This window comes from Vibrio sp. Y42_MX_L11, assembly GCF_024181785.1.
GTDB lineage: Bacteria > Pseudomonadota > Gammaproteobacteria > Enterobacterales > Vibrionaceae > Vibrio > Vibrio diabolicus.
In genome coordinates this window covers 1-57,671 of the sequence record NZ_JAMZAP010000019.1, presented here as the reverse complement: position 1 = coordinate 57,671, position 57,671 = coordinate 1, and the positions used below count along the sequence as shown (strand labels likewise).

The window sequence follows — 57,671 nt, the reverse complement described above, 5'->3', positions numbered from 1 at the left end:
GTGATGCGGCCGTGTTTGGTAGTTCGAACAGCTTCAGCTTACCGCTCTCATGCGTGGCAGGTACTGCCAGAGCGGCATCCATATCTTGTTGGTAAGCAGACTGCAGTTGGTAGTAAGGCGAAGTTTTATCTTCAATTACATCAAATGGCGACGTGTACTTCAGCAAGGCTTGGTATAAATCCGCTGGATGGAAATGTAAGTCATCCACTTTCGAACCGTAACCGTTGTAATTAATCAAAGTGCCAAGCTCTTTAAGCTGCGCTTTCTGATCGTGTGACAATCCGACCTTGTCAGCCAATTCATCTGCTTTCGCGATCATGTTATCGCCATAAGCCGCCGTAATCGCCCATGTGTGAAAACGTCCATTTAGCAATTGATCGACAATCAACGCCGTACACATGTTGGCATCGAGATCGATGTGCGCATCCAAGTTGCCATGCTGAGGAATATCACCCGCCTTATGGTGATCGGCGTAAAACACGTGCGCGCCTTGAGCCAATGCTTGCTCTAGGCCTACCATGTTCTTTTCCATCGAAATGTCTAACACCGTTAGCTCATCACCCGCTTGCACGTCTACTTTTTCCACCAGCTTGATGTCGCGCTTTACACCAGTAATTAACTGAGCCTCGATAGGATCAGCCAAGCGTAATTGTAGAAGCGCAATGATGCCATCAGCATCGCCATTAAAAATGTCGTAATTCATGGAGCGATAGTTCCTTTATCGAGAGTCATATCCCAGAGAGGGCTGAACGGTATGAGGACTATTGTGCGTGGCATATTTGACAAGTCAACTCGAGCCACGACTCGAAAATGAGAGTGACTCTAGAAATATTAAGCAGTTTGACGTTTAACTGTGTAGATTGCTGACTGCATCTTCCAGTAACAGTAGCTGCTCTAACCCCTGCTCAGTTGCTAATGGCTTAACGACATTAAGCATCTGCAACATCCCTTGCTTCACCATTTGCTCAGTGATGCTGGTTTTCGAAGCCATTGCAGATTGATATGCCAACCAGCTACACGCAATCAAATGCAACGTACACACCAGTGACTTCAACTGCTGTTGATCAACATTAAGCAGCTTTAGCGATACAAACTCCTGCATGATCGCAATGAGGTTCGCTTGCAGCTTTTCTTGCACATCGATGTACTGCTCATGTAACTGCTCATCTCGTGACAAGATTTCAGGTAGATTCGCGTAGAAAAAGCGGTATTTCCACATTAGCGTAAAGATGGAATCTAGGTAGCTCTTCAGCATAGTCAGGCTTTCTTGTGAGCCTTGAATAGGGGTAAATCTTTCTAAAAGTTCTGCTGAATAAAGCGCAAAGATCTCACGAACGATTTCTTGCTTATTGCGGAAGTGGTAATACAGATTACCAGGGCTAATTTCGATGTGATCGGCAATGTGATTGGTGGTGATGTTGCGCTCACCATGTTGGTTGAACAACTCCAGTGCCGCGTAGACTATTTTGTCGCGCGTTTTCATTGTTATCGTGTTCCCTCTTCATTAACGAATCGAGTATAGCGACTTCACCAACCTAGGTCGATAGAGGCTCCAAATACGGTAACATAACAGACCAGTTAGAATACCCGTTGAGTTGGCGACAAGGTCTAACCAAGAAGTTTGTCTTCCGACATACCCTTGTAGCCATTCGATGGCAGCACTAAATAATAAGATACCAATCGCCACCGCCCAACGTTGACGCCAACGCCACACGCAAAAGCAACCTAAAAACGCAAATCCGCTGTACGCCATGGCGTGCTGCATTTTATCAAGATACGCAATGTTGCCCCAATCTTGCAACTCTCCCGAGCTCAACGATAAGTAAGCGATCAGTATTGCGTAGCTGAGAATGACCAAACGTGCAGCAGCCAAGTTCATTGAATATCCTTATGCGATTGGGAATGGAAAAGCCGTCACTTGATCAATGTGGTCACAGCCGAGCGCTAGCATGATCAAACGATCGATGCCTAACGCAACACCCGCACAATCTGGCAACCCTGCCTCCAATGCGGAGATCAAATGATAGTCGATTGGCTGCGGTTTTAAACCCATGTCGAGACGCTTCGCGTTATCTTGCTCAAAACGCGCCAGTTGCTCTTTCGGGTTATCGAGTTCATGGAACCCATTTGCCAGCTCAATTCCCTTAAAATACACCTCAAAGCGATCCGCAACACGATGGTCTTGAGGATTGATTTTCGCAAGCGCCGCCTGTGATGCCGGGAAGTCGTACACAAAAGCAGGCACATCCTGACCAATTTTGTGTTCGACTCCCACGCTAAATAGCAATTGCAGTAACGTATCGCGATCTTCTTCAGGCTCTGCAATGTCACTCAAACCCAGCTTGCTTGCCGCCGCTTTCAGCTCCGTCATCGAGCCTTCTAGTGGGCACACACCCAACACATCAATGAAGGCTTGTTGATACGTCATGCGCTGCGCTGCACCACACTTCAATACCAGTTGCAACAGATCATCCATTTCATCCATCAATTTATGATGGTCAAAGCCAACGCGATACCACTCCAACATCGTGAATTCTGGATTGTGGTAACGACCATTTTCTTCGTTACGAAATGCTTTGTTGATTTGATAAATACAACCGCTGCCAGCCGCCAGCAGGCGCTTCATGTGGAATTCAGGGCTGGTCATAAAGAACAGCTTGCTACCATCGGCGTAACCCGGGCCAACAAACTCGGTTTGGAAAGTATGCAAATGAATGTCGGTCACGGTTGCGTGACTCATGGCTGGCGTGTCGACTTCCATCACCTGTCGATCAGCGAAGAATTGGCGAATCGACGCGATTAACGTCGCACGTTGACGAAGTTGGTCAATGGAAGCAGTAGGTTGCCAGTTGGTTTGCATAACAAGTCTCTCAAACTTTAATTCAGCGAGGAAAGTCTCATTCTACATGCTTTTTACTCTTCAAGAAGAGAGGAATATCCCTTCTTCTTTTTACTAACGTGCTCGCCTATTTGAGGCAAGTATTACTCGTGCCGCAGCACAAAAAACACTCAGTTAAAATCCTATTATCCATGCGGTTAATGTCACGCAACACAGGTTTAACATCCCTAATGTTAATGCTTGAGGGCCAAAACCTCGATGCCGTGATAGCAGTCACATAACCTATAAATTCTATGCCCTTAAGTGCATTACCGAAGCAAAAACCCAATTACATCAATTTTTCTGCCATGTGGCTCATCTACACTAACCCTACTACTTTTGGGGAGTTCTTTTTAAAGAGTGCCTCGTAATGACAATAACAAGCGGATTTCCGCAATCACACACTGGAGGATAACTGTGCAAATTATCACCACAGATATCGCAGTCATCGGCGCAGGCGGCGCTGGTCTTCGTACTGCTATTGCAGCGGCTGAAGCAAACCCAGACTTAGAAGTCGCTCTGATTTCTAAAGTTTATCCAATGCGCTCCCACACGGTCGCTGCAGAGGGTGGCTCAGCAGCAGTTATCAAGGATGAAGATAGCTTAGACAACCACTTCAACGACACTGTTGGCGGTGGTGACTGGCTATGTGAACAGGACGTTGTTGAATACTTTGTAGAGAACGCGACTCGCGAAATGATCCAAATGGAGCAATGGGGTTGCCCATGGAGTCGCAAAGAGAACGGTGAAGTCAACGTACGCCGCTTTGGTGGTATGAAGGTTGAACGTACTTGGTTCGCTGCAGATAAAACTGGCTTCCACATGCTTCATACGCTATTCCAGACATCCATGAAGTACAGCAACATCAAACGCTTTGATGAATACTTTGTGGTGGATCTGCTTGTTGATGAAGGCGAAGTTCAAGGTCTGATTGCTATTCACATGTCTGAAGGCGAGCTTGTTACTATCAAAGCAAAATCTGTTGTTCTAGCAACAGGTGGCGCGGGTCGTGTTTACCACTGTAACACCAATGGCGGTATCGTAACGGGCGATGGTATGGCAATGGCTTACCGTCACGGCGTTCCTCTACGTGATATGGAATTCGTTCAATACCACCCAACAGGTCTTCCTGGTACAGGTATCCTGATGACGGAAGGTTGTCGTGGTGAAGGCGGTATCATCGTTAACAAGAACGGCTACCGTTACCTACAAGATTACGGCATGGGCCCTGAGACTCCAGTTGGCCAACCAAAGAACAAATACATGGAACTGGGTCCTCGTGACAAAGTTTCTCAAGCTTTCTGGCACGAACAACAGAAAGGCAACACCATCAAACACCCACTGGGTGACGTGGTGCACCTAGACCTTCGCCACCTAGGTGAAGAGTACCTACAAGAGCGTCTACCATTCATCTGTGAGCTAGCAAAAGCTTACGTGAACGTAGACCCTGCAAAAGAGCCAATTCCAATTCGTCCAACGGTTCACTACACCATGGGTGGTATCGAGACAAACGGCGGCTGTGAAACTCGCATTAAAGGTCTATTCGCAGTTGGTGAATGTGCGTCTGTTGGTCTTCACGGTGCAAACCGTCTAGGTTCTAACTCACTGGCTGAGTTTGTGGTATTTGGTCGCGTAGCGGGTGAAAACGCAGTGAAACGCGCTGAAGAATTCAAAGGTTGGAACGAGTCTGCAATCGATGCTCAAGTGAAAGCAGTTGAAGAGCGCATCGCCAAACTGATGAACCAAGAAGGTGATGAGAACTGGGCAAACATCCGTACTGAAATGGGTCATACCATGGAAGCGGGTTGTGGTATCTACCGTCAAGAAGATTTGATGCAAGAAACCATTAACAAGATCACCGAACTAAAAGAACGCTACAAACGCATCAGCATTAAAGACAAAGGCAAAGTGTTTAACACTGATCTTCTGTACGCAATTGAAGTGGGTTACGGCCTAGAAGTCGCAGAAGCGATGGTTCACTCTGCGATTCTACGTAAAGAGTCTCGCGGCGCGCACCAACGTCTGGACGACGGTTGTACAGAACGTGATGACGTGAACTTCCTAAAACACTCACTTGCTTTCTACAAACCAGATTCAGCGCCAAGTATCGATTACAGCAATGTGACTATCACTAAGTCACAACCAAAAGCTCGTCTATACGGTGAAGCAGCAGAAAAAGCCGCAGCTGAAGAGAAGAACGCAGAGGAGCAAGCATAATGTCAGCAAATCGCATTCAAAAAGTAGACATTCTGCGTTATGACCCAGAAAAAGATGCAGAACCATACAAGCAAACATTCGAAGTGCCATTCGATGAAACCATGTCTGTGCTTGACGCACTGGGCTACATTAAAGATCACCTAGACAAAGATCTATCTTACCGTTGGTCTTGCCGTATGGCGATCTGTGGTTCTTGCGGCATCATGGTGAACAACGTACCGAAGCTTGCTTGTAAGAGCTTCCTACGTGATTACCCAGACGGTGTGACTATCGAGCCTCTAGCAAACTTCCCAATCGAGAAAGACTTGATTGTTGATATGACACCGTTCATCGAACGTCTTGAAGCAATCAAACCGTACATCATTGGTAACGACCGTAAACCAGAAGACGGTACGAACTTGCAAACGCCAGAGCAAATGGCGAAATACAAGCAGTTCGCTGGTTGTATCAACTGCGGTCTATGCTACGCGGCGTGTCCTCAGTTTGGTCTAAACCCTGAGTTCATCGGTCCTGCGGCACTAACGCTAGCACACCGCTACAACCTAGACAGCCGTGACAACGGTAAAGATGAGCGCATGAAGCTTATCAACGGTGAAAACGGTGCTTGGGGTTGTACGTTTGTTGGTTACTGTTCTGAAGTTTGTCCGAAGAACGTTGACCCAGCAGCGGCAGTAAACCAAGGCAAAGTGGAGTCTTCTATGGACTTCGTGATTGCTATGTTGAAACCTGATGGTTCACCAAAGAAAGTGGAGGCATAAGGATGAGCAATCGTAAACCTTACGTTCGTGAAGTAAAACGCACTTGGTGGAAGAACCATCCTTTCTACCGCTTCTACATGCTACGTGAAGCGACTGTGCTGCCTTTGATCCTATTCACTCTGTTCCTAACTTTCGGTTTAGGTTGCTTGGTGAAAGGCTCTGAAGCATGGCAAGGTTGGTTGGATTTTATGGCAAACCCAATCGTAGTCGCGATCAACATCGTTGCACTACTAGGTAGCCTATTCCACGCTCAAACTTTCTTCAGCATGATGCCGCAAGTAATGCCAATTCGTTTGAAAGGCAAACTGGTGGACAAGAAAATCATCGTATTGACTCAGTGGGCCGCGGTTGCGTTCATCTCACTGATCGTTCTCATCGTGGTGTAAGGAGCTGAGCATGAAACCGAATTATAGTGTAAACACATCACCAAAACGTTCTGATGAGCCAATCTGGTGGGGTCTATTTGGTGCTGGCGGTACTTGGTTCGCGATGATCACGCCAATCACGGTATTGGTGCTAGGTATCTTGGTCCCACTAGGCGTGATTGATGCAGAAGCGATGAGCTACGAGCGTGTCTCCGAATTCGCAACCAGTATCATCGGTGCGCTATTCATCATTGGCACCCTAGCTCTACCAATGTGGCATGCGATGCACCGTGTACACCACGGCATGCACGACCTTAAATTCCACACTGGTGTGATAGGTAAAATTGCATGCTATGCATTTGCAGGCCTCATTACTGCACTAGCCGTTATCTTTATCTTCATGATTTAAGATACTGACTAAAAAAGAAAAAGCTGGCTCTATGCCAGCTTTTTTTATTGCTTTGGGTTACCCATGATCTTTTTGCTTTTTAAGCTTTTGACCACCCATGATCTTATTGCTGTATGACCTTCTTCGTTTGGTCCATAAGACCCAGGGCACCAAAGCCAGTAATCACATCTAGGTTTGTTTTCAAGCCCGTTTCTTCGCTACCACCAATGTAGTTTTGTGGCATCTGAACTTGGAAGTTTTGCAAGTTGTTGTACAACGAGTTCGCTACGTCTCGATTCAACTCTGCCAAATAAACTTCACGGTTTGCCCCTAACGCCGAGTACTTCGCTTTTAGGACTTCAGATTCTGCACGACCTTTCGCTAATATCGCTTTCGCTTCAAACTCAGCAGAAAGTGCGTTCGCCTTTTGAATCGCTAAGTTAGCCTCTGCGATAGCTAGCTCTTTCTCCTTCTCGACTTCAGCAAGTCGTTTGGTTTTTTCCACTTCAACGATTTCACGCTCTGCAATCTGACGTGCAACTTCCACTTCTTTTTGCTGAGCAATAATAGCGAGTTCTTTACCACGCTGAGCGTCTTGCACTTCACGTGTTCGTTGAATCTCTTTGCGTAACTGCTCGGTCTCCGCCTGTGCTTTCGACGTTTCTTGTTCCTGAATCGCGCGAATACGATCCGCCACTAAACGCTTTTTATCCGCCAATAGCTGATCTAACTGCTTTTCTGGCTGTGGATCACCAATGGTCACCTGCGTCACTTGAATGCCGTATTGTTGTAACGGGTTGTCTTGACGAATTGGTTGCCCGGTTTTATCTACAACTGGCACCGTTTTCCAAACCAGTTGATTGGTACGCTGTAGTTGGTTCGCATTGGCCTGATTCGCCCCAACAGGCGCAAGATCCAACTCTTCCACTTCAACCTGACGTCGCTCTGTTAGATAAATCCCCTCTCGCAACTGATCGCCAAGTTTCGATTTGAACTGGTTCAAACCACCTTGGAAAAACTCTTCACCCGTGTATTGGGTAGCGGTAATCACCGTCACGTTACGTGCGTTCTTTACAAGCAGCGCATCAATCAAGTTACTGTTGTTACGGAACTCTTTGTGCATTTTCTTCACCGCTTCAGGGTCATTACTGAGCTTAAAGCGGAATGTTACGGGAATCTGACCAATGTAGGTGTCGGCAAACCGAACCTGAATCGCATCAAGACGTTGATAAAAATCTTCGCCCTTGCTATTACCGAATGACACGGTGATCACTTGATCATATTTGGTGATTTTGGAAAGAAATGGCATACGAAAATGAATGCCAGGTTCAGTAAACACATCCAACTCACCAGTGATATTGTTCTGATGCACGTAGCTGTAACCTGCATCGGTCATCAGCACAGAGCTATTAATCGTTAAGCCGATTGCCAACAGCGGTACGCCAAATACCGCAGCTTTCAATCCTTTGTGTAGTAACTGACGTCTTTCTTCCACCTTTAAACCCCTTCCTAAACCCCTGCTTTCCATTTTGTTCTCCTTTTTGGATTGTTACTGAGTTAAATCGATAAAAATCAGATTGCTATGCAACTCAACAACAAGAACCAATGTATCAAAATGTTACATTAAGGAATAATCGACAGATTCATGAAATAAATAAGATTTTTACGAATAATACAAAATCATCGAAAATTTGCGGAGGATATCGATTTTCTATGCAGGAACATTCAAGAGAGAATTACAGGCAATAAAAAAGGCCGCCGAAGCGACCTTTCTAACAATCAATCTAAAGTGCTTACTTCACACGGCCTACGTATTCAGCCGTACGAGTATCTACGCGAATCACTTCACCAATTGAGATGAACAGAGGAACACGAACAACAGCGCCAGTTGATAGCGTAGCTGGTTTACCACCAGTACCTTGAGTATCACCTTTCAGGCCTGGGTCTGTGTCTACCACTTCTAGCTCAACGAAGTTTGGTGGAGTAACAGTAATTGGGTTACCGTTCCAAAGTGTGATCATACAAGTGTTGTTTTCTACCAACCACTTAGCGTTGTCACCTACCGCTTTTGCGTCTGCTGCGATCTGTTCAAACGTTTCACTGTTCATAAAGTGGTAGAATTCGCCGTCTGAATATAGATAATCTAGGTCGATATCCATTACGTCTGCCACTTCACAAGTGTCACCAGACTTGAATGTTTTCTCTAGCACTTTACCAGAAAGAAGTTTACGAATTTTAACGCGGTTGAACGCTTGGCCTTTACCTGGTTTAACGTATTCGTTTTCCAGAATTACACAAGGCTCGTTATCAAGCATTAACTTAAGACCGCCTTTAAATTCATTGGTGCTAACTGTAGCCATTTTTTCCTCTTACATTCTTAGAGCTAAATTCAATGCCGCACATAATAACCCGAAAAGTCGAATCTGTTGAGCAAAACTGGCTCAAACAGTTGGCGAATGGGATCTCTGATCCTGCAAAATTGCTCGAAATACTGGAAATTGATCCTTCACCGTGGCAAGACGGGTTTGCCGCGCGCAAGCTGTTTGCACAGCGTGTACCGCAAAGTTTTGTCGATAGGATGGAGAAAGGCAACCCTAAAGACCCTCTTTTACGTCAGGTTTTACCATTAAGTGACGAATTTGAAGTACATCCGGGCTATTCCAACGATCCGTTAGAAGAGCAGGATAATGAAGTCCCTGGTCTGCTACACAAGTATCGCAACCGCGCCTTAATGATTGTCAAAGGTGGCTGCGCGGTAAATTGCCGTTACTGTTTTCGTCGTCACTTCCCTTATCAAGAAAATAAAAGCGGCAAGCAAGCATGGACAAAGTGCTTAGAGTACATGGCGCAGCAACCAGAGTTGAACGAAGTCATCTTCTCAGGTGGTGATCCATTAATGGCAAAAGACGATGAAATTCATTGGCTTTTAGAGCATATTGCTCACATACCTCACATCAAACGTCTGCGTATTCATAGCCGTTTACCTGTGGTGATTCCCGCTCGCGTCACTGATGAACTATGCCAACTGCTGCAAGCATCAAGGTTACAAATCATCCTCGTGACTCACATCAACCATGCCAACGAAATCAATGACGAATTTGCTGAACAGATGTTCAAGCTCAAAAGAGCAGGCGTTACGCTTCTAAACCAAGGCGTTCTGCTGAAAGGCGTGAATGATTCGGTAGAAGCTCAAGTGGCGTTAAGTGAAGCCTTATTTGACGCGGGTATCTTGCCTTATTACCTCCACGTTCTTGATAAGGTGCAAGGCGCGGCGCACTACTTTATTTCGGACGAAGAAGCAAAAGCCATTATGCGCGGACTCATCACGCGTGTATCGGGTTACCTGGTACCAAAACTGACACGAGAAATTGGTGGCAGGCCAAGTAAAACGCCATTGGATTTGCATTTAGAATAGGTCCTGACGCTCAATTAAATTTGTCGTCACGACCGTTCCTTTTTGTTCGCTTTGCACGGTAAGTCTATGCATACTCCGCTCTTTTGGAGGTCAAGATGCATACAGCACTCGAACAAATTTTCGATCTTGGCCCATTCAGCTGGCCTGCCCTACTATGCTGTGCCATTAATGGGCTAATGATCGGTATCGAACGCCAAACTCGTGGTAAACCTGTTGGCATTCGCACGGCAATTCTTATTATTTCAGGCACTTACCTGTTTATGTCGATGGCAGTATCGTTATCGCCAAATACACTCGATCAAGCACGCGTGCTTGGTCAGATTATTACTGGCGTCGGCTTCTTAGGCGCAGGCGTGATGATGACACTCGATGGAAAAATCCACGGCGTAACATCCGCAGCGGTTATTTGGGTACTGGCAGGATTAGGGTTGATGATCGGTTTGGGTTATTTAACGCAGTCGGTGGTCATTACCCTACTGGCTTTAACGGTGTTACTGGGCGTGGATAAAGCAGAAAACCACATCAAAGCATTGCGCCGAGGGGTTCACCAAAGAATTCAACAACGCAAAACCTCATCCCGCTTAATTAAATAGTTAACGCGCCGATAAACTCGCTTCACCCCATCAGTAATTAAAAAGCCCTCGACGAATATCGAGGGCTTTCGGTATCTAAAGATTCTGACTTGCTCAGGGATTATTTAGCGAAGTTGATGAGTGGGAAACACTTGAAGAAACCGTTATCCGCACAGTTCAAAAGACCAATTTGTACGCCATCAATTTGATCGGTCATGTTGAAGAAACCAAACTGGAAATTAGACTTTTTAGAGATACTCGCTAAGCCCACATCCGCCATGGTGTAGCCTTCAGAATAGTTCACCGCGCTCCAGTTCAAGCCTTTTACATTGTTCGTAATGTTGACAGCACCCAAGTTAACACCCGTCGTCTGACCTTGGTTCCAGTTAACTAAGCCTAAAGACGCACCTTTCATTTCTTGGTTTACCTTTGCTGCACCAAAAAACAGACCGAAGTTCACACCTGTCGTACGATCCGTTTCTGACATACCAAGCAGTGAAAAGTCGACACCTTTAACCTCATTCACCTGTCCATGCAACACGGCTAAACGAACACCACCAACTGACGAGTTAGAAGGTGCGTTTGTGTTGTCGATAGTAGAGAACATCACAGGTGTACTGTCAGCAAGAGCAACTGGTGATGCGATAGCGGCTGCAACCGCCAATGACGTCATAAGCTTTTTCATTTTCATCTCCATGATGGGAAGCAACAATTTACAACATAGTGTAATGTTCAGATTTTGCGCTATCCACGTTCAAAAAGTGTTAGCGGTAGGTCAGATTTAACCATCTGACTCAAAAGAAAAAATTTTATCGCTTCTATTTTCATGTTTTTCCACTGACATTTCTTGAACTCGCCTCTCACAATCGAAGCCACATCAGAATGCTATATTTCTCGGATAACGCACATAAAAAAGTCGAGGCAAATGCCTCGACTTTTAAAGGTTTGGTCGGTTATCTTTCCGCTATAAGGATTCCCTTAGAGCAAAGAGATAAGCTGGCTGTCGGGTAGCAGCGACGCATTACTGCGCCACCGCCCCCTAAGAACCGTACGTGCGAGTTTCCCCGCATACGGCTCAAGCCTTTATAAACCCACACTTGCGTGTGGGCCGACAACACTACCCCTTAGGCGGGAATGGGTCGTTACCATAAGAGTCTTTATCTCTTATTTGACCATTAGGTCTGTGAATTACAACTTCACTTTGCTGATTCTTCGCTATCTCGCGAGCGGCCTGTCTAGCTTCCTCTTGAGTGCGATGGTGTGAAGTGTCGCGTGAGTTATTCTCTCCGCGCACAGCCCACCCGTCGGGGCGCTTTACAACGTGTTGGTTCTTACCCATTGATCACCTCCTTAGTATAGGATTTGGACAAATACTATATAAGGGCAAAAACGATAATTTTCAACCCAACATGTTGTATTATTTCTAGTTAAAGACATTACTTAAAACGACCTGATAACCAGAAGACCACTCCAACACAGGCTATGGTTGTTATTAAACCTAATAGCCATACCCATAGATAAAGCTCATTGTTCATAACGACTAACTCCTTTGTTGTTGTGGATCTGCCGATGACAGTTAATATGCAACATCATCAAATTCGAGCTAATGTCTGTGCCTCCATCCACTCTTCTGACGATATGGTGAATATCCCATTCATCCTCTGAGCCGAACTGCTGGTGGCAAACTGCACATTTGTAGTCTTGTCTCTCGACAATTTTCCATAGCTTCCAGTTACCCGACAAAGATTTCTTCAATCTTTGCATCTTCAGACGCTCAAAGTATTGTTCGTCCTCCGGTAGGTAACAGTTCGCTGTTGCCCGAATTTTCACATGTTTATCGACTTTCACTTTCGCTGCACTCAACAAGCGATAGTGACCATCTTCCCCTTTCGGTTTCGGTGCACTGAATACCCAGTTTCTATCACCCACTGTTTTAAAGTATTTTTCTTTAATCCAGCGTTTACGGCGATTCAAATGGATTCGGCGACACCACTGCCATAACATTTTCCAGATACGATAATCGATATACTTGAATGTCTCACTCGCACATACCCAGCGGTGGTAGTTGCACCATCCTCTGAGCATCGGGTTCAACTTCGCTATCACCGCTGAAGCTGGCACCGTTTTATGGCTGTTGAGATAATCTCGTATACCGCGCAGAAAATTCTTCACGTTTTTCTTTGACGGCTTAATCAACATCTTGCCGTCGTATTTACGCAAATTTTGCCCGAGAAAATCGAACCCGTCGTCTATATGCGTGATCAGCGTTTTTTCTGCTGACAATTGCAACCCACGTTCTGCCATAAAAGCTTCAACTATTGGTAAGACCTTATCTTCTAGTAGCTCTTTCGAGATCCCAGTGACGATGAAGTCATCTGCATAACGCACATAGTTGACCTTAGTTTTGTAACTGGCTTTTGTGTTCTTCTTCCCGAAGTGGGATTCGAGCACCGTTTCCAGTCCGTCTAAGGCCATATTGGCGAGTACAGGTGAGATAATCCCACCTTGCGGTGTACCCGCCTCCGTCGAGTTAAACTTCCCAGATTCCATGAATCCGGCTTTCAGCCATTTCTTAAGTATCGCCTTATCCATAGGAATATTGGCGATAAGCCAGTCATGGCTGATAAAGTCAAAACACCCTTTGATATCACCCTCCAGTACCCAACGGGCACTGGCCTTGCGACTGAGGTTCACGAAACATTGTTCGATAGCATCAGCACAACAGCGATTCGGGCGAAAGCCATAGCTGTTTCGATCCGCCGTGGTTTCCGATATGGGTTCAAGAGCTAACAGGTATAGTGCCTGCATTGCTCTATCACGCATGGTTGGTATTCCCAGCGGCCTACGCTTGCCATTAGCTTTAGGAATATAGACTCGCCTCAGCGGACTTGGCTTATAGCCTTTACGCATCAGTTGGTCTATAGCTCCCCATTTCAAGGCAGGAGTGTTCCAGATTTCTCCATCAACACCCGGTGTGTTTTTCCCTCTGTTTTCAGTGACCCGCCGAATGGCTATCACCTTGGCAGCAAACGAACGAGTTAACATGCGTTGCAGTCTTTTGACCTGTCGCCAGTCAGACTTTTTCGTTGCCTTTGCGATCCGTACCTGTAGCCCTCTCACCGTACGATACATTAGTGACCAGTCGATGCTGTGCCACTGCTGTGTCTGGTGGGAGGATGCAGATACGTCAATTTGCATTGAAGTATGCACCTTGCTTTCCTCCATTAACGATAAGTTAAACAAGCAACACAAGGCGCATCTGTGCCCCATAGGGCAGAGATTTACCCTATGAGGCTTGAACTTGTTGCTGACAGTACCCTAGATCCTCAAATAGGAAAGGTAACGCCCACAATTGGACTCTGACAGTTTCAACTACCGTAAACTTGACGGCTTTACTGATTTTCACGCAATTAAAGACCAAGCAGACGTGGGCCCCGTTTCCGGTGAAAGCACGTTGGCTTTCTATCCAGCTCATTACAAGCTGGCTTTCGCTTTTTCTGCTCTCCTGTGCCCGCATCCTCAACAGCGCCTCTTACGAGTTGCCTGCCCTATTGGGGCAAAGATACGGGGTTTCCGAGTTCCGTTTTCATTACACGAGTTACTTAGGTTCTACCTATCCACCGATGGCGCATGAGTCAGCGTATCCCCAGATGTAAAAGAGATAACCGGCCATATACCTTTTGGTCAGAGCGTTAGTGACGACTAATCCTCCCAAAGGGATAATTAATCGACACGACAATAGCGTTACGCTCGTCGCGGCTGACGGTGTTTATCAGTAGTTCACTTACGTTAACCATATAACCCAGCCTAGCCCCTAAACCGCCTGCTATTGGCGATTGTCTTAACCTTCACTTCGCAGCAAGGATTAACCACTTGCGTGGGGGTACATTATCAGGAAGCTCCGCACACCGCGTTACCGCAGATGCACTATCCCTAGGCTACTATTGGCTGAACAACAGGTCTTACTATCCAATAACCTACCCGTCCGAGTAAGAGATTGACTAAGACAATAATGAAAACAGCTTCGCACCGTGCAGGTGGCTCAAGCTTAAATAAGACACGAATATTCCCGTTACTTCACAGACACTGATAGCGCTGCTTCAACGTATATCATTCGCCTAAAGCGAGGGACATAGACTTTCGCCCATGCCTAAAATCGGACCTCTTACGAGGACCGATATTCGGGCTTGGGTTAAGCCCGAATATCGGGTTTTATTTGTTTGCTATTTCGGCGGGTGGGATAGTAACCACAACATGAAGTTAGTGATTACTATGGACGTAGCCCGCTCGGCTAGCTACCTACGCGACTCTCGTCGCACTACATCATGCCACCCATACCGCCCATGCCACCCATGCCGCCCATGTCAGGCATCGCTGGTGCGTCTTTTTGCGGTAGGTCAGTAACCATTGCTTCAGTCGTGATCATCAGACCCGCAACCGATGCTGCGAATTGTAGCGCAGAACGAGTTACTTTCGTTGGGTCTAGAATACCCATCTCTAGCATGTCGCCGTATTCGCCTGTTGCCGCGTTGTAACCGTAAGAGCCTTCACCCGCTTTCACGTTGTTCGCAACCACTGAGTCTTCCTCACCTGCGTTCTTCGTGATTTGACGGATTGGCGCTTCCATTGCACGTAGTGCAACGCGGATACCAACGTTTTGCTCTTCGTTGTCACCCGTTAGGTGAGCAATCTTAGATGCCGCGCGGATAAGTGCAACACCACCACCAGCAACAACACCTTCTTCAACCGCTGCACGAGTTGCGGCTAGCGCATCTTCTACACGGTCTTTCTTCTCTTTCATTTCAACTTCAGTCGCTGCACCAACTTTGATTACTGCAACACCGCCAGCCAGTTTCGCTACGCGCTCTTGTAGTTTCTCTTTGTCGTAGTCTGAAGTTGCGTCTTCGATTTGTTGACGAATTTGAGCTACGCGACCAGAGATCATCTCTTCTTCACCGATACCATCGATGATAGTCGTGTTTTCTTTCGTGATAGAAACACGCTTCGCTTGACCTAGATCTTCTAGTGCTACTTTTTCAAGCTCTAGACCGATTTCTTCAGAAATCACAGTACCGCCTGTTAGGATAGCGATGTCTTGTAGCATTGCTTTACGACGGTCACCGAAGCCAGGTGCTTTCACTGCAGCAACTTTCACGATGCCACGCATGTTGTTGACAACCAATGTTGCTAGCGCTTCGCCTTCTACATCTTCTGCGATGATAAGCAGTGGACGAGACGCTTTCGCTACAGCTTCTAGCGTTGGAAGAAGTTCACGAATGTTTGAGATCTTCTTATCAACTAGCAAGATGAATGGGTTTTCTAGATCAACACTGCCTGACTCTTGGTTGTTGATGAAGTAAGGAGATAGGTAACCGCGGTCGAACTGCATACCTTCAACTACGTCTAGCTCGTCTTGTAGCGCCTGACCTTCTTCAACAGTGATAACGCCATCACGGCCCACACGTTCCATTGCTTCAGCAATGATGTTACCTACGCTTGCGTCAGAGTTCGCAGAGATAGTACCAACCTGTGCGATTGCTTTCGTGTCGTTACATTCAACAGAAAGCTCTTTTAGTTGCTCTACTGCTGCTGCTACTGCTTTGTCGATACCACGCTTAAGGTCCATTGGGTTCATACCCGCGGCGACTGCTTTTAGACCTTCGTTTACGATAGATTGTGCTAGTACTGTTGCTGTTGTTGTACCGTCACCTGCCGCGTCGTTTGCTTTAGACGCAACTTCTTTAACCATTTGTGCGCCCATGTTCTGGAATTTATCTTCCAGTTCAATTTCACGCGCTACTGATACACCATCTTTCGTGATAGTCGGTGCACCAAAAGATTTGTCTAGAACGACATTACGTCCTTTTGGACCCAGTGTTACTTTTACTGCGTCAGCCAGAACGTTTACACCCTCTAGCATTTTAACTCGTGCGTCATTACCAAATTTAACGTCTTTAGCAGCCATCTTTGATTTCCTTTCTAAAATTCTTTGTGTGTAATTTCGTAATTGAATCTGAGCAAAAAATTACTCAATGATTGCTATTATTCAACGATCGCCATGATGTCGTTTTCAGACATGACAAGCACTTCTTTACCGTCGATTTTTTCAGTTTTTGTACCGTAACCTTCAGCGAAGATAACAGTATCACCAACTTTAACGTCCAGCGGCAGTACTGTGCCGTTTTCTAGGATGCGGCCTTTACCCACAGCTAGAACAACACCGCGAGTTGATTTTTCTGCAGCAGAACCAGTCAGAACGATGCCACCAGCAGACTTAGATTCAACTTCTTTACGTTCAACGATAACTCGGTCATGTAATGGACGAATGTTCATCGGTCGTCTCTCCTGAAAATTTCCATGTTTATTTGATAATTGTCCTTAGGGACTTTAGCCCCAGACACGTGATCCCTATATAAGGGGTCGAAGCAGCGATCCCAAGGGGGTGGCACAAAAATTTTGTGACTTAGTTAAAATAACGAACAACTAAGCAACGGTTTGCGTTCGAAATGCTCACTCGCCCAGCATCTCGCTTTCTTGTATCCTTGCAGTTTGCTCACCACATAGTTGTCATACATGCAGGAAAATAACAAGCTGGAACCCCAAGCGACCGATAAGCATGGTTTGTTGACCGCACCTATTCCTGAAACGCTGCGGAAAATGACCGTCCCCATGACCATGGGCATGATCGCGATTTTGATGTTTAACTTGGTGGACACGTTTTTTATCTCGTTGCTTGGTACTCAAGCGCTAGCGGCGATCAGCTATACCTTCCCTGTAACCTTTGCGGTTAACTGCATCACGATGGGAATAGGGATGGGTCTATCGACCAATATTGGTCGCTTACTTGGACAAGGTCACGCCCCACAAGCCGCTCGGTTTACCACTCACGGTTTGTTATTAGCGGTGTTACTCGTGGCTATCGCCTCTTCGATTGGCTTTGCCACCATTGCACCACTGTTCCGCTTTCTTGGCGCAGCCGACGACCTAATTCCACTCATCGAAGAGTACATGCAGGTGTGGTATCTCACCATTCCATTGTTGGTGATCCCAATGGCGGGCAATAGCGCGATACGAGCATCTGGGGATACAAAAACACCCGCCAAAGTCATGATGTTGGCGGGCTTGATTAACGGCATGCTCGATCCACTACTGATCTTCGGACTTGGCCCATTCCCCGAGCTTGGCATCCAAGGTGCGGCAATAGCCAGTGCTTTTAGCTGGTTAGGTGCACTATGTGGCTCATTCTATGTGCTAGTTAAACGCGAAAAGTTGCTCGCTCAACCCCAATGGTCCTTGCTGAAACAAGATTGGCAGCAAACGTTAAAAATCGGCACTCCTGCCGCACTGTCGAACGCGATGAATCCATTGTCGGGCGCAATTTTGATGATGCTGTTATCCAGCCACGGTACGGCAGCAGTTGCGGCTTACGGTGCGGCGCAGCGTATTGAGTCTATTTTGATCCTAGTCTTGATGTCTCTGACCTCAGCACTCACGCCATTCATGGCACAAAACTTAGGGGCGAAAAACCCTCAACGCGCCTTTTCCGGCTTATTTATCAGCATGCGTTTTGCGGTGGTGTTCCAAGGGTTTATCTTCTTGATGATGGTGCCATTGAGTATTCCTCTAGCGGCATTGTTCTCGCAGGAAGAAGCGGTAAAAAATCTGCTGTGGCATTACCTGCTTGTGGTGCCGTTCAGTTATGGTTTTCAAGGCATTGTGATGATGTTAATCAGTGGGTTGAATGCGATGCACAAACCATTACGAGCATTCCAATGGAGCTTTATGCGTTTGTTTGTGTTTACCCTGCCATCGGCATGGATCGGAAGCCAAATTTACAGTATTGAAGGCTTGTTTATAGGTATCGCAGTGGGGAATACGTTAGGTGGCCTACTTGGCTATATGTTTGCACTGCGCGAACGTAAATTGACGCTCATTGAACAGAGCAGCGCTTCGTAAGATTTTGTCCGATGCGTCAGCTTCCTTTTGCTGATACTCAAATACAAAAAAACCGCGGAAAGCCGCGGTTTTTCTTTATCTATTTCAAACTTGCTTAGAACAGTTCTTCAGCAACTTTGTATAGATCGTTGCGTACTGGACGCTTCATGTTTTCGATCGCGTCGATGATGTCGTGGTGAACAAGTTGCTCTTTCACGATACCTACACAGCGACCGCCATGACCTTCAAGCAGTAGGTGAACAGCGTAGTTACCCATGCGAGATGCTAGAACGCGGTCAAATGCCGTTGGACGACCACCACGTTGGATGTGACCAAGTACTGTTGCACGAGTTTCACGACCTGTCGCCGCTTCGATGTCACGAGCCAGTTCATTGGCATCCATCATTAGCTCAGTCAACGCGATGATTGCGTGTTTCTTACCTTTTGCGATGCCGTCTTGGATGTTGCTGATCAGCTTGTCTTTGTCTAGGCCAGTTTCTGGAGTGATGATGTACTCACAACCACCCGCGATTGCAGACATCAGAGTTAGGTCACCACAGTGACGACCCATGATTTCTACAATTGAAATACGTTGGTGAGATGAAGAAGTATCACGTAGACGGTCGATCGCATCGATAACTGTGTTTAGTGCACTTAGGTAGCCCACTGTGTAGTCAGTACCAGCGATATCGTTGTCGATTGTGCCTGGTAGACCGATACATGGGTAACCCATTTCAGTCAGTTTCTTCGCACCCATGTACGAACCGTCACCACCGATCACGACTAGCGCATCGATACCATGTTTTTTCAGGTTCTCAATCGCTTTTTCACGCACTTCCACTTCTTTAAATTCAGGGAAACGTGCAGAACCTAGGAACGTACCACCTTTGTTGATCACATCTGAAACGCTAGAACGATCTAGCTTCTCGATGCGGCCTTCGTATAGGCCTAGGTAGCCGTCGTACACACCGAATACTTCCAATCCCTCGGATAGTGCTGTACGTACTACGCCGCGTATCGCCGCGTTCATACCAGGTGCGTCACCGCCACTTGTTAAAACACCGATCTTCTTAATCATGCTCACCCTCGATCTTTGGCAATCAATTATTTAATTTTCTTTTAGGCCCCTTGTTACCAAGCAACCTGCATAATCCAGAACTGTGCGTTATGTTACATTTCCTCTACAGGATTACCAATGAAAACGCACTTTTTTATGTAACTTTTCTACTTATGTAAGAGTATTACAGTTTCTCTATGAAACTTTGTTGATTCACATCAGGATCACGAATCTTAATAAGTATTGATGGAAAGATAGTCAATAAGTGCCTGTTTGTCGTCAGGCACTTATTGATTTTTCGAGCCCTACCAATCTTGCGCTTTTTGCTCTTTCTCTGGCCCAAAAACGACAGACAATGGATCTTGATGGATCAAAACATCCGCATCAGGAAACAAAGCTAAAAGGTTTTCCTCAACTTTATCGGCAATATAGTGCGCTTCGATTAAACGTAAGTTATCGTCTAGCTCCAAGTGCAACTGAATAAAGCGTGTCGGCCCTGACATACGGGTACGCAGTTGATGAACCCCAAGAACCCCTTTCACATTCAAACATTCATTGCGGATTTGCTCCAATTCGGAATCCGGCAGCTTTCGGTCTAATAACGTCTGAATCGCTTCGCTGACCATTTTGAAGGCGCTGTAAAGAATGAAGACACCAATGCCAATCGCAAACACCGCATCCGCTTGCGTCACGCCAAAGTAGCTGAGTCCCAGAGCCACCATGATCGCAGCGTTCATATACAAATCAGTCTGATAATGCAGAGAATCCGCCGCGATTGCTTGGCTCCCTGTCACGCGTACCACATGTTTTTGGAACATCACCAAGCCAAGTGTGACCACAATCGCAAACAGCGATACATAAACACCGAGCTCCGGCGCATGCAGTGCGTGTGGACGGAAAAATCGGTCAATCCCGTTCAGGATCAAAAATACCGCCGACCCCGAAATAAACATAGCCTGAGCTAAGGCCGCTAAAGACTCAGCTTTACCATGCCCAAACGTATGTTCACGGTCTGCTGGTTGTAAGGCATAACGGACAACAACGAGATTTACCACCGACGCGGCGATATCCAACATTGAGTCGATAAGTGATGCCAATAGGCTAACTGAGCCGGTTACCCACCACGTGATGACTTTTACAATCAAGAGAAGAGTCGCCACAATAGTTGCAGTCCAAGCTGCGGTCGTCACTAAACGTGCATATTGCTGTTTCATAATCAAAGAGTTAACTCAAACCATACGTTGAGTATATTGAATGCCCATGAAATAACCAGATCAAAAAAGAGGCAACCAATGGCTGCCTCTTTATATAACATCAATTCATGACTTAATTATTGCGGTATTTTTCCATGCGCTTATGCATTCTGTCGCCACACTCTTGCATGCGTTCATTTTGCAACTTCACAAACTCTGCTTTTTGTTCTGGCGTTAATACGCTCAGCATTTGGTGCTTTCTTTCTAGCATTTGCACACGGTGCTCAGTTTGGCGCTCAACCATTTCTTTTGCTAATGCGGTCGCTTGCGCTTCATCAAAACTATCCGCTAGTAAGAGTGACTGCATTTTTGCGTGGTGTGCTTGTCGCTCAGCCATACGGGCTTCGCGATTTTCAGAATATTTGCCTTTCATCTGTGCGCGGTTTGCTTCACGGAAAGACTTAAGCTGATCTTTTTGAGCATCCGTCAAATTCAAATCACGCATAATGCCACGGTCCATTCCCATGCCACATTCATCACGCGGGCCTTGATGATGGTTTTTACCACCGTAAGCGAATGCGCTTGCTGCGCCGAGAGTAAGAGGTAGAACAACAGCAGCTAACACAAGTTTTTTTGCAGATTTCATAATTTGATTCCTTACACAGGTGAGTGATTCTTCTGAGCTGTTCTCACAGCGCTTGAGTATAGAATACGACCCACTAGGTAAAGCGACGTATAGGGAGCGTAAAGAATCGTAAAGAGTGATTTTTACCCTCTTCGCAGCACATCATTCCAATGTAATATTAAGCTATCGGTAACTTACTATAGGTGCCCCCATGGCAAACATTCTTTTAATTGATGACGATATCGAGCTAACCAGCTTATTAAAAGAAGTACTCAGTTTCGAAGGATTTGACGTCAGCGAAGCAAATGATGGCGAAGCAGGCTTAGCTGCGGTCAATGATAAGATTGATTTGATTTTGTTGGATGTCATGATGCCGAAGCTAAATGGCATGGAAACCCTTAAACGCTTGCGTGAAAACTGGGAAACTCCTGTCTTGATGCTGACCGCTAAAGGGGAAGAAATTGACCGCGTGATCGGTTTAGAGCTAGGCGCGGATGATTATTTACCGAAACCTTTTAGCGACCGTGAACTGTTAGCACGTATCCGTGCGATCTTACGCCGTACCAGCAGCACACAGAAAAACACCAAAAACAGCGATTGCATTGAGTATCAAGAGCTCCGTCTTTACCCAGGTAAACAAGAAGCATACTGCGATCAACAGTTGCTCGATCTCACAGCAACCGAGTTTGCTCTGTTGACCCACTTTGTGCAAAACCCAGGACAAGTGCTAACTAAAGAGACATTGAGCTTAGATGTGCTTGGTAAACGACTCGCCGCTTTTGATCGCGCGATCGATATGCATGTTTCGAACTTACGTAAAAAATTACCAGATCAGAGCAATGGCAAGCCGCGAATCAAAACCCTGCGTGGTCGTGGCTATATGCTGCTTGAGGAGGATTAATGCGCCTATCACGCATCAAACTGCCAAACATCAATAGCTTGTATGGGCGCATCTTTGCCATTTTTTGGTTCACTATGTTATTGGTGTTGATAGCTGTGCTATCACTGCCACATTTGGACCCTCGCAAAGCTCGCGACATTCCAGAAGAGCACTATAAACGTATGGTAGAAACGCGTGACGCAATCCAACAAAAATACAGTCAGCAAACTGATTTAGGTCGAATACTATTTCGTATCGAGGGTAACCGTCACGGTAAGCATGACCCTCGTCCGCGCGTATTTTTTTCTGACTACAGCGGTAATGTTCTTACGACAGAAAAACGCAGTAACTTCCAATTGCGTGCCATGCAAAACTTTGTCACCAGTATCGAAGATTACAACCAGCCAAAGCAGAAACTGTATGGTCGATACATGATTGCAGGTCCAATCCCAATTACTTTGGCTGGCTCCGATATCTTGATGTATGTGGGCTTCAAGTGGAATGAGCCACCACCACTACTCTTGCGTCTGTTTGATCACCCATTCCAGCTATTGCTCGCGGTCATGCTGGTTAGTACACCACTGCTGTTATGGCTTGCTTGGGCATTGAGTCAGCCAGCGCGTCGTCTTGAAGCCGCCGCTCAACGTGTCGCGAAAGGCGAATTTGTCACAGACCCAAATTTAGAAAAAGGCACAGCAGAGTTTCGTCAGGCTGGCAGCAGCTTCAACCAGATGGTCGAGGCGGTCAATCAGATGATTTCAGGACAGCAACGCCTGCTATCCGACATCTCTCACGAGTTACGCTCACCTTTAACTCGCCTACGTATGGCGAGCGCATTAGCGACGCGTAAGCAGGGTGAAAGCCCAGAACTGACTCGTATCGATACCGAAGCGCAGCGCCTGGAACAGATGATCAGCGAATTGCTTGAACTGTCTCGCATGCAGGCGAACAGCCATATGACTCGCGAAACGCAGCCACTGGAAAGTTTGTGGGAAGAGATCATTAAAGATGCGCAGTTTGAAGCTGAGCAAATGGGTAAGCACCTACACTATTCTGAACTGCCAAAACGAAGTATCTCCGGCAATCCTAAACTGCTGATGAGTGCGGTGGAAAACATCGTTCGTAACGCCATTTATTACGGGAAAGATGAGGTGCAAATCGACATCAAGGCCGATGATGATACTCTGCATATCACGGTTGATGACAATGGCGATGGCGTTCCAGAAGAAGAATTATCCGCGATTTTTCGCCCGTTTTATCGCGTTTCAACGGCCCGCGATCGCCACTCCGGCGGCACGGGTCTCGGCCTAACCATTACCGAAAGTGCCATCCGCCAGCACAGTGGAACGATCGTCGCCAGTCGAAGTCCGTTAGGCGGATTGCGCATGAGTATCACCTTACCTATCAATCGTTAACTTCAAGCCGATGAGCTAACAGTAAGCCACACCCTATTTCTAGAGTGAGAGATTCACTTTAGAAATTGGGTGGGAACGCCTTCGAATACCCTTACAAAGATCAAAGTTGATAATAATTATCGTTAGCATTAAAGTAAATTTTCCAATTAAGGAGGATTTACTATGTCACATACATTTCCCGCTCTGCCTTACCCGTACGATTCACTAGAGCCGTACATCGACGCGAAAACCATGGAAGTGCACTACAGCAAACATCACAAGACTTATTTCGATAAGTTCGTAAGTGCCGTTGAAGGGAGCGAGCTCGAAACTCAGTCGCTAGACGAGATCTTTGACAATATCTCTAAGCTCAGCCCTGCAGTGCGTAATAATGGCGGCGGCTACTACAACCACATCATTTATTGGAATTGCATGTCTCCAAACGGTGGCGGTGAGCCTCAAGGCGCACTTGCTCAGGCAATTAACGATAAATTTGGTAGCTTTGCGCAATTTAAAGAAGCGTTTGCCCAAGCCGCGATTAATACCTTTGGTTCTGGCTTTGCATGGCTGATCGTAAAAGATGGAGAGATTCACATTACGTCCACCAGCAATCAAGATAACCCTCTGATGGACGTAGTGGATGTACGCGGCGAGCCAATTCTCGCTCTTGACGTGTGGGAGCACGCGTATTACATCAGCTACCAAAACCGTCGCCCAGAATACATTGATGCATGGTGGAACGTCGTTAATTGGCGAGCGGTTGAAGAAAATTACGCTCACGCTCTATTATAAAGAGCATCGATACTTACGGTATTAGCGTCCGTGCTAATGACTGCTTTCATACCCAGGTCAATCTTGCTGAATCTCGCATATCTTGCTGACTTGGGTATATACTGCCCCTCTATTTGACCAACTCTATTTCAATACCATGTTTGATATCGCTTTATACGAACCAGAAATCGCGCCGAACACCGGCAACATCATTCGACTTTGTGCCAACTGCGGTGCAAACCTTCACTTAATTGAACCTCTGGGTTTCGATCTTGAAGAGAAGAAAGTCCGCCGCGCTGGTTTGGATTACCATGATTTAGCTCGCGTAACGCGTCATAAGAACTATCAAGCATTCTTAGAATATTTAGAGAAAGAGAAGCAAGGCAATTACCGATTGTTTGCCTGCACCACCAAAACCACAGGTCACCACGTTGATGCGCAATACCAAGCAGGCGACGTATTGATGTTTGGTCCAGAAACTCGTGGCTTGCCTGCTGAAATCATCGATAGCTTGCCAATGGAGCAGCGTATCCGCATTCCAATGATGCCAGATGCGCGTAGCCTAAACCTTTCGAACGCCGTTGCGATCATTGCTTTTGAAGCATGGCGTCAAATGGGGTTTGAAGGCGCGTTGTAAGCCCCACGAATTCCAAACACAAAAAAGGGCGCTCGTGCGCCCTTTTGTTTTCTTTACTCTCAGACTCAATCAGTTGAGCTTGTTGCGATCATCATCGTCTTTACGCTCGTATTCCCCTTCAAAGGTATTGCCATCGTCTGACTGGGAATTAAATGGGTCACGGCGGAACGGGTCTTGCTCAAATGGCCCTTGGTTAGAGAAACCACCTTGGAAGCCACCACCATGCATGGTTTTCACCACCATTTTACTCATCAAGTATTTGGCAATCGCGGCGCGTGGCGCAGGAAGCAACACCAGCATACCAAGAGCATCGGTCATAAAGCCCGGTGTTAACAGCAGCACGCCAGCCACCGCTAGCATTACGCCTTCAAAAATTTGCTGGGCTGGAATTTCACCTTGTTCCAGACGCCCCTGCACCGACATCAAAGTTTGGATGCCTTGGCTGCGCACCAACGATGCACCGACAAATGCCGTGATTAATACTAATGCGATAGTCGGCCACAAACCTAAAAAGCCGCCCACCTGAATAAATAAGCCGATTTCAATGATCGGGACAAAAATAAACGCCAATAATAAGATAGGAAACACACGCCCTCCTTTGTTTAATTCAGTGTAATGGTAAAAGCGGACTAAGCTCAAACGAATCGTTGTAAAAAAGCGTGTTCATACTGGTCTCTTCCTACGCAGAAAAAGTGGTAGTGGAGTGTTTCATTCAATTGCATACCGATTTTTTCGTGCTTTTAAAGTGCTAATTTCGAACTCTAAAAACCCATGTTTGTCGAGGAAAATCGAGTACCCATAAAGGGTTATTAATAACCCGTTCATACTTTGCAAATTATTGACTCATGAAAAACGAAAAAGGTGATCTAGTTACTATTTTTATGCGCTAGGTGCAGTATCATGTGCCACATAAGTCAGGACGGATTTTCCAGCCAAAAATTCTGATGAATGGATTCTAGATTGCAGAAATGGCTAATAAATAACTTTATTATCAGAATTATCATCTAAGGATCCTGCTATGGCTACCCTATCTGATGCTCCAAAAACAGCAAACCCAGCCACTCGTATTGAAGAAGATCTATTAGGTCAACGTCATGTCCCTGCAGATGCGTACTACGGTATTCATACGCTACGTGCGATCGAGAACTTCAACATCTCTAATATGACCATCTCTGACGTACCAGAATTTGTACGCGGTATGGTAATGACCAAAAAAGCAGCGGCGTTGGCAAACAAAGAACTTGGTGCGATTCCAAAAGACGTTGCAAACTACATCATCGAAGCGTGTGATTTGATCCTAGAAACTGGCAAGTGCATGGATCAGTTCCCATCAGACGTATTCCAAGGTGGTGCGGGCACTTCAGTGAACATGAACACGAACGAAGTGATCGCAAACGTTGCGCTTGAGCTAATGGGTAAAGAGAAAGGTCAATACGAATTTGTTAACCCAAATGACCACGTAAACAAGAGCCAATCAACCAACTGTGCGTACCCAACGGGTTTCCGTATCGCGGTTTACAACAGCGTACACAAACTAATGGAAGCAATTGAGTACCTAAAAGGCGCATTCGAACTTAAAGCAATTGAGTTTAAAGATGTACTGAAAATGGGTCGTACTCAGCTACAAGACGCGGTACCAATGACTGTAGGTCAAGAGTTCCACGCTTGGGCAGTAACACTAAACGAAGAGATTCGTGCTCTAGATTACACCTCTAAACTACTCCTAGAAATCAACCTAGGCGCAACCGCAATCGGTACAGGTCTAAATACACCGACTGGCTACCAAGCTCTTGCAGTAAAACACCTAGCGGAAGTAACAGGTCTTGACGTTGTTGCGGCAGAAGACCTTATCGAAGCGACTTCTGACTGTGGCGCATACGTAATGACGCACAGTGCACTAAAACGTCTAGCGGTGAAACTATCGAAGATCTGTAACGACCTTCGTCTACTTTCTTCTGGCCCTCGCGCAGGTCTAAATGAGTTGAACCTACCTGAAATGCAAGCAGGTTCTTCAATCATGCCAGCAAAAGTAAACCCAGTTATCCCAGAAGTAGTAAACCAAGTTTGCTTTAAAGTTCTAGGTAACGACAACACGGTTTCTTTCGCAGCAGAAGGCGGTCAGCTACAGCTAAACGTAATGGAACCAGTTATCGCACAAAGCATGTTTGAGTCTATCTCTCTACTACACAATGCGTGTGTGAACCTACGTGATAAATGTATCGACGGCATCACAGTCAATAAAGAGACTTGTGAAAACTACGTTTACAACTCAATCGGTATCGTCACTTACCTAAACCCATACATCGGCCACCACGAAGGTGACATCGTAGGTAAGATTTGTGCGGAAACCGGTAAGAGTGTTCGCGAAGTTGTGCTAGAGCGCGGTCTGCTAACCGCAGAAGAGCTTGATGAAATCTTGTCAGTAGAAAACTTCATGCATCCAACTTACAAAGCGAAACGCTACGAGTAATAACTAATTAGAAGGGGGCCACTCAGGCCCCTTTTTTAGGCTCTCATACGGTTAACCACATTTTTTATATGCTTTTATTGCCATTAGGCCACTGGGTTCTAATTCTCTGAGCATTTACTCCTGTTCCTGAGTGTTCAAAAAATCAGAATCAATAAAAAACTAAAGAGGTATCAATATGGTCATGGTCGAACTCTTCGTGGTTCTGCTCTTCATCTATTTGGGGGCTAGAATCGGCGGTATCGGCATTGGTTTTGCTGGTGGTGCTGGGGTCATTGCGTTGTCTTTGATCTTAGGTGTGCCAACAAGCCAAGCTTACATCCCAGTTGACGTAATTTTGATCATCATGTCTGTCATCACGGCTATCGCAGCAATGCAAGTGGCAGGTGGTTTAGACTGGATGGTGCAAGTTGCTGAAAACTTTTTGCGCAAGCACCCTGAGCGCATCACCTTTTATGCGCCTATCGTAACTTACCTAATGACGCTGATGGCGGGTACTGGCCACACGGCATTCTCTACTTTGCCAGTAATTGCAGAAGTCGCGAAAGGTCAAGGTGTGCGCCCTTCTCGTCCTCTGTCTATTGCGGTTGTCGCATCGCAAATCGCGATCACTGCCTCGCCAATCTCAGCGGCTGTTGTAGCGTTTGCGGCAATGCTGCACCCATTTGGCGTTGACTACCTAACACTACTAGCAATCTGTATCCCAACGACGTTCATCGCGTGCATGATCGGTGCGTTCGTGGCGAACTTCATGGGCTGTGAGCTAAAAGACGATGCTGAATACCAAGAGCGTCTAGAAAAAGGCTTAATCAAGCTAAATACAGAAGCAAAACGCGAAATCCTACCAACAGCGAAAAAAGCAACCTTCATCTTCCTAGGCGCAATCGCATTCGTAGTGTGTTATGCAGCAGCAATTTCTGGCTCTGTTGGCCTTATCGAGAACCCTGCTCTAGGTCGTAACGAAGCTATCATGACGGTAATGCTAGCAGCCGCGGCAGCTATCGTAATGAGCTGTAAAATCGACGCTGGCAAAATTCCAGCCGCAGCAACATTCCGCTCTGGTATGACAGCGTGTGTGTGTGTTCTTGGTGTGGCATGGTTAGGTTCTACGTTCGTTAACGCGCACGTTGACGGCATCAAAGAAGTCGCTGGAGCACTACTAGCAGACTACCCATGGATGCTAGCGCTTGTTCTATTCTTCGCGTCTATGCTGCTTTACTCGCAAGGTGCAACCACGGTTGCGCTGATGCCAGCAGCACTTGCTATCGGTGTGGCACCACTAACCGCCGTTGCATCTTTCGCAGCAGTAAGTGCGCTATTCGTACTGCCAACTTACCCAACGCTTCTAGCAGCGGTTGAGATGGACGACACGGGTTCAACGCGTATCGGTAAGTACGTATTCAACCACCCATTCTTTGTACCTGGTGTGGTAACCATTGCTTCTGCGGTAGCACTTGGCTTCGCATTCGGTGGTCTACTGATCTAGTAGAAACAGAGTCTTACTCGGGGAGCTTCGGCTCCCTTTTTTATTGCCTGTTGTCTTGATTTATGCTCAATAAATCTTCATTTTCATGAAACTTATTGACTCGCCTCCGGGTCTGATTGAGTTACACTAACGGCAATTATCTAAGATGAATTGACTCTTTTATGCGCGCATTACTTTCCGTTTTACTCTTAGGGCTCATTACCTTTTCCACTCCGTCTTTAGCTTTATTTGGCAAAGACCAGTTTACCAATAGCCAGAACAACAGTTTTGGTAGCAGCAGCGACAGCTTTGTTCCGGTCGATCAGGCATTTCCGTTTAATTTCTACCAGCAAGACGACAAATTGATGCTCGATTGGCAGGTACGCGATGGTTATTACCTGTATCAAGAGCGTTTATCTGTGTCTGGTGAGAACATCTCACTGGGCGAACTGCAAATGGAAAACGGCACGCCACATAAAGATGAATTCTTTGGTGATGTGCATATCTATACCACACCACTATTTGTCAATATCCCAATGAGTAATTGGCAAGAGGGCGCACGTGTCATTGTGCAATATCAAGGCTGTGCGAAAGCGGGCTTCTGCTACCCACCAGAAACGCGTGAGATTCCAATCAGCGCGTTTTCTTCATCCAATTCCGACACCGTAGCACCGACGACAGAAAAAGCACAGCCAGCAACAAAACCAACCACCACTTCAGTACCAGTCAGTGAGCAAGATAGCTTAGCCGCGAATCTAGCCGACAAGTGGTGGACGCCGTTGTTGTTTTTGGCACTTGGTGTGGGTCTAGCATTTACCCCTTGTGTGCTGCCGATGTACCCAATTTTGACCAGCATCGTGCTTGGCAGTGGCAAGCTGAGCCAACGTCGTGCGCTTGGTTTGTCATTTGTTTACGTACAAGGCATGGCGCTGACTTACACGCTGCTCGGCCTTGTAGTGGCGTCTGCGGGCATGCAGTTCCAAGCGGCGATGCAACACCCTTATGTGCTGATTGGTTTGAGTGTACTGTTCATCGCATTAGCTATGTCGATGTTTGGTCTGTACTCATTGCAGTTACCAAGCAGCGTGCAAACGTGGCTGAATAACTTAAGTAACAAGCAGCAAGGTGGTAGCAGTGCTGGCGTGTTTGCAATGGGGGCAATATCTGGCTTGGTTTGTTCTCCGTGTACTACCGCCCCACTCTCTGGTGCGCTGCTTTACGTCGCACAAAGTGGCGACTTACTCACTGGTGGGGTCGCCCTTTACGCGCTGGCGATGGGCATGGGGATTCCGTTGATCCTTGTGGCGGTATTTGGCAACAAGTTGCTACCAAAAGCTGGCGGTTGGATGGACCGCGTGAAAACGCTGTTCGGCTTTATTCTGCTTGCTGCGCCTATCTTCTTATTGGAACGCATCATGCCAGAAATGTGGTCAACAATTCTGTGGTCAACACTGGGCATCGCTGCCTTTGGTTGGCTGTATCATGTGAAAAACAGCTTGGAGTTTGGTGGCTGGAAACAAAGCGCCGTTGGCATCATCGCCGTATTGGGTTTGCTCGCGTCAGCACAGCCAGTATTAAATTACTGGTTTGGTAATAACGCAACGCAAGCTCAACAAACTTCCGTAAGCTTTACACGCATTGCCAATGTTGCAGAGTTGGAAGAACAACTAGCGCTAGCCAAAGCAGCTGGCAAACCTGTGATGCTCGACTTCTACGCCGATTGGTGTGTGGCGTGTAAAGAGTTTGAGAAGTACACCTTCCATGATCCAAGCGTCGAAGCCAAGCTAAAAGACTTTGTTCTTCTGCAAGCTGATGTAACCAAGAACCAAGTGCAAGATATTGAGTTACTCAAACACATGAACGTACTTGGCTTGCCAACCATCGAGTTCTGGGATGCGAATGGCGAACACGTTTCAAACGCGCGTTTAACCGGTTTTATGCAAGCCGAGCCTTTCTTAGAGCACATCCAACAATTCTGATCATCAGATATTCAAACGCCAGTGATGACCACTGGCGTTTTTTATTACCCAGATTTGAATGAGAAAATTGCGCTTATATGCAATTTTCCTAATAAAAGTCGATTTGGTTCAGACTTTTAGCGAATAAATATTGTCCACTCTCTCAAAGCTGGACAATAATAAATTTAACGAAATAGTCAAAAGTGTTTAACGTCATGGATTCGACCTACACCATCATCATTGCAGATGATCACCCACTCTTCCGTAATGCCTTGTTTCAATCTATCCACATGGCAATCAGTGGGGCAAATTTGCTGGAAGCGGACTCACTCGACGCACTGCTGGCTTTGTTAGAGCGAGAAGAAGAGCCAGATTTGGTGCTATTGGATCTCAAAATGCCAGGAGCAAATGGTATGTCTGGCTTGATTCACTTGCGAGCAGAACACCCAGACTTACCAATCGTCGTCGTCTCGGCTAGTGAAGAGCCAGCGATCGTGACACAAGTGAAAAGCCATGGTGCGTTTGGTTTTATTCCTAAATCGAGCGACATGCGCGAATTGGTGAATGCGCTCAATCAAGTGCTCAATGGCGACCCGTATTTTCCTGAAGGGCTGATCACCAATAACGCGGCATGTAATGACTTAGCGGAGAAGATTGCCGCGCTAACGCCACAGCAATATAAGGTGTTGGGGATGTTGTCAGATGGCTTACTGAACAAACAAATCGCCTACGAATTGAATGTTTCAGAAGCCACCATCAAAGCGCACATGACGGCGATTTTCCGCAAGCTCGGCGTAAAAAACCGCACACAAGCCGTCATCATGCTAACGGAGATGAACGACTAGACTCACTCCTCGTCAGCGAGCAGGCTTTGCTCGCTTGGCAAACGGATACCTACTTTGGTGACTTGTTGGTCAACGACATCGGCAATGATCCATTGCAAGCCTTGCCACTCGAATTGGTCCCCTAACACTGGTGTACTCCCCAATTGTTCTTCTACAAGGTTTCTTAAGCTTTTATCGAGTGATTCATCGCCCAAGTTCAGGCCATACATCATCGCAATATCGGCAAGGTTCACTTCAATATCTAGGAAGAAATCACCAAAGAATCGTGCCAATGACGCTTTCTCAGGCGCTTCACTGAATAGCAAGCTCAGAGCATCCAAATCCTTTTCTTGCGCCAACACACACAAGGTATCGTCTTCTTCGAGGCGCGTGCTGCCTGACGGATGCAATAACGCCTTATTGCGAAATACTGCGGCGATGCGCGTTCCATCCGGCATCGAAAGACTACGCAATGGTTCACCAATACACCATTTATCCGCTTTAAGTTTATAGATAAACAGCTCCCACTCACTGGTCGGGTAAATCTCCACACCAGTGCGTGAAATTGGCTCAGGTTTAGAAGGCAGCTCTACCTTCGCCAGAGACATCGCTTTAGTCAATGTGCCACCTTGCACAATCAAAGAGACCATTACCACGAAAAACGCCAAATTGAAGTACAACTGCGCATCTGGCAATCCTGCCATCATTGGAAATACCGCCAGAATGATTGGGACAGCACCGCGCAAGCCCACCCAAGAAACAAACCACTTTTCACGTGGTGTGAAACTCTTGAATGGCAGTAAACCGATCCAAACCGAGATTGGACGGGCAAATAAAATCATCCCAAAGGCCAACGCCAAACCAGGCAACGCAATAGAAAGCAAGTTGGAAGGCGTAACCAATAAACCAAGCACGAGGAACATACCGATTTGAGCTAGCCACGTCATGCCATCTAGAACATGAAGAATGGAATGGCGGCTACGTGTTGGACGATTACCTAACAGTAAACCAACCAGATAAATTGACAGAATACCGCTGCCACCTAATGCATTAGATAAAGCGAAAATCAGCAAGCCACCACTGACGGTTAAAATCGAATATAAGCCATCCGGCAGTTGATTACGATTGATGACCTTCCACAAAATCCAGCCACCAGCAAAACCGAGTAAAGCACCAATACCAAACTGCTTAAGAAAACTGAGCGCCAAAAAGCCCACACTCAAATCTGCATCTGGGTTCGCTAAAATAGCAATCAGAGTAACAGTCAGAAACACCGCCATAGGGTCATTGGTGCCGGATTCAATTTCCAGCGTTGAGCCAACACGTTCGTTAAGACTACGACCTTTGAGTAGAGAAAAAACCGCGGCAGCATCTGTGGAGCCGACAATCGCACCAACTAATATACCTTGCAGCAAGTCTAAGTCGAATAACCACGTTGCCATCAGCCCGGTCAAAATAGTGGTGATCGCAACCCCAAACGTTGCCAAGGACACTGAAGGCCATAACGCCACCCTAAAGCTGGCAACCCGTGTTCTCATACCACCATCGAGCAAAATGATGGCTAATGCGAGGTTACTGACCAAGTAAGCGATCGAAAAATTATCAAATAAAATACCGCCTAAACCGTCTTCCCCCGCCAGCATTCCAACGGCTAAAAATACCAAAAGAATTGGGATTCCCAACTTAGAGGAAACTGGGCTTAAAAGAACGCTAAGTGCGATTAACAACGCACCTATAAGAAAAAAACTATTAATGGTGTCTGCGTCCATTCTCACCCTCCCTTAATGAAAAACGATATGCTTGTGATGAGCTAAGGCGACTTCGTTAATAAGTTAATGCCTTAATCTGCCTCCTCCTTAAACCGTCCCAAAGCGCGAGGTTGTACGAGAATGACTCAGTTATATTACTTTATTGTGCGCTAAAACGGTGATTTGGTACGAAAACTTTATGTAAATAAATTACTTGTGAATTTTTCACGCCAATTTTTTCGCTGATTGATAAAAAGAAGAACGCAGAATGTTTCTGTTAAGGATCGCTAAAATCAATGAAGAAAAAATTAATCACGTCTCTTATTCGTGCTTTTTATCATTTTTCTCCTTAGACCTTTGGCTAATTTAACAGCTTTTTAACATTAACAAATAACCCTAACTCTTCTCTAAGCGCCCATATCACGGGAGTTTTTTATTTTTTATACCCCGACTAAAGTTGAAAAGAGTTCTTGCCAACACCTTGCTAATGTACATGTTGAAACATTTTTTTAACAACAATACCAATCGTAAGGAGACGGCAATGGCATTTGAAAGCGAAGAAAGAGCCAAAGCCTATTGGGACAAAAACGTGAAGCTCATGATTGGCCTTATGGTCATCTGGTTCGTAGTGTCTTTCGGCTGCGGCATTTTATTTGTCGACGTACTTAATCAATTTCAATTAGGTGGATACAAACTTGGTTTCTGGTTTGCTCAGCAAGGCTCCATCTACACCTTCCTAGGTATTATTTTCTATTACGCATGGAAGATGCGCCAAATCGACCGTGAATTCGGCGTAGATGAGTAAGGAGTAACTCAGATGGATTTGAAAACTATTACCTACCTGGTTGTTGGTGCAACCTTCGTCCTCTACATCGGTATTGCGATCTGGGCGCGTGCGGGGTCAACCAAAGAGTTCTATGTCGCAGGTGGCGGGGTCAACCCAATCGCTAACGGTATGGCAACCGCTGCTGACTGGATGTCGGCGGCATCGTTCATCTCAATGGCGGGTCTGATTGCCTTTATGGGTTACGGCGGCTCCGTATTCCTAATGGGTTGGACTGGCGGTTACGTACTGCTTGCGCTACTACTCGCTCCTTATCTACGTAAGTTTGGTAAGTTTACGGTGCCAGAGTTTGTTGGTGAACGCTTCTACTCGAACACAGCACGTATCGTGGCGGTTATCTGTCTAATCATCGCATCGGTCACTTATGTTATCGGCCAGATGAAAGGCGTTGGCGTTGCCTTCGGTCGCTTCCTAGAAGTTGATTACTCAACAGGCCTACTGATTGGTATGTGTATCGTATTCATGTACGCCGTACTTGGCGGTATGAAAGGCATCACTTACACGCAGATTGCTCAATATTGCGTACTCATTCTTGCTTACACTATCCCTGCAATCTTTATCTCTCTGCAACTTACAGGTAACCCGCTACCTCAGATTGGCCTCGGGAGTACCATTCAAGGCACCGATGTTTATCTTCTCGATAGGCTCGACCAAGTGGTGACCGAACTCGGCTTTAGTGAATACACTACGCAGGTTCGCGGTAGCACACTAAACATGTTCGTTTACACCATGTCATTGATGATCGGTACTGCGGGTCTACCACACGTTATCATCCGTTTCTTTACGGTACCTAAGGTACGTGATGCGCGTACTTCTGCAGGCTGGGCACTTGTGTTCATCGCTATTCTATACACAACAGCGCCAGCAGTTTCAGCAATGGCTCGTCTAAACCTAATGGATACCGTTAACCCAGCTCCGGGCCAACACCTTGCGTATGATGAGCGCCCTGATTGGTTCAAAAACTGGGAAACAACAGGTCTATTAGGCTTTGATGATAAGAATGGCGATGGCCTGATCGAGTACACCTCAAACCCTGACACCAATGAGTTGCGAGTTGACCGTGACATCATGGTACTAGCAAACCCAGAAATCGCTAAGCTACCAAACTGGGTCATTGCACTCGTAGCCGCTGGTGGCCTCGCTGCAGCGCTATCCACAGCAGCGGGTCTGTTGCTTGCTATTTCGTCGGCGATTTCCCATGACTTAATTAAAGGGGTTATAAATCCGAACATATCCGAGAAGAAGGAGCTGCTTGCCAGCCGAATCTCGATGGCGGTGGCAATCGCAGCCGCAGGCTATCTCGGATTGAATCCTCCAGGCTTTGCAGCTGGTACGGTGGCGCTCGCCTTTGGTCTTGCTGCGTCATCCATCTTCCCTGCGTTGATGATGGGTATCTTCAGCAAAGGCATCAATAAAGAAGGCGCAATCGCCGGTATGATTGCCGGTATCAGTATCACGCTGTTCTACGTATTCCAGCACAAAGGCATCCTATTCGTTGCTGACTGGAAATATCTAGAAAGCTGGGGAACCAACTGGTTCCTAGGTATTGAGCCAAACGCGTTTGGTGCTATCGGCGCACTATTTAACTTCATCGTGGCATTCGCGGTATCGAAAGTTACGGCGGAAACACCTCAAGAAGTTAAAGATCTTGTTGAACACGTTCGTGTCCCTGTTGGTGCAGGCGATGCCGTGGACCACTAAAATATAACGCAAGCCACAAAAGCCCCACTTGGGGCTTTTTTATTCACCTAACTTATTCTAATAATTAGATTCCCTGAGCCGTAGCAAGGAAGCACACGAATGGCATTGGTTATATGTTCGGGGAACGCAGAAACCATTGTTTAGAACAAGGCAAAGATTGCAGCAAGCTAGTTGCTCTACCTTCAAAATCATTAACAAAGTTATTAGTGATTTTAGCCAGTTAAAATGAACAGATAATTGATGGAATTAGTATTTTATGTTCAAAAACAAGCACTTTATTCTCGCTCTGCTGATTGCGCCGATTCTTTCTTTGATCGCCTACTTCGGCACCGATATGGCACTCAGCGAGAAACCCCACGCGGCACAAGAAGGGGAAACTTACAAACTCGCGAGTAAGTCTAACTGTCGTTACACCAGTGGACTGTGTGACATGGAAAATGGCGACTTTAAAGTGAAGTTTCGCTCAGAACAGCTCACGAAAAATGGCTTAGAATTGTCACTCAATGCCGCTTATCCACTCGAAGGGGTCAAAGTTTCGATCGTTAATGACGAAGATAAAAATGCTCAGCCGGTTGATATGAAGCCCGCCGATCAGGCTGGAAAAAGTTGGTACATTACCTTACCAAGACCAGCATCCGCAGAAAGTTGGTTAAGAGTCGTCATTCAATCTGGAGGCACACTTTATTACGGCGAAACACAAACCGCGTTTGTGAAGTACGAAACCTTATTTACAGAGTAATGGCCACAGATAAAGACACCGATATCCAAAACGTCGATACCTCATTGTCACCTCAGGACTAAATAATTCCCTCTCTGCCGACGCTTTTACGTCGGCTTTTGTTTCCGTAAGTCTTTCTTCAACAACCTCTTACTCTAAAAAGAGTTGCCAACCCACCACTTAATTGATAATAATTATCATTACATTGAACGAGAGGTGGTTATGGACAACAAACGGGACATCTTCAACGCATTTTTTAAAGCACAAGATAGATTCCTTCTCGCCGCACCACACGGCTTTGAGCCAGACGTAATTCATGACTATATTCATTGGGGAATGGTGTTGTCTTCCTGCTATGAACACGGTGCCGATGAAGAAAATCTATTGTTGTGTGAGCTGTTTTTGCGTCAGGTTTATTTCCATCTACTAGACGCAATTCAAGACTCCACTCGCAGTCGCATCTTCCGTCGTGTCTGTCTCGATTCTATCCATACGCCATTATTCTGTCTCAAACGCTATTACTATCAGTTTGAACAAGGCGACGTGAAATTTCTCGCATTACAACAACAATTACGCCTGATTCAAATCTCACTCGATTAACCAAAAGGATCCCTACCATGAGCACCGAATTCCGCATAGAAACTGACAGTATGGGCGAAGTGAAAGTCCCAGCAGATGCACTCTACCAAGCCCAAACTCAGCGCGCCGTCGATAACTTCTCATTCAGTCAACATAAGATGCCATCTGGCTTCATCCAAGCGTTGGCACACATCAAGCAGACTGCGGCACTCACCAACGCACAATTGGGGCTGCTTGAAGGTGATATCGCTAATGCGATTGCTGACGCAGCTCAGGCGATTATCGAGGGCAATCATATTGAGCAGTTCCCAATTGACGTATTTCAAACCGGATCAGGCACCAGCTCAAATATGAATGCGAATGAAGTGATTGCAACACTGGCCTCCCAGCATCTAGGCGGTACCGTCAGTCCTAATGATCACGTCAACATGGGACAAAGCAGTAACGATGTGGTGCCAACCGCAATTCAAGTTAGCGCAGCATTAGCCATTGAAAAACAGCTCTTTCCGGCCTTGTCACACCTCAGCCAAGCACTAGAGTCTAAGCAGCAAGCACTGAAAGATGTTGTAAAAACCGGGCGCACTCACTTAATGGACGCGATGCCTATTACCTTTGCTCAAGAGCTTGGCGGTTGGCAGTTCCAAATCGAGCACGCAAAACAAGCGATTGAGCAAGCACTGCCAGCGGTAAAAGCCTTAGCCCAAGGTGGTACGGCGGTTGGCACAGGGATCAATGCCGATCCACGCTTTGCGGACTTATTCGCCAGCAACCTGACACAATCGACTCGTATTCAGTTCACAGCCAGTGATAATTTCTTTTTCAATTTAAGCAGCCAAGATGCGATCGTCGCTCTATCGGGACAGCTCAAAACAGCAGCAGTTGCGATCATGAAGATCGCAAACGATCTTCGCTGGATGAATTCAGGCCCATTGGCTGGCTTAGGTGAGATTGAATTACAAGGCTTGCAACCGGGCTCTTCCATCATGCCTGGCAAAGTAAACCCTGTGATCCCAGAAGCCGCAGCTATGGCCTCAGCGCAAGTCATTGGTAATGACACCACGATTACCGTCGCGGGCCAAGCAGGCAACTTCCAACTAAACGTCATGCTACCTGTCATTGCTCATAACGTATTGGAGAGCATCGATTTACTCGCTAACAGCGCAACGGCTTTAGCTGATAAAGCCATTGCAACATTCGAAGTTCGTCAAGACAACTTGGATGTAGCGCTCGCCAAAAACCCAATTTTGGTCACGGCCCTCAACCCGGTCATTGGCTACCTAAAAGCGGCAGAAGTCGCGAAGAAAGCCTATAAGCAGGGGCGTGCGATTATTGATGTCGCAGAAGAAGAAACCGATTTAGATAGAGCCACGCTAGAACGATTGCTTAATCCCGCAAAACTCACCCAAGGTGGCGTCGCGGAATAAGCGGCAAACTCAGCCTACAAACCAAAATAAGATTACAAACACAGAGACCTCCATTCGGAGGTCTCTTTTATAGCAACGCTAAAACACTCTAAATCTATGCGACGCGGTTGAGCACCGAACGCAATTTAAGCGGCTTAACTGGCTTCGCAATAAAGCTGAACCCATTTGCCTTGATGCCATCAAGCATATCATCGGTACGATCCGCGCTGATGATGACACCTTCAAAGCAGTTACCTAGTCTCAAGCGACATTGCTGTAGCACTTCCAAGCCAGTACGACCATCATCAAGTCGGTAATCGGAAAAAATCACGTCCGGAATCCAACCATCCTCGAGAGCTTGTAGACTTTCGACCAAATCGGTCGCCACTCGCGTATCGCAGCCCCATCGAGACAGTAAGTTTTCCATACCGACTAAAATATCGGGCTCATTATCCACACATAGAATTCTTAGATGACCAAGTTCAGACTGGTTACTTGTCGTGACTTGAACTGGGTGCGGCTGCACATGATCGGCTTTATCAAGCGTGATAGAAAAGACACTGCCTTTCCCAACCCAAGAACGCATCGAAATTTCATGCCCGAGCACTTGAGCAATTCCCTTGGAAATCGCCAAACCAAGCCCGAGACCTTGGTCGGAACGAACTTGAGTTCCGCGATTAAACTCTTCAAAGATCTCTTGCTGCTTCTCTTCTTCAATACCTACACCGTTGTCCCACACATCAATACGCACTCGCCCTTTTACCCGGCGAACACCGAGCGCCACTTTGCCATTCGGGTTATAACGAAACGCATTAGTCAGGAAGTTTTGCACCACGCGGCGCAGCAGCTTGGGATCCGATTTCACCATGAGTGAGGATGGAATCATGGTGAATGCTATGCCTTGTTGCTTGGCTAATGCGCTGAACTCCGCATTCAAATTCGACAACACATCGTTTAACGCAAAACCGTGCACATTGACTTCCAGCTTGCCCGACTCCAAGCGCGAAATATCCAGCAAATCTCCTATCAGGTCTTCGGCCGCCTCTAAAGCACTCTCAATGTGTGCCGACAGCTTTTTAGCTTCGCTGTCTTTGGCTACTTCCGACAATGAAGAAGCGAACAGGCGCGCAGCGTTGAGTGGCTGCATCAAGTCATGGCTTACTGCCGCCAAGAACCGTGATTTGGACTTCGATTCCAAATCGGAGCGTTGCGTCGCTGCCACCAGCTGCTTGTTAAGTTGTTCTAATTCCCGAGTCCGCAGACGCACCCTTTCTTCCAATGTCTCGTTGGCGTCTTTCAGCGCTTGCTCTGCATCACGGAATACGGTGATGTCGGTAAAGCTCATCACAAAGCCACCACCTGGCATTGGGTTACCTTGTACCTCAATCACGCGACCATCAGGACGAACCCGAGAAGAGGTGTGCCGAGTCCCTTGCTCAAGGTGATAAACGCGACGACGGACGTGGTCATCAGGATCGCCTGGTCCACATAAACCTTGCTCTGCATTGTGCCGAATCACATCCGCAATCGGTCGCCCAACTTGGATCAAGCCTGGCGGAAATTCAAAGAGTTCTAAGTAGCGTTGGTTCCAAGCCACCAAGCGTAATTGCTTATCGACCACCGCAATACCTTGGCCGATATGTTCAATCGCCCCCTGAAGTAGGCCTCGGCTAAAATCGTACAGTTCAGAGGCTTCATCGACGATAGTCGCCACCTCTTCAAGCTGCATGTTTCTTCCTTGCAGGGCAGAAGTAAGTACTAACTTAGCAGAAGAAGCACCGAATACCCCGGCTAATACACGTTCGGTATGTCGAATCAGAGAAGATGGCGCTTGCTGATTCGGCATTAGCTCTTCTCGTTGCTGGCTCCAATACGCTTGAAAAGCCGCTTTTACTCGCGTTCGCCCAACAAACCTAGACGCTAGCATTTCTAGTTCAGCAACCGTAACACGACTCTGGTATAGGCTCATGTTTTCGCTTTCAGGCAGTGGCGTACCAACGAATGACGCCGATTGTAAGCGCTCACTTAGGCTTGGTCGTGTAGTCATAGAAACCACGACAAAACACACTGCATTGGCGACCACGCTGAGGATCATCCCCCAATCTGAAATCGCAATGTCAAAGCCAGCCAATACCTCTGGTGGGGTGATCAACCAAATCAAAAAGTTGTTACTGGCATTCCCGGCAAGCATGTCCGTTTGGCTCATTAACGTAATCAGCCAAATGGTAAAGCCTACCGCCAAGCCAACATACACACCTTTCTTATTCCCTTGACGCCAGTACATACCGCCCACCAGCGCGGGCGCGAATTGCGTGATCGCCGCAAATGAGAGAAAGCCGATTGCTGAAAGTGAGTGAATGGTATCTAACGCTTGATAAAAACCCCAAGCGCCAATTAGTAGGACTAAAATCAGACCACGGCGGATCCGCAGTAATAATTCAGAGAAGTGATGATGGTTACGCTGCGTCAATCGCATGCGACGCAACAGTAGTGGCATAACCAAGTCGTTCGATACCATGATCGCTAAGGCAATCGTCGACACGATAACCATGCCACTGGCCGCCGAAGTGCCACCTAAAAATGCAAGCAAAGCGATTTCACTCGCCCCTACCGACATCGGCACACTGATCACATAAGTATCAGGCGAAGCACCACTCAACAACCCTTGCCCTACCCACGCAATAGGTAAAACAAAAATCCCCATCAAGATCAGATAAATGGGAAACAACCAACGAGCAACATGCAAATCTTGCGCGCGTTCATTTTCCACTACCATCGTATGGAATTGTCGTGGAAGACAAACAATCGCCAGCATCGTGAGTACGGTATGAATCAATATCGTCGGGATATTCGGTGACTGATACGTCTGTGTGGCAACATCAACTAAGCTCAAATTCTCGGTGTTTATCGCCAACCAAACAATGAAGACACCGACTACTAAAAACGCCAACAGTTTGATAATCGATTCGAAGGCAATCGCCATCATCATCCCACGATGGTGTTCCGTGTTATCAATGTGCCGGGTGCCAAATAGCATGGTAAAAATTGCCAGTGCGACCACGACAAACCACGATACGCTATCGTTTTGATAACCAAAATCGGTAGCCAGTTCTGGGGCAATGATTTCTAGCCCCATGGTGATACCACGCAACTGCAAAGCGATGTACGGCAAAATTCCCGCAACCGCAATGAGTGTAACGACTACGGCCAAACCTTGAGATTTGCCGTAACGAGCCCCGATAAAATCAGCAATCGACGTGATGTGTTCCCGTTTAGCAATCAAAATAAGCCGAGCTAAAACGCGCCATCCGATGGTAAACACTAAAATGGGGGCAATATAGATGGGCAAGAAAGACCAAGGGTTACTGCTGGCCTGCCCGACCGTGCCGTAGAAGGTCCACGATGTACAGTACACCGCAATGGAAAGGCTATAAATCCACGGCCGCCAGCGTGCTAACCACCTTTTCTGAATGTCGCCGTACCACGCGATGATAAATAAGGCTCCCAAATACGCCAAAGAAACGGGAACCACCAGCCATCCTTGCATCCGATATCCTTTCTTGCCTTTCTTGCCGTTTTAAAGCAAGAGAATAAAAAAACCTCTCCATTAGGGAGAGGTTTCATTTAACACTGCTTTCACAACGGAGACAAAGCTTAGTTTTTAACCTTTGTCACAGAAGTCTAATTCTGTGTTTCCAGTGACTTGTCTGATACATCGACCACATGATGTGGCTCTTGTGGTTCGAGCTTGATGAACAATGCCAATAAACCCATCGCGGCCATGCCCCAGAACACAAGTGGTCCCCAGTGCTCATAACCCCAACCGCTCAACACGGTCATCAGTGCGATGAATGCGCCTAGCGGAATCGCGTTATACAATGCTTGCAGCGCCACTATCTTATTCTCTTCCGAGTTTTGGATATATTGAATCGCAGCAATGTGTGCCGTTGCGAATGTCACGCCATGCAATAATTGAACAATCACCAAAGCAACAATCGACGTTGTCGATGCCGTAATGCCCCAACGCATCATCACACCAACGGCAGCAACAACAAATAACGCACGCATTGACCAACCGACAAATAAACGCTTGCTCAGCGCAAACACTGCCACTTCGGCTGCAACACCCAAGCTCCACAGATAGCCAATCACATCTTCCGAATGACCTGCGGCTTTCCAGTGAATAGCGCTAAAACCGTAGTAAGCCGCATGACTGCCCTGAATTAATGACACCAACACTAAGAATTTAAGTATCGGCTTGTCTGTCAAAAGAGCACTCAGTTTTGGACGCTCCGCGCTTTGCCCATCAAGCGTAACGGGCATCGGGTTAGTCATACGCATTGAAAATAGCAACGAAACTAATACCCCGGCCATCGCCGTGTACAAGATCATATCAGAGCCAAATTCAGCCACCAGATAACCCACGGCCGTCGAACCCGCGATAAAGGCGATCGAGCCCCATAAGCGCGTACGGCCGTAGTCGAGCATTTTCAGACGAGCGTAGTAGTTTGCCATCGCATCCGATAATGGAACAATCGGTCCACAACAGAGGTTAAATAGCACCGTCGCTAACGCCATTAACCAAAAACTGCCACCTGTAAAAAAGTGAAATCCAACAAAAAGGAGGGCAGCGAAACTCAACCAACGTAAAGCAGGCATAAGGTGTTCAACTTTGTGCACTCGTGGGGTGATCACGATATTGGCGACACAACGTGTCGCAAGACCTAACCCAACTAGCAAACCGATGTCGGTCGAAGAGACACCTTGCTCCTTAAACCAAAGTGACCAAAATGGCAGATATACGCCATACGCAAAGAAGAATCCGAGAAAGTACTGGGAAATCCAGCCATACGGAGAAGGTTTCAACATTACTAATATCCTAAAACGGGAACATCAACGTTCGAACCGGGAATTATGGATCGCTATGCGTATTATAAAAAGGGAAGAATAGGCAACTTATCGTTTCCTCGATGGAATACTAACTTTGCGACATTGGCCATCTTAAAGCGAAATCATCGTGATTTAGACCAAAGTCGTCTGGCTTCCGGTAGGAAATTTGTCAGACTTAGAGAGTGTTCCTTCCATCATTGGGTGTTCTCATGCCTGACAAATTTAACATGCAATCTCCACCGTTCGACCGCTTAACCGAAGCACAACAGACACGACTGCGCTCGTCTCTGGACGTTGCCTACTATCGAGCTCGAGATGTAATTTTATCTTGCGGACAGAAAAACCCTCACTTGCATATTCTGATCAAAGGCGCGGTAGAAGAGCGCTCCCAAGATCAGCAGGAAGTGTTCGCGCATTATGCCAACGACGATATGTTTGATGTGCGCTCATTACTTGAAGACAACGTACGTCATCAATACATCGCACTTGAAGACACGCTCTCCTATCTGCTACCGAAAGACGTCTTTCTGGCGCTTTACAACGAGAATGGTCAGTTTGCGGCCTATTTCGATAACAATTTATCAAAGCGACAAGAACTCATCGAAGCCGCTCACCAACAACAAAACTTGGCAGAGTTTATCCTCACCAAAGTTGACCGCAGCATTTATCACCCACCGATGATCCTTGAGCCAAATACGCCGATTAACGAGGTGACGCACACCCTAAAAGCAAATGGGATCGATGCAGCACTTGTCAAACTCAATGATGACGATCCGCGATTAGAAAAATGGCCTTCGGCTCATCCATACGCCATCGTGACGCGCACCAACATGCTGCACTCCGTGATGTTAGATGGCTGCGCACTCAATACCCCTGTTGGTGATATCGCCACCTTTCCTGTCTATCACGTTGATGATGGTGATTTTTTATTCAATGCCATGATCACCATGACCCGAAATCGAATGAAACGTCTCATGGTATGTGATGGCAACCAAGCCGTCGGCATGCTGGATATGACCCAAATTCTCAGCGCGTTCTCCACCCACTCTCACGTGTTAACGCTCAGTATTGCCAGAGCAAGCAGTGTGGAAGAGCTCGCATTGGCCTCAAACCGCCAGCGTCAATTGGTCGAGAGTTTATTGAGAAACGGCATCCGCACTCGCTTTATCATGGAGCTGATTTCCGCCGTGAACGAGCAAATTATCGAAAAAGCGTTCGAGTTAGTGGTTCCACCAGCCTTGCACGATCATTGCTGCTTAATCGTACTCGGCTCAGAAGGTCGAGGAGAACAAATTCTCAAAACAGACCAAGACAATGCTCTAATTATTCAAGATGGTTTGGAATGGCCTCATTGCGAACAAGTGATGCAATCCTTCACGCACACTCTACAACAGCTCGGCTACCCACTCTGCCCGGGTAAAGTCATGGTCAACAACCCGAAATGGGTCAAAACGCAGCAAGAGTGGATAAACACCTTAGACCGCTGGATAGCCAAAGCCGAACCACAACAAATCATGGACTTAGCCATTTTCAGTGACGCCCATGCTGTTGCGGGGAATCGCGAGCTGCTGGCTCCAATCGCGGCCCACCTTCGCGACACAATGAAAGATCGCATGTTGATACTGTCTGATTTTACTCGCCCTGCCTTGCAGTTTTCTGTGCCCCTAACTCTGTTTGGCAACGTAAAAAGTGCTAAGGATGGATTAGATATTAAACGCGGCGGCATTTTCCCAATTGTGCACGGCATTCGCACCTTGTCTTTGGAATATGCCATTGAGGAGAAGAACACGTTTGAGCGCATTGAAGCACTTCGAAAAAAACGCATCTTAGAGCCTGAAACGGCAGATAACCTCAACGAAGCACTGAAATTGTTCTTTAAGGTTCGCCTTAATCAACAACTCAAAAAGCAAGAAGCATTGAATAACATTGATATTAAACAACTGGATAGAACCGAGCGTGACTTACTTCGCCACAGCTTACATGTAGTGAAAAAATTTAAGCAATTTTTAGGCTTCCACTATCAAATTCGTGATTAACCATGATTTTCATAAATCATACAGAGGCGTAGGCAATGAACTGGTTACAACGCAAATACTGGCACTACAAACTGAAAGGCTCTCCTTATCAGTCGCTTTTTTGCACGCCCGATAAAACGGAATACGTCTCTCTCGACTGCGAAACCACCAGCCTTGATCCAAATCGTGCCGAGTTGGTGACCATTGCGGCCACGAAGATCATCGACAACCGCATCATCACTAGTCAGCCATTTGAAGTCCGCTTACGCGCGCCGCAATCGCTCGATTCTGGCTCAGTCAAAATTCATCGAATTCGCCACCAAGACTTAGTCGACGGGATTAGCGAAAAAGAGGCGCTGCTCGAGCTGCTCGACTTCATCGGCAACCGACCACTTGTCGGTTATCACATTCGTTACGATAAAAAGATTTTAGACCTTGCTTGTCTGAGGCAACTTGGCTTCCCACTTCCTAACCCGCTCATCGAGGTCAGTCAGATTTATCACGACAAGCTGGAAAGACATTTGCCGAATGCCTATTTCGACTTAAGTCTGGATGCCATTTGTAAACACCTCGAACTTCCTATCCAAGATAAACACGACGCTTTACAAGATGCGATTTCTGCCGCTTTGGTCTTTGTTCGCTTAACGAAAGGCGATTTGCCCAACCTAACCGCGCCGTATACATAAAAATCAGTTGACCTAGCTCCCAGAAATACTTTTGTTTCAGCGATTTCACGGCGCTTCCCTCACTCTCATCCTAAAGTCTAATTGTGGAAATACGCGCAGTGACTGACAGTTATAAGCACAACGTCGTCATTACCACGACCAAGTTATTTAGAACCAAAAAACAGCCCTACAAAAACATATTCAAAATCTTATCTAGATTGGTGTAAGGCCGAGAAATAAGGCACAAGGAGAGAAGCCATGAGCGAAGCCCACGTTTATCCGGTAAAAGAAAATATTAAAACACATACACACGCGGATAATGATACTTACTTAGCCATGTATCAGCAGTCGGTAACCGATCCAGAGGGCTTCTGGAACGAACACGGCAAAATCGTTGATTGGATCAAACCTTTCACCAAAGTAAAAAGCACCTCTTTCGATACTGGTCATGTCGACATTCGTTGGTTTGAAGACGGCACACTGAACGTCTCGGCTAACTGTATTGACCGTCATCTCGCAGAACACGGGGATGACGTCGCAATCATCTGGGAAGGCGATGATCCAGCCGACGACAAAACACTCACTTTCAACGAACTGCACAAAGAAGTATGTAAGTTCTCCAACGCATTGAAAGAGCAAGGCGTACGTAAAGGCGACGTGGTGTGTTTATACATGCCAATGGTGCCAGAAGCCGCAGTGGCTATGCTCGCTTGTACCCGCATCGGTGCGGTTCATACCGTTGTATTTGGCGGTTTCTCACCAGAAGCTCTCTCTGGCCGTATCATCGACTCTGACGCTAAAGTCGTGATCACCGCTGATGAAGGCGTGCGCGGCGGGCGTGCCGTTCCACTGAAAAAGAACGTGGACGAAGCACTAACTAACCCAGACGTAAAAACCATCAATAAAGTGTTGGTGCTTAAACGTACAGGTGGTGATGTCGAATGGCATGAACACCGTGATGTTTGGTGGCACGAAGCAACAGCTAACGTTTCTGACGTTTGCCCACCAGAAGAAATGAAAGCCGAAGATCCGCTCTTCATCCTTTACACTTCAGGTTCAACAGGCAAACCTAAAGGTGTACTACACACGACTGGTGGTTACCTCGTCTACGCGGCGATGACCTTTAAATATGTGTTCGATTACCAACCAGGTGAAACCTTCTGGTGTACCGCGGATGTGGGTTGGATTACCGGTCACACTTACCTAATCTACGGTCCACTTGCAAATGGGGCGAAGACCATCTTATTCGAAGGTGTACCAAACTACCCAAGCACAAGCCGAATGAGTGAAGTGGTTGATAAACACCAAGTCAACATTCTATACACCGCCCCAACCGCGATTCGTGCGCTAATGGCAAAAGGTGATGAAGCGGTTGCAGGCACATCTCGTTCAAGCCTGCGCATCATGGGCTCAGTAGGCGAACCAATCAACCCAGAAGCGTGGGAGTGGTACTACAAAACGATTGGTAACGAGAACTCACCTATCGTCGATACTTGGTGGCAAACGGAAACTGGCGGCATCTTGATTGCGCCACTACCGGGGGCAACCGATCTAAAACCAGGCTCTGCGACTCGCCCATTCTTCGGCGTCCAGCCTGCTCTTGTCGATAATATGGGCAACATTCTTGAAGATACCGTTGCTGAAGGTAACTTGGTTATCCTTGATTCTTGGCCAGGCCAGATGCGCACGGTTTACGGCGACCATGAGCGCTTTGAACAGACCTACTTCTCAACCTTTAAGGGGATGTACTTCACCAGTGATGGTGCGCGTCGTGACGAAGACGGCTACTACTGGATCACTGGCCGTGTTGATGACGTACTAAACGTGTCGGGTCACCGTATGGGTACCGCTGAAATTGAATCAGCGCTAGTGGCGCACCACAAGATTGCAGAAGCAGCGATTGTTGGTATTCCACATGACATCAAAGGCCAAGCTATCTACGCTTACATTACATTGAACGATGGTGAATTCCCGTCAGCTGAGCTGCACAAAGAAGTTAAAGATTGGGTGCGTAAAGAGATTGGTCCAATCGCGACACCAGATGTACTGCACTGGACGGATTCCTTACCGAAGACTCGCTCTGGTAAGATAATGCGTCGAATCCTGCGTAAGATTGCAACGGGCGATACAAGCAACCTCGGAGACACGTCAACGCTTGCCGATCCAAGCGTGGTAGACAAACTTATCGCAGAGAAAGCAGAATTGGCATAAATTCAACCAACTGTTTTAAAAGCACTTTAAAAACCGCCATCACTCATGGCGGTTTTTTGCTTTTGCGCACAAATTAGCCACATAAAGAACATGGCAATTATGTTGTTTTTGTTAACTTGGTTACAGAAACGAAGGTGGCTATTAGGAGATTAGACCAGTAAATTGCTGCTAATTGCTATGAATTAGCTATAATCTTGGTCGATTTTTTAAAATTTGCTCGGTTTTAACAAAAAAATCGTGCTGAACTATCGTATATTTGGGAATATAAACGTTCCACTCACGATAAGGGAAGATAGCAACATAATGTCTGCAAAGTCACGGATTCTTGTTCTAAACGGACCAAATCTTAACCTATTGGGTCTGCGCGAACCGACACACTATGGTCACAGCACCTTAGCACAAGTTGTGGATGCTCTTACGAAGCAAGCTCATAACGCTGGGGTGGAACTGGAGCACCTACAATCAAATCGTGAGTACGAACTGATTGAAGCCATTCATGCTGCTTATGGCAAGATTGACTTCATTATCATCAATCCAGCGGCTTTCACTCATACCAGTGTGGCACTGCGAGATGCATTACTTGGCGTCGCCATCCCATTTATTGAGGTGCACTTATCAAATGTGCACGCACGTGAACCATTTCGTCATCACTCTTATCTGTCAGATAAAGCAGAAGGCGTGATTTGCGGTCTAGGCGCACAAGGTTATGAATTCGCTCTGTCTGCCGCGATTAATAAGCTACAGGCAAAGTAACCCTAACACTCTGCAACCCCACGAGGGTTGTCTTAATCACAAGATAAAAGAGAAAGAAAAGATGGATATTCGTAAAATCAAGAAGCTAATTGAGTTAGTTGAAGAGTCTGGCATTGCTGAGCTAGAGATTTCTGAAGGTGAAGAGTCAGTACGCATCAGTCGTCACGGCACTGCAGCCCCTCAAGCACCAGTTCACTACGCAGCAGCTCCAGTAGCGGCACCTGCTCCAGCAGCAGCGGCACCAGTAGCAGAAGCGCCAGCAGCAGAAGCTCCAGCAGCTGCAACGCCTGCAGGTCACCAAGTTCTTTCTCCAATGGTTGGTACTTTCTACCGTTCTCCAAGCCCAGACTCTAAAGCATTCGTAGAAGTGGGTCAGAAAGTAAATGCTGGCGATACGCTATGTATTGTTGAAGCAATGAAAATGATGAACCAAATCGAAGCGGACAAATCTGGCGTTGTTACAGCGATCCTAGCTGAAGACGGCCAACCAGTTGAATTCGACCAACCTCTTGTTGTAATCGAATAAGCGGGGCTTGCCTTATGCTAGACAAAGTAGTCATCGCGAACCGAGGTGAAATTGCACTTCGTATTCTTCGCGCTTGTAAAGAATTAGGTATTAAGACCGTCGCTGTTCACTCGACAGCTGACCGCGATCTTAAGCACGTACTACTCGCAGACGAAACCGTGTGTATCGGCCCTGCTCGTGGTATCGACAGCTACCTAAATATCCCACGAATTATTTCTGCAGCAGAAGTAACAGGGGCCGTTGCCATTCACCCTGGTTACGGCTTCTTGTCAGAAAACGCAGACTTCGCTGAGCAAGTTGAGCGCAGTGGTTTCATCTTCGTTGGTCCAAAAGCAGACACTATCCGCCTGATGGGTGACAAAGTGTCGGCTATCAACGCAATGAAGAAAGCTGGTGTTCCTTGTGTACCTGGTTCTGACGGTCCTCTGGACAACGACGAAGAGAAAAACAAGGCGTTTGCTAAACGCATCGGTTATCCAGTCATCATCAAAGCGTCTGGTGGCGGCGGTGGCCGTGGTATGCGTGTCGTTCGCGCAGAAAAAGACCTAATCCAAGCGATTGCAATGACGCGTGCTGAAGCAAAAGCAGCGTTCAACAACGATATGGTTTACATGGAGAAATTCCTAGAAAACCCTCGTCACGTTGAAGTGCAAGTTATCGCTGACGGTCAAGGCGGCGCAATCCACCTTGGTGAGCGTGATTGTTCAATGCAACGTCGTCACCAAAAAGTAGTGGAAGAAGCTCCAGCACCAGGTATCACTGAAGAGATGCGTAAGTACATCGGTGAACGTTGTACTCGTGCATGTATCGAAATTGGCTACCGCGGCGCAGGTACGTTCGAATTCCTATACGAGAACGGTGAATTCTACTTCATCGAAATGAACACTCGTATTCAGGTAGAACACCCAGTAACAGAAATGGTTACCGGCATCGACCTAATCAAAGAACAGCTTCGCGTTGCGGCGGGTCAACCTCTGTCATTCACTCAAGATGACATTAAGATCCGTGGCCATGCGATTGAGTGCCGTATCAACGCAGAAGACCCAGAACGCTTCCTACCATCTCCAGGTAAGATAGAGCGTTTCCACGCGCCTGGTGGCATGGGTGTGCGTTGGGAATCACACATCTACTCTGGTTACACAGTACCGCCTCATTACGATTCAATGATTGGTAAGCTAATCACGTACGGTGAAAACCGTGATGTGGCGATTGCACGCATGAAGAATGCTCTGGGTGAGATGATCATAGAAGGCATCAAAACCAACGTGCCACTGCAATTCTCCATTATGAATGACGAAAACTTCCAGCATGGTGGTGCAAACATCCACTACCTAGAGAAGAAGCTCGGCTTACAATAAGCCTTAGCTAACGTCTTACAAAATGCCCACACCCGTGGGCATTTTTGTTTTGTATGGACTCTAAGCATTCAACAAATACGTAGGCTTATTTGGGTATATACTCAAACAAATCGTAGAGTTCTGGTAAACTCTGCGCCACTTCATTCACTTTAAGAGCAAAAACCAATGCCTTGGATTCAAATCAAACTCAACGCGACCAATGAAAACGCTGAGCAAATCGGCGATATGCTAATGGAAGAGACTGGCGCGCTGTCTGTTACATTCTTAGACGCGCAGGATACACCTGTATTCGAACCTCTACCTGGCGAAACTCGCTTATGGGGCGATACTGACATTCTGGCACTGTACGATGCAGAAGCAGACACCAACTTCATCATCGACCAAATTAAAGCGAGCAATATGCTGGCTGACAATTTTGCTTACAAAGTAGAACAGCTTGAAGATAAAGACTGGGAACGCGAATGGATGGAAAACTTCCACCCAATGAAATTTGGTGAACGCCTATGGATTTGTCCAAGCTGGCGCGACATTCCAGATCCTGACGCTGTTAATGTTATGTTGGATCCTGGCCTTGCATTCGGTACGGGTACTCACCCTACAACAGCACTTTGTCTTGAGTGGCTAGAAAGCATGGACTTAAGCGGTAAGACCGTTATCGACTTCGGTTGTGGCTCAGGCATTCTGGCGATCGCTGCGATCAAACTGGGCGCTGAAAAAGTGATAGGGATCGACATTGATCCTCAAGCACTGCTTGCTTCAAAAGACAATGCTGAGCGTAATGGCGTTGCAGACAAACTAGAAGTTTACCTTCCTCAAAACCAACCAGAAGGTCTGATTGCAGACGTGGTTGTTGCTAACATTCTTGCTGGCCCACTGCGTGAACTTGCACCAATCATTAAAGGCCTAGTTAAACCAAATGGCGACCTTGCAATGTCTGGCGTATTAGACACCCAAGCCGAAGATGTTGCGAATTATTACCGTGACGAGCTTCACATTGACCCGATTGTTGAGCAAAGTGAATGGTGTCGCATCTCTGGTCGTAAGCAAGGCTAGACAAGGTTTTCAGAGCTAATTGTTTGAAATTCATACAATTTACAAAAACAATTTGTAAATGCTCAAATATTAGTCTTTTCACGCAGTGAAAAAATGCGTAAAATGCGCGCCCTTGCTGGTACAGAACTGTGATGACGTTTTGAAAATCGGAAACTATCAACTTAAGAACAATCTAATCGTAGCCCCTATGGCTGGTGTAACGGATAGACCGTTTCGCGAGTTGTGTCTTCGCTATGGTGCGGGAATGGCCGTCAGTGAAATGATGTCTGCTAACCCAAAACTATGGGGAACGTCAAAGTCGAAACAGCGCATGGTACACGAGGGCGAATCGGGCATTCGTTCTGTACAGATTGCGGGTTCCGATCCACAGCTTATGGCGGACGCAGCTCAATTCAGTGTTGAGAACGGTGCACAAATCATCGACATCAACATGGGCTGCCCGGCAAAAAAAGTGAATAAGAAGCTAGCGGGCTCTGCTCTGCTTCAATACCCAAACATTATCGAAGAGATTTTGAAAGCGGTCGTGAATGCAGTGGACGTTCCTGTAACGTTAAAGACTCGAACTGGCTGGGATACAGACAACAAGAACTGTGTCCAGATCGCTAAATTAGCCGAAAACTGCGGCATACAAGCTCTTGCTCTGCATGGCAGAACGAAAGCATGTATGTACAAAGGTGAGGCCGAATATGACAGCATTAAAGCGGTAAAAGAGGCGATTTCAATTCCGGTTATCGCGAACGGTGATATCGATAGCCCGGAGAAAGCCAAATTTGTACTGGAGTACACCGGTGCGGACGCTTTAATGATTGGACGCCCTGCCCAGGGTCGTCCTTGGATTTTCCAGGAAATCCATCACTATTTGGAAAACGGCACCACAATGGAGGAGCTTCCAACTGAGGAAGTGAAAACCATTATGCTTGGTCATGTAAATGCTCTGCATGAATTTTATGGGGAGTTCTTAGGTCCACGTATCGCGCGCAAGCACGTTGGGTGGTACCTGAAAGAGCATGAACAGGCAAGTGAGTTTCGCCGTACCTTCAACGCTATCGACGCAGCTCCGCTGCAAATTGAGGCGTTAGAAGGTTATTTTGATAACGTTGCATCATAATTAAGAGAAGAGCTAGACCGAATATGTTCGAACAAAATCTGACTTCAGAAGCATTAACAGTAACTACAGTAACGTCACAAGACCAGATTACTCAAAAGCCTTTACGTGACTCTGTTAAAGCGTCTCTTAAAAACTACCTTGCTCAACTAAACGGCCAGGAAGTAACAGAACTATACGAATTAGTTCTAGCTGAAGTTGAACAGCCACTATTAGATACTATCATGCAGTACACTCGCGGTAACCAAACTCGCGCGGCAACTATGATGGGTATCAACCGCGGTACTCTTCGCAAAAAACTTAAGAAATACGGCATGAACTAAGACCGGCTTTCAAAAAGTATTTGGAACAAGCCGTTACCTTTTTAGGTAACGGCTTTTCTTTATCTACTAAAACACTACGAATAACGCTCACTTTGTGCAGCATTACCAACTGGCTTTAAGATAACCACTGCTGAGCCAAACAATAACAAAGCCACGACAGCGACCCATTCACTACCTACAGAATAAGCAAAGCCCGCCAAGGCAGACCAAATCGCGACACCAAAGTGCATCATACTCATTCCAGAAGACATCAGCACACCTCGATGTTCATCAGATAAGCTTGCTATATGTGCTTGTAACGCCGGAGAGCCTACCCCTCCAGCAAGAGACCAGAGCACTAGAGCTGGAAGATAAGCGGTCACCGTACTCATCTCATTTGAGAACACCCATGCACTACAAGGTATGCACACCATTAAAGCCACTCGCATAACGGCTCGAGAGCTATCAAGCCAACGGCAAGCTCTCCCCACGCACATATTTCCAACCACACTCACGATCCCTAGAGCAGCATAAATAGCGCCCACCCAACCGAGCGCCAACTCGCTGGTATCTCGAATATGAAGGCCTATCAGGTTAAATACACCAATACCTCCCCCTAGGCCTAAACACATCGCTAGAATCGCCCTCAACGCGCCTGGAAGATGAATGACGTCTGTGATAGGTGGCAGAGTATCTGACTTCTTGGACTCATTATGCTTGTTGTTCATGAACACTACGCTCATGGCACCGACAAGAAGAGCCGCAACGCCCAAAATAATAAAAGCGGCACGCCATGATAAAAGCTGGGTCAGCAATGCTCCGATCGCTGGGCTGGTTATCATACCCAGCGTTAATCCCGCCTGAACCATCACAATTTGACGCATCGCTCTATTACCCTTCGCGTCTCCCGCCAACGCAAATGCAATTGGCAACATGCCTGCACTTGCAATACCTGTGATCACTCGACTTGCAATCGCAAGTTCAAAATCATGAACTATGCCCGTCGTAATAGACGCAACCCCAAATACGAAGCAAGCAGGCAACATGATACGAATACGCCCAACCCGGTCTGATAAACGTCCCAGGTAAGGAGCGCAAATTGCTATAGCTAAACTATATGCCGTAATAAATAACGTAACCTGACTCGGTTGAACACTTAAATCATTTCCGATAGGTTCAAGAATAGATCCAAGCATCAACTCATCAGCACCAACAAGAAAAGCAACGAGAAATAGGATCATGGACTGCATCATAGCTCCACCTCCTGTTCTGTTTCCGATTCAGCACAAGTGAGCAACGAAATGTCTAAAACTCTGTCGGGCCAAGATTGTAAAAACGCCTTCTCATGAGATACCACAATCACGCTACCAGAAAAGCGCTGGAGAGCTTCTTTAAGCGCATTTTTACTGCTGCTATCCAAATGTGTCGTTGGCTCGTCCAATAGCAAAACATTGCATTTCTGGACTGATAAACAACAAAGTTTCACGCGAGTTTGCTCACCTCCACTTAATGTATCTAGGTGGCGCTGCGTCTTATCTCCGGTGACCCCAAAGCGAGCTAATAGCTTGCGTGATTCTTTGCTTGATATCGTTGGATCACAAGAGCATAGCTCCTGCTCAGGCGTGTGCTGAGGGTGACGCCAAGACAAATCTTGAGAAAAATACCCAATCATTGCACCTTTTGCCAATACCACCTCACCAGAGAGCGGCTCGATCTCCCCCATAAGGGTTTTAAGTAAAGTCGACTTACCTACGCCGTTAAAACCAGAAACGACCCACTTCTCCCCGTGCGCTAACGTGATATCAAGCGCAGGAAGCAGAGGCTGCTGATAACCTATCATCAACGCTTTTGCGTCAATCACATACTGTTGCCCAATAGGCTGGTGAGCAAAGTCAAACGTCGATACTTTCTCTATATAATTCAGTTGAATACGTTCGATTTTATCCAGTTTTTTCTTGCGTCCCTTAGCAAGACTCGCGTTAACTCCAGCGCCATTTTTGGCAATAAATTGCTCTAACTTTCGAATTTCATTTTGCTGAGCCTTATATTGCTTTTCTAACAAAGCACCGTCGTGATGCTTTTGCTGCATTGCTTTGACATAAGTGCCGCTGTATTTTCGGACCGTTTGATAATCAATATCACAAATACTGGTCGCTACTTGATTAAGGAAGTCAATATCATGAGAAACCAGTAAAACAGTGCCAGTGTAATCGTTGAGAAACGTGGCCAGCCATTCAATGTGCAGAGCATCAAGATAGTTTGTCGGCTCGTCGAGAATTAACACATCGGGGTTGCGGAGTAACAACCTCCCTAAAAGGACCTTGTGTCTTTGACCACCACTTAGCGAGACAAGCGGTGTATCTAAGCCAAATTGATAAATGCCAAGACCTACAGCAACTTGTTCAATTTTGGTATCAATTGCATAGAAGTCTTCATCTTCTAAATATGCCTGTAGTCGGGCGACTTGGCTTAAAAGAGATGTAGAGTGAGACTCGGTCATCGCCTGATACAAAGTCCAAAGCTTCTGCTCGGCAGCGTATAAGTTCTCAAAAGCACTCTTTAAGTATTCATAAACCGTCAGCGCATTATCCATCTTAAAATGTTGCTCTAAATACCCCACCTCAAGGTTTGGTAACCAGTCAATGCAGCCCTTATCTGCAGATAATTCACCGATAAGCAGTTTTAATAAGGTGCTTTTTCCAACGCCATTCGCTCCAGTGATACCTATTTTCTCTCCCACGTTAATTCGAAATGTCGCGTTGTTATATAAACTCTTATCAGCGATCTGATAAGACAAATTTTTAACTTGTAAAATACTCATGTTTTTAACCAAATAAAAAGGGCCGGTGATCAATACCGGCCCTTATTTCAATACTGGATAATGCTTTGTAGCTGCTTAACAGATACAAAAAGGCCGATGATGAAATATCACCGGCCATCTCTTCTCTTTTATCAGGTGTACAGACCCCTGCGTATAACTTCAGCGAAGTTACTCACGCATAAAACACCTGATGAAGATTAATTTAAGACTCCGAGCAACACTTCATCGCGTTTTTTGCACGGAGTTCAGCCTTCTTACAAAGCTTTTAAACAAGAGATATAACATGGTTTACTGTCGAAAAAACATTCGATGTGAAGCGTACACCTTTATAATAAAAAGTACCAGATAATTATTAAAACTATCGTGACTTACACGAAGGTCCACTGAAAGAAGACCTTTCCTCAGTCAATGTACCAGGTGAACGACTTACTCAGCAAACACAGCTATGAGAGCACCTATACCGCTCACGTTATACGTACGTAGTGGTGGCTTTATCGGTTGGAGACGGTTAGAGGGGAAGAAGTAGCAAATATCCTTTAAGGCAGGCACTTGCTTAAATAGATCTACAAACAAAATCCATGTTCGGAAAGTTTTAAATGCGCTGAGTTTATTTTCATGAGCGCCTGTGGCTAAATCAAAACATCTAAAGCAGAGAAATCTCCCCCGAAAATAACATAATCTAGTGAATAAACTTTCCAGGTAATAATAAAGAAAGCTTTGGTAAGTAAGCATAGGGGATAAAAACTAGCACTCGATACTGGGACTCGGTTCAGTAGAAACCGCAGGAACTACGCACTACCTCACTCATTACAGGGCTTAGAAAGCATAGCGAAGAGGGAAGCCTGCCTCTCGATGCAAGGTTTCAATATGGAAATGGGGTTAAGGTAAGTCGGGTAACCAAAACGAAAAAAGCCCCAGTCTTTCGACTGAGGCTTAATATAAGTGGCGGAGTGGACGGGACTCGAACCCGCGACCCCCGGCGTGACAGGCCGGTATTCTAACCAACTGAACTACCACTCCGCAGTGGTATCACCCGCTTGTAATCAGCAAGTGTCCAAAATTTAAAGCCTGGCGATGTCCTACTCTCACATGGGGAAGCCCCACACTACCATCGGCGCTATTTCGTTTCACTTCTGAGTTCGGCATGGAAGTCAGGTGGGTCCAAAACGCTATGGTCGCC

49 protein-coding genes, 1 tRNA gene and 1 rRNA gene (1 of these 51 running past the window's edge) are annotated in these 57,671 nt (G+C 46.5%); 29 read left to right on the top strand and 22 right to left on the bottom strand.

Annotated elements, in window-relative coordinates; all coding sequences use genetic code 11:
- The 4 genes from NL643_RS17620 to epmA form a co-directional block, all read right to left on the bottom strand.
- Positions 1-703 carry the 5' portion of an acetyltransferase gene (locus tag NL643_RS17620; RefSeq protein WP_104969882.1) on the bottom strand. The gene continues 254 nt to the left of window position 1, outside the view, so 703 of the gene's 957 nt are visible here — the first part of the coding sequence; the start codon lies at positions 701-703; the stop codon falls past the left edge of the window.
- A 144-nt stretch (positions 704-847) separates the two neighbouring features.
- Positions 848-1,483 (bottom strand): TetR/AcrR family transcriptional regulator, encoded by a 636-nt coding sequence (locus NL643_RS17615; protein WP_005395413.1) that lies wholly within the window; start codon positions 1,481-1,483, stop codon positions 848-850.
- 21 nt (positions 1,484-1,504) lie between these two features.
- Positions 1,505-1,879, bottom strand: a complete 375-nt coding sequence (locus NL643_RS17610) for a VanZ family protein (protein ID WP_005395414.1) — start codon at positions 1,877-1,879, stop codon at positions 1,505-1,507.
- Positions 1,880-1,888: 9 nt separating this feature from the next.
- On the bottom strand, positions 1,889-2,860 hold the full coding sequence (epmA, locus tag NL643_RS17605) for an elongation factor P--(R)-beta-lysine ligase (RefSeq protein WP_046874653.1): 972 nt from the start codon (positions 2,858-2,860) through the stop codon (positions 1,889-1,891).
- Between the two features lie 435 nt (positions 2,861-3,295).
- On the opposite strand from epmA, the gene frdA reads away from it, so the two are divergent.
- Genes frdA through frdD form a run of 4 tightly spaced genes read left to right on the top strand, consistent with a single transcriptional unit; the run spans position 3,296 to position 6,627 of the window.
- Positions 3,296-5,095 (top strand): fumarate reductase (quinol) flavoprotein subunit, encoded by a 1,800-nt coding sequence (gene frdA, locus NL643_RS17600; RefSeq protein ID WP_047010259.1) that lies wholly within the window; start codon positions 3,296-3,298, stop codon positions 5,093-5,095.
- A complete protein-coding gene (locus tag NL643_RS17595; protein ID WP_005381489.1) occupies positions 5,095-5,853 on the top strand; it encodes a succinate dehydrogenase/fumarate reductase iron-sulfur subunit in 759 nt (252 codons plus the stop codon). The genes frdA and NL643_RS17595 overlap by 1 nt, the downstream gene beginning before the upstream one ends.
- A 2-nt stretch (positions 5,854-5,855) precedes the next feature.
- Entirely contained in the window at positions 5,856-6,239 is a 384-nt protein-coding gene (gene frdC / locus NL643_RS17590; protein ID WP_253644890.1) for a fumarate reductase subunit FrdC, read from the top strand.
- A gap of 10 nt (positions 6,240-6,249) precedes the next feature.
- On the top strand, positions 6,250-6,627 hold the full coding sequence (gene frdD, locus NL643_RS17585; RefSeq protein WP_005395421.1) for a fumarate reductase subunit FrdD: 378 nt from the start codon (positions 6,250-6,252) through the stop codon (positions 6,625-6,627).
- Between the two features lie 103 nt (positions 6,628-6,730).
- On the opposite strand, the gene NL643_RS17580 is transcribed toward frdD, so the two are convergent.
- Positions 6,731-8,134 carry an SPFH domain-containing protein gene (locus NL643_RS17580; protein ID WP_005395423.1) on the bottom strand — a complete coding sequence of 468 codons (1,404 nt, stop codon included), beginning with the start codon at positions 8,132-8,134 and terminating at the stop codon, positions 6,731-6,733.
- Positions 8,135-8,399: 265 nt separating this feature from the next.
- Positions 8,400-8,966: an elongation factor P gene (efp, locus tag NL643_RS17575; RefSeq protein WP_005395425.1), complete on the bottom strand. Its 567-nt coding sequence runs from the start codon at positions 8,964-8,966 to the stop codon at positions 8,400-8,402.
- Between the two features lie 32 nt (positions 8,967-8,998).
- Between efp and epmB the strand changes: the two genes are divergently transcribed.
- Together epmB and NL643_RS17565 are read left to right on the top strand one after the other, a co-directional pair.
- Positions 8,999-10,021, top strand: coding sequence for an EF-P beta-lysylation protein EpmB (gene epmB, locus NL643_RS17570; RefSeq protein ID WP_005381502.1), 1,023 nt, complete (start codon positions 8,999-9,001; stop codon positions 10,019-10,021).
- 95 nt (positions 10,022-10,116) lie between these two features.
- Positions 10,117-10,614: an MgtC/SapB family protein gene (locus NL643_RS17565; RefSeq protein ID WP_005395427.1), complete on the top strand. Its 498-nt coding sequence runs from the start codon at positions 10,117-10,119 to the stop codon at positions 10,612-10,614.
- 100 nt (positions 10,615-10,714) lie between these two features.
- Here NL643_RS17565 and NL643_RS17560 read toward each other — a convergent pair whose 3' ends face one another.
- The 5 genes from NL643_RS17560 to NL643_RS17540 all read right to left on the bottom strand — a co-directional run bounded on the left by NL643_RS17560 (position 10,715) and on the right by NL643_RS17540 (position 16,926).
- On the bottom strand, positions 10,715-11,278 hold the full coding sequence (locus NL643_RS17560; RefSeq protein WP_005395435.1) for a hypothetical protein: 564 nt from the start codon (positions 11,276-11,278) through the stop codon (positions 10,715-10,717).
- Between the two features lie 432 nt (positions 11,279-11,710).
- Positions 11,711-11,932, bottom strand: coding sequence for a DUF2188 domain-containing protein (locus NL643_RS17555; protein WP_000517703.1), 222 nt, complete (start codon positions 11,930-11,932; stop codon positions 11,711-11,713).
- A gap of 185 nt (positions 11,933-12,117) precedes the next feature.
- Complete coding sequence (gene ltrA / locus NL643_RS17550; RefSeq protein WP_144163952.1) at positions 12,118-13,791, bottom strand: group II intron reverse transcriptase/maturase; 1,674 nt, start codon at positions 13,789-13,791, stop codon at positions 12,118-12,120.
- 1,120 nt (positions 13,792-14,911) lie between these two features.
- Positions 14,912-16,558 (bottom strand): chaperonin GroEL, encoded by a 1,647-nt coding sequence (gene groL, locus NL643_RS17545; protein ID WP_005381509.1) that lies wholly within the window; start codon positions 16,556-16,558, stop codon positions 14,912-14,914.
- 77 nt (positions 16,559-16,635) lie between these two features.
- Positions 16,636-16,926 carry a co-chaperone GroES gene (locus NL643_RS17540; RefSeq protein ID WP_005381516.1) on the bottom strand — a complete coding sequence of 97 codons (291 nt, stop codon included), beginning with the start codon at positions 16,924-16,926 and terminating at the stop codon, positions 16,636-16,638.
- A gap of 240 nt (positions 16,927-17,166) precedes the next feature.
- Between NL643_RS17540 and NL643_RS17535 the strand changes: the two genes are divergently transcribed.
- Complete coding sequence (locus NL643_RS17535; RefSeq protein ID WP_048626680.1) at positions 17,167-18,549, top strand: MATE family efflux transporter; 1,383 nt, start codon at positions 17,167-17,169, stop codon at positions 18,547-18,549.
- 94 nt (positions 18,550-18,643) lie between these two features.
- On the opposite strand, the gene pfkA is transcribed toward NL643_RS17535, so the two are convergent.
- The 3 genes from pfkA to NL643_RS17520 form a co-directional block, all read right to left on the bottom strand.
- Positions 18,644-19,606 carry a 6-phosphofructokinase gene (pfkA, locus tag NL643_RS17530; RefSeq protein WP_048626679.1) on the bottom strand — a complete coding sequence of 321 codons (963 nt, stop codon included), beginning with the start codon at positions 19,604-19,606 and terminating at the stop codon, positions 18,644-18,646.
- Positions 19,607-19,890: 284 nt separating this feature from the next.
- On the bottom strand, positions 19,891-20,799 hold the full coding sequence (fieF, locus tag NL643_RS17525; RefSeq protein WP_005397530.1) for a CDF family cation-efflux transporter FieF: 909 nt from the start codon (positions 20,797-20,799) through the stop codon (positions 19,891-19,893).
- 112 nt (positions 20,800-20,911) lie between these two features.
- Positions 20,912-21,424 (bottom strand): CpxP family protein, encoded by a 513-nt coding sequence (locus NL643_RS17520; protein ID WP_005397532.1) that lies wholly within the window; start codon positions 21,422-21,424, stop codon positions 20,912-20,914.
- Positions 21,425-21,614: 190 nt separating this feature from the next.
- Here NL643_RS17520 and NL643_RS17515 point away from each other — a divergent pair, with 190 nt between their 5' ends.
- From NL643_RS17515 to trmL, 4 genes are all read left to right on the top strand, one after another.
- Positions 21,615-22,304 (top strand): response regulator, encoded by a 690-nt coding sequence (locus NL643_RS17515; RefSeq protein WP_005397534.1) that lies wholly within the window; start codon positions 21,615-21,617, stop codon positions 22,302-22,304.
- Complete coding sequence (cpxA, locus tag NL643_RS17510; protein WP_005397535.1) at positions 22,304-23,698, top strand: envelope stress sensor histidine kinase CpxA; 1,395 nt, start codon at positions 22,304-22,306, stop codon at positions 23,696-23,698. Before NL643_RS17515 ends, cpxA begins: the two co-directional genes overlap by 1 nt.
- 162 nt (positions 23,699-23,860) lie before the next feature.
- Entirely contained in the window at positions 23,861-24,469 is a 609-nt protein-coding gene (locus NL643_RS17505; protein WP_005397537.1) for a superoxide dismutase, read from the top strand.
- 136 nt (positions 24,470-24,605) lie between these two features.
- On the top strand, positions 24,606-25,085 hold the full coding sequence (trmL, locus tag NL643_RS17500) for a tRNA (uridine(34)/cytosine(34)/5-carboxymethylaminomethyluridine(34)-2'-O)-methyltransferase TrmL (RefSeq protein ID WP_005382381.1): 480 nt from the start codon (positions 24,606-24,608) through the stop codon (positions 25,083-25,085).
- Positions 25,086-25,154: 69 nt separating this feature from the next.
- Here the strand turns inward: trmL and NL643_RS17495 are convergent, their stop codons facing one another.
- On the bottom strand, positions 25,155-25,673 hold the full coding sequence (locus NL643_RS17495) for an FxsA family protein (RefSeq protein WP_053807754.1): 519 nt from the start codon (positions 25,671-25,673) through the stop codon (positions 25,155-25,157).
- 430 nt (positions 25,674-26,103) lie between these two features.
- Here NL643_RS17495 and aspA point away from each other — a divergent pair, with 430 nt between their 5' ends.
- The 4 genes from aspA (at position 26,104) to NL643_RS17475 (ending at position 31,820) form a co-directional block, all read left to right on the top strand.
- On the top strand, positions 26,104-27,555 hold the full coding sequence (aspA, locus tag NL643_RS17490) for an aspartate ammonia-lyase (protein WP_005397540.1): 1,452 nt from the start codon (positions 26,104-26,106) through the stop codon (positions 27,553-27,555).
- A 175-nt stretch (positions 27,556-27,730) separates the two neighbouring features.
- The gene (locus tag NL643_RS17485; RefSeq protein ID WP_005382378.1) at positions 27,731-29,038 is read left to right on the top strand and encodes an anaerobic C4-dicarboxylate transporter; all 1,308 of its coding nucleotides are present in this window, start codon (positions 27,731-27,733) and stop codon (positions 29,036-29,038) included.
- A 161-nt stretch (positions 29,039-29,199) separates the two neighbouring features.
- The gene (locus tag NL643_RS17480; protein ID WP_253644889.1) at positions 29,200-30,996 is read left to right on the top strand and encodes a protein-disulfide reductase DsbD; all 1,797 of its coding nucleotides are present in this window, start codon (positions 29,200-29,202) and stop codon (positions 30,994-30,996) included.
- Positions 30,997-31,190: 194 nt separating this feature from the next.
- On the top strand, positions 31,191-31,820 hold the full coding sequence (locus NL643_RS17475) for a response regulator transcription factor (protein ID WP_005397542.1): 630 nt from the start codon (positions 31,191-31,193) through the stop codon (positions 31,818-31,820).
- Positions 31,821-31,822: 2 nt separating this feature from the next.
- Here the strand turns inward: NL643_RS17475 and NL643_RS17470 are convergent, their stop codons facing one another.
- Entirely contained in the window at positions 31,823-33,568 is a 1,746-nt protein-coding gene (locus tag NL643_RS17470; RefSeq protein ID WP_047010251.1) for a potassium/proton antiporter, read from the bottom strand.
- A gap of 520 nt (positions 33,569-34,088) precedes the next feature.
- On the opposite strand from NL643_RS17470, the gene NL643_RS17465 reads away from it, so the two are divergent.
- From NL643_RS17465 to NL643_RS17445, 5 genes are all read left to right on the top strand, one after another.
- Positions 34,089-34,352 carry a DUF4212 domain-containing protein gene (locus tag NL643_RS17465; RefSeq protein ID WP_005397548.1) on the top strand — a complete coding sequence of 88 codons (264 nt, stop codon included), beginning with the start codon at positions 34,089-34,091 and terminating at the stop codon, positions 34,350-34,352.
- 12 nt (positions 34,353-34,364) lie between these two features.
- Entirely contained in the window at positions 34,365-36,092 is a 1,728-nt protein-coding gene (locus NL643_RS17460) for a sodium:solute symporter family protein (RefSeq protein ID WP_005397550.1), read from the top strand.
- 256 nt (positions 36,093-36,348) lie between these two features.
- Positions 36,349-36,831 (top strand): hypothetical protein, encoded by a 483-nt coding sequence (locus NL643_RS17455; RefSeq protein ID WP_139059577.1) that lies wholly within the window; start codon positions 36,349-36,351, stop codon positions 36,829-36,831.
- A 201-nt stretch (positions 36,832-37,032) separates the two neighbouring features.
- Positions 37,033-37,410 (top strand): hypothetical protein, encoded by a 378-nt coding sequence (locus NL643_RS17450; RefSeq protein WP_012841320.1) that lies wholly within the window; start codon positions 37,033-37,035, stop codon positions 37,408-37,410.
- Positions 37,411-37,427: 17 nt separating this feature from the next.
- On the top strand, positions 37,428-38,813 hold the full coding sequence (locus NL643_RS17445) for a lyase family protein (RefSeq protein WP_176320523.1): 1,386 nt from the start codon (positions 37,428-37,430) through the stop codon (positions 38,811-38,813).
- Between the two features lie 94 nt (positions 38,814-38,907).
- On the opposite strand, the gene NL643_RS17440 is transcribed toward NL643_RS17445, so the two are convergent.
- A complete protein-coding gene (locus tag NL643_RS17440) occupies positions 38,908-42,339 on the bottom strand; it encodes a hybrid sensor histidine kinase/response regulator (RefSeq protein ID WP_182034906.1) in 3,432 nt (1,143 codons plus the stop codon).
- Between the two features lie 134 nt (positions 42,340-42,473).
- Positions 42,474-43,661, bottom strand: coding sequence for a 3-phenylpropionate MFS transporter (locus NL643_RS17435; RefSeq protein WP_145533580.1), 1,188 nt, complete (start codon positions 43,659-43,661; stop codon positions 42,474-42,476).
- Between the two features lie 230 nt (positions 43,662-43,891).
- Between NL643_RS17435 and NL643_RS17430 the strand changes: the two genes are divergently transcribed.
- The 9 genes from NL643_RS17430 (at position 43,892) to fis (ending at position 53,691) form a co-directional block, all read left to right on the top strand.
- Positions 43,892-45,718, top strand: coding sequence for a DUF294 nucleotidyltransferase-like domain-containing protein (locus NL643_RS17430; protein ID WP_104971035.1), 1,827 nt, complete (start codon positions 43,892-43,894; stop codon positions 45,716-45,718).
- Positions 45,719-45,753: 35 nt separating this feature from the next.
- Positions 45,754-46,383, top strand: coding sequence for a 3'-5' exonuclease (locus NL643_RS17425; RefSeq protein WP_005382363.1), 630 nt, complete (start codon positions 45,754-45,756; stop codon positions 46,381-46,383).
- A 237-nt stretch (positions 46,384-46,620) separates the two neighbouring features.
- Positions 46,621-48,573, top strand: coding sequence for an acetate--CoA ligase (gene acs, locus NL643_RS17420; RefSeq protein WP_006742998.1), 1,953 nt, complete (start codon positions 46,621-46,623; stop codon positions 48,571-48,573).
- 303 nt (positions 48,574-48,876) lie between these two features.
- Positions 48,877-49,326, top strand: coding sequence for a type II 3-dehydroquinate dehydratase (gene aroQ / locus NL643_RS17415; protein ID WP_005397842.1), 450 nt, complete (start codon positions 48,877-48,879; stop codon positions 49,324-49,326).
- Between the two features lie 61 nt (positions 49,327-49,387).
- Positions 49,388-49,852, top strand: a complete 465-nt coding sequence (accB, locus tag NL643_RS17410) for an acetyl-CoA carboxylase biotin carboxyl carrier protein (RefSeq protein WP_005397840.1) — start codon at positions 49,388-49,390, stop codon at positions 49,850-49,852.
- A gap of 14 nt (positions 49,853-49,866) precedes the next feature.
- Positions 49,867-51,210 carry an acetyl-CoA carboxylase biotin carboxylase subunit gene (gene accC / locus NL643_RS17405; protein ID WP_005397839.1) on the top strand — a complete coding sequence of 448 codons (1,344 nt, stop codon included), beginning with the start codon at positions 49,867-49,869 and terminating at the stop codon, positions 51,208-51,210.
- A 165-nt stretch (positions 51,211-51,375) separates the two neighbouring features.
- The gene (gene prmA / locus NL643_RS17400) at positions 51,376-52,263 is read left to right on the top strand and encodes a 50S ribosomal protein L11 methyltransferase (RefSeq protein ID WP_005397838.1); all 888 of its coding nucleotides are present in this window, start codon (positions 51,376-51,378) and stop codon (positions 52,261-52,263) included.
- A gap of 139 nt (positions 52,264-52,402) precedes the next feature.
- Positions 52,403-53,371: a tRNA dihydrouridine synthase DusB gene (dusB, locus tag NL643_RS17395; RefSeq protein ID WP_005382505.1), complete on the top strand. Its 969-nt coding sequence runs from the start codon at positions 52,403-52,405 to the stop codon at positions 53,369-53,371.
- A 23-nt stretch (positions 53,372-53,394) separates the two neighbouring features.
- A complete protein-coding gene (gene fis / locus NL643_RS17390; RefSeq protein ID WP_000462885.1) occupies positions 53,395-53,691 on the top strand; it encodes a DNA-binding transcriptional regulator Fis in 297 nt (98 codons plus the stop codon).
- Positions 53,692-53,765: 74 nt separating this feature from the next.
- On the opposite strand, the gene NL643_RS17385 is transcribed toward fis, so the two are convergent.
- The 4 genes from NL643_RS17385 to rrf form a co-directional block, all read right to left on the bottom strand.
- Positions 53,766-54,923, bottom strand: a complete 1,158-nt coding sequence (locus NL643_RS17385) for an MFS transporter (RefSeq protein ID WP_253644888.1) — start codon at positions 54,921-54,923, stop codon at positions 53,766-53,768.
- Positions 54,920-56,491 (bottom strand): ABC-F family ATP-binding cassette domain-containing protein, encoded by a 1,572-nt coding sequence (locus NL643_RS17380; protein ID WP_253644887.1) that lies wholly within the window; start codon positions 56,489-56,491, stop codon positions 54,920-54,922. The genes NL643_RS17385 and NL643_RS17380 overlap by 4 nt, the downstream gene beginning before the upstream one ends.
- A 943-nt stretch (positions 56,492-57,434) precedes the next feature.
- Positions 57,435-57,511 (bottom strand) — tRNA-Asp (locus NL643_RS17375).
- Between the two features lie 46 nt (positions 57,512-57,557).
- Positions 57,558-57,671: ribosomal RNA gene (gene rrf / locus NL643_RS17370) — 5S ribosomal RNA — on the bottom strand; the annotation flags it as partial.

What these genes read in the sequence shown, in the direction of transcription:
- NL643_RS17615 (WP_005395413.1), bottom strand. Translation starts at nt 1,483, where the DNA reads ATGAAAACGCGCGACAAAATAGTCTACGCGGCACTGGAGTTGTTCAAC.
- NL643_RS17610 (WP_005395414.1), bottom strand. Translation starts at nt 1,879, where the DNA reads ATGAACTTGGCTGCTGCACGTTTGGTCATTCTCAGCTACGCAATACTG.
- epmA (WP_046874653.1), bottom strand. Translation starts at nt 2,860, where the DNA reads ATGCAAACCAACTGGCAACCTACTGCTTCCATTGACCAACTTCGTCAA.
- NL643_RS17595 (WP_005381489.1), top strand. Translation starts at nt 5,095, where the DNA reads ATGTCAGCAAATCGCATTCAAAAAGTAGACATTCTGCGTTATGACCCA.
- frdC (WP_253644890.1), top strand. Translation starts at nt 5,856, where the DNA reads ATGAGCAATCGTAAACCTTACGTTCGTGAAGTAAAACGCACTTGGTGG.
- frdD (WP_005395421.1), top strand. Translation starts at nt 6,250, where the DNA reads ATGAAACCGAATTATAGTGTAAACACATCACCAAAACGTTCTGATGAG.
- NL643_RS17580 (WP_005395423.1), bottom strand. Translation starts at nt 8,134, where the DNA reads ATGGAAAGCAGGGGTTTAGGAAGGGGTTTAAAGGTGGAAGAAAGACGT.
- efp (WP_005395425.1), bottom strand. Translation starts at nt 8,966, where the DNA reads ATGGCTACAGTTAGCACCAATGAATTTAAAGGCGGTCTTAAGTTAATG.
- epmB (WP_005381502.1), top strand. Translation starts at nt 8,999, where the DNA reads ATGCCGCACATAATAACCCGAAAAGTCGAATCTGTTGAGCAAAACTGG.
- NL643_RS17565 (WP_005395427.1), top strand. Translation starts at nt 10,117, where the DNA reads ATGCATACAGCACTCGAACAAATTTTCGATCTTGGCCCATTCAGCTGG.
- NL643_RS17560 (WP_005395435.1), bottom strand. Translation starts at nt 11,278, where the DNA reads ATGAAAAAGCTTATGACGTCATTGGCGGTTGCAGCCGCTATCGCATCA.
- NL643_RS17555 (WP_000517703.1), bottom strand. Translation starts at nt 11,932, where the DNA reads ATGGGTAAGAACCAACACGTTGTAAAGCGCCCCGACGGGTGGGCTGTG.
- ltrA (WP_144163952.1), bottom strand. Translation starts at nt 13,791, where the DNA reads ATGCAAATTGACGTATCTGCATCCTCCCACCAGACACAGCAGTGGCAC.
- groL (WP_005381509.1), bottom strand. Translation starts at nt 16,558, where the DNA reads ATGGCTGCTAAAGACGTTAAATTTGGTAATGACGCACGAGTTAAAATG.
- NL643_RS17540 (WP_005381516.1), bottom strand. Translation starts at nt 16,926, where the DNA reads ATGAACATTCGTCCATTACATGACCGAGTTATCGTTGAACGTAAAGAA.
- NL643_RS17535 (WP_048626680.1), top strand. Translation starts at nt 17,167, where the DNA reads ATGCAGGAAAATAACAAGCTGGAACCCCAAGCGACCGATAAGCATGGT.
- pfkA (WP_048626679.1), bottom strand. Translation starts at nt 19,606, where the DNA reads ATGATTAAGAAGATCGGTGTTTTAACAAGTGGCGGTGACGCACCTGGT.
- fieF (WP_005397530.1), bottom strand. Translation starts at nt 20,799, where the DNA reads ATGAAACAGCAATATGCACGTTTAGTGACGACCGCAGCTTGGACTGCA.
- NL643_RS17520 (WP_005397532.1), bottom strand. Translation starts at nt 21,424, where the DNA reads ATGAAATCTGCAAAAAAACTTGTGTTAGCTGCTGTTGTTCTACCTCTT.
- NL643_RS17515 (WP_005397534.1), top strand. Translation starts at nt 21,615, where the DNA reads ATGGCAAACATTCTTTTAATTGATGACGATATCGAGCTAACCAGCTTA.
- cpxA (WP_005397535.1), top strand. Translation starts at nt 22,304, where the DNA reads ATGCGCCTATCACGCATCAAACTGCCAAACATCAATAGCTTGTATGGG.
- NL643_RS17505 (WP_005397537.1), top strand. Translation starts at nt 23,861, where the DNA reads ATGTCACATACATTTCCCGCTCTGCCTTACCCGTACGATTCACTAGAG.
- trmL (WP_005382381.1), top strand. Translation starts at nt 24,606, where the DNA reads ATGTTTGATATCGCTTTATACGAACCAGAAATCGCGCCGAACACCGGC.
- aspA (WP_005397540.1), top strand. Translation starts at nt 26,104, where the DNA reads ATGGCTACCCTATCTGATGCTCCAAAAACAGCAAACCCAGCCACTCGT.
- NL643_RS17485 (WP_005382378.1), top strand. Translation starts at nt 27,731, where the DNA reads ATGGTCATGGTCGAACTCTTCGTGGTTCTGCTCTTCATCTATTTGGGG.
- NL643_RS17480 (WP_253644889.1), top strand. Translation starts at nt 29,200, where the DNA reads ATGCGCGCATTACTTTCCGTTTTACTCTTAGGGCTCATTACCTTTTCC.
- NL643_RS17475 (WP_005397542.1), top strand. Translation starts at nt 31,191, where the DNA reads ATGGATTCGACCTACACCATCATCATTGCAGATGATCACCCACTCTTC.
- NL643_RS17470 (WP_047010251.1), bottom strand. Translation starts at nt 33,568, where the DNA reads ATGGACGCAGACACCATTAATAGTTTTTTTCTTATAGGTGCGTTGTTA.
- NL643_RS17465 (WP_005397548.1), top strand. Translation starts at nt 34,089, where the DNA reads ATGGCATTTGAAAGCGAAGAAAGAGCCAAAGCCTATTGGGACAAAAAC.
- NL643_RS17460 (WP_005397550.1), top strand. Translation starts at nt 34,365, where the DNA reads ATGGATTTGAAAACTATTACCTACCTGGTTGTTGGTGCAACCTTCGTC.
- NL643_RS17455 (WP_139059577.1), top strand. Translation starts at nt 36,349, where the DNA reads ATGTTCAAAAACAAGCACTTTATTCTCGCTCTGCTGATTGCGCCGATT.
- NL643_RS17450 (WP_012841320.1), top strand. Translation starts at nt 37,033, where the DNA reads ATGGACAACAAACGGGACATCTTCAACGCATTTTTTAAAGCACAAGAT.
- NL643_RS17445 (WP_176320523.1), top strand. Translation starts at nt 37,428, where the DNA reads ATGAGCACCGAATTCCGCATAGAAACTGACAGTATGGGCGAAGTGAAA.
- NL643_RS17440 (WP_182034906.1), bottom strand. Translation starts at nt 42,339, where the DNA reads ATGCAAGGATGGCTGGTGGTTCCCGTTTCTTTGGCGTATTTGGGAGCC.
- NL643_RS17435 (WP_145533580.1), bottom strand. Translation starts at nt 43,661, where the DNA reads ATGTTGAAACCTTCTCCGTATGGCTGGATTTCCCAGTACTTTCTCGGA.
- NL643_RS17430 (WP_104971035.1), top strand. Translation starts at nt 43,892, where the DNA reads ATGCCTGACAAATTTAACATGCAATCTCCACCGTTCGACCGCTTAACC.
- NL643_RS17425 (WP_005382363.1), top strand. Translation starts at nt 45,754, where the DNA reads ATGAACTGGTTACAACGCAAATACTGGCACTACAAACTGAAAGGCTCT.
- acs (WP_006742998.1), top strand. Translation starts at nt 46,621, where the DNA reads ATGAGCGAAGCCCACGTTTATCCGGTAAAAGAAAATATTAAAACACAT.
- aroQ (WP_005397842.1), top strand. Translation starts at nt 48,877, where the DNA reads ATGTCTGCAAAGTCACGGATTCTTGTTCTAAACGGACCAAATCTTAAC.
- accB (WP_005397840.1), top strand. Translation starts at nt 49,388, where the DNA reads ATGGATATTCGTAAAATCAAGAAGCTAATTGAGTTAGTTGAAGAGTCT.
- accC (WP_005397839.1), top strand. Translation starts at nt 49,867, where the DNA reads ATGCTAGACAAAGTAGTCATCGCGAACCGAGGTGAAATTGCACTTCGT.
- prmA (WP_005397838.1), top strand. Translation starts at nt 51,376, where the DNA reads ATGCCTTGGATTCAAATCAAACTCAACGCGACCAATGAAAACGCTGAG.
- fis (WP_000462885.1), top strand. Translation starts at nt 53,395, where the DNA reads ATGTTCGAACAAAATCTGACTTCAGAAGCATTAACAGTAACTACAGTA.
- NL643_RS17385 (WP_253644888.1), bottom strand. Translation starts at nt 54,923, where the DNA reads ATGATGCAGTCCATGATCCTATTTCTCGTTGCTTTTCTTGTTGGTGCT.
- NL643_RS17380 (WP_253644887.1), bottom strand. Translation starts at nt 56,491, where the DNA reads ATGAGTATTTTACAAGTTAAAAATTTGTCTTATCAGATCGCTGATAAG.